The sequence below is a fragment of the Gemmata sp. genome, from assembly GCF_051859125.1.
Classification (GTDB): domain Bacteria; phylum Planctomycetota; class Planctomycetia; order Gemmatales; family Gemmataceae; genus Gemmata.
The window spans coordinates 1-55,141 of sequence record NZ_JBHYGG010000248.1 but is presented as its reverse complement, the minus strand read 5'-3'; the positions used below and the strand labels follow the sequence as shown (position 1 = coordinate 55,141).

The following is a 55,141-nucleotide window of genomic DNA, read 5'->3' as shown; positions in this document are numbered from 1 at the left end:
CCCCTACAAACCAAAGGCAAATCTCTGGTAGGGGCCGCCCTCCGTGGCGGCCCGCGTGAGGCGTCAGGATTCGACCGGGCCGGTCGCGGTCACTTCTTGGGCTCGGCCGTCATCTCGGCGGCGTGCGCCTTGAAGTACCGGAGCCACTTGGCGACGAGCGCGCCCTTGATGTCGCCGGCCTTCTCGTTCTCCTCGATCGTCTTGCCCCAGTAGAAGCTCACCCAGCCGTCGCAGAACGTGCGGGAGCCGTCGATGAACTCGCCGGCCTCCTCGATGCTGCACCCGAGCGGGAAGATCTCCTCGACCACGAGCGGCTTGCCGATCTCGTACACCTTGAGCGCCGCGAGCGACCCGGCCACGTCGCCCTTCTTCGGGTAAAAGTGGACGCTCACGAAGTCGAGCGGGTCGCCGACCCCCGGCGCGTAGAACAGCGGCTTCGCCCCCTTGAAGACGTGCGCCCACGGGATCACGCCCACCGTAATCATGTGCCGGTCGTCCACCGCACGGACCGCGGTCGTGAGCTTCTTCACCCACTGCTTCGCGACCTCCTCGCGGGTGCGGCCGGCCAGGTCGCGGGTGATGCGCTGCACGAAGTGCTTGTCGCCGAGCGGGGCGGCGAGCCACTCGTTGTCCTTCTTGTCGCCGGCCAGCACCGGCTCGTTCATCAGGTCGTAGCAGAAGATCGCCGGGCTGTCCTTGCACGCCTTGGCGACCGCCCGCCAGAACCGCTCCTGCACGTCCCACCGCCCGGCTTCTTCCAACGCGTCGTACCACGCCGGGACGTCCTTCTTGTGGTAGCACGCGAGGCCGGTGACATCGAGGTACAGGCCGGTGTCCTCGGCGAGCCGCACGAGCTTGGTGAGGCGGGCGAGGTTCGCCTCGCTCGGCCGGTCGGCGGCCTCCATGAACTTGCCGAGTTGCAGGTGGACGCGGACGACGTTGGCCCCCACCTCCTTGATCTCCTTGAAGTCCGCGGCGACGGTGTCCCACTCCTTGTCCCAGTAGTCTTCCAGCAGCCGGCCGTCGCCGTCGTGGTCGTAGTTCACGCCCCAGACCACGAACCGCTTGCCGCTCGTCGCGCCGACGAAGTGCGTGCCGTCCTTGCTCGGCCGGATGTGTTCCAGCGCCGGGGCGGCCGCGGTGGCGCGCACGAGCCGCAGGGCAGGGGAGTCGAGGTCGAGGCGGTAGAGCACCTGGTTGTAGTTGTACCGCGGGGTCTTGAGCGGGTTGCCGGAGAAGTCGTTGGTGTACGTCCCCTCGAAGTGGATCGTGCGGCCGCCGTCGCGGTCGAGGAAGGCGTGGTGGCACACGTTGTAGAACGTCTGCCGGTCGTGCGTCGCGACCTTCACGGCACGATCGAACGGCCCGGTCGGGTGGTCGGCCTCCGCGTACCACACTTCGCCCAGGTGCGACGTGCCGCCGATCTGCCCGGCGACCAGCACCCACCGCTTGCGGAACTCGTTCCATCGCACCGACCCGCTGTGCAGCACCACGCGGTCCGCGGGTCGGGCCGCGTCAGCGGGGCAGAACCGGGCGTGGTGCGGCTTGATCTTGCCGGCCTTCACCAGCTCGCGCTCCTCCTTCGAGTCGAGCGGCGGGAGCGCCTTCTGCCACCGCCAGACCGGCGCGCCGTCCGGGCCGGTTTCGACCTCGGCGGTCTTCGCGTCGCCGCCCGGCTTGAGGCAGGTGAACGCCTCGTACTGGGTCGGGTCGAGGACCGCAGCGAGCGTCGCCTGGACGCGGACGTTCGGGTTCGGGCTCCCGAACAGCACCCACTTTTTGCCGGCCTCCTCGAACGGGATCGGGTGCCCGCTCGGCCGCCGCCACGTCTCCTTGAGCGGCAACTCAATGGCCGGGACGAACACCGACTTCGCGTCGTCAAAGGTTGCGATGCCCTGCTCGAACTCGCCCTCCAGCCCCTTGCGGCGGGAGTAGTGCGCGGCGAGCGTTTCGCGGCCGTCGCCGTCGGGAACCACAACGGGCGCGAACACCCACACGACCCCCTCGGGCCGCTTGGCGAGCGGCATCATGGCGCGCGTAAAGCCGGACTTCGCGTCCACGAAGTAGTCGAACGCGATCCCGTTCGCGGGGTCGGTCTTCGCGTCCTTCGGGTCGAAGAGCGGCGTGGTCGCGCCCGCCATGCGGAAGAGGCCGAGCGGGTAGTCCATGCGCTGCGTGTCGCCCCAGAACCACAGCACCTTGCCCTTGTACTCCGCGGCCTGCACCGAGTCCTGCCCGCCGACCTTTCCGGGGTTGAGGGGGTCCGCGAGCGGGGGCTTGTGGCCGAGCAGGACGCTGTCGCGGTACAGCCCCTCGCCGGTCAGCCGGCACAGGCGCTCGGCGACGTTGCGGCGGGTGACCTTGATCTCCGCAACGGCTCCCGCTTTGGGGGTGACACGTGCACCGGCGAAGCCGAACCCGTCTTTCTTGGCCTCGTACCCGTGGCTCCGCACCGTGAAGAACACCTCGCGGTTCATCAAGCCGGGTTCGTGAAACGCGACCCGCCCGGCGTTGTCGGTCACGAACACCAGGCCGTTGACAGTTTCGAGTTCCACGAGCGGCACCCCCCGGCCCGTGCCCGCGTCCACCACGCGGATCTCGGCGTACCCGCCCGATTGGGGCTTCGCGTCCCCGCCTTCGCCGCGTGCGAGGGCAGAAGCGAGGAGCAGGACCAGAACCGTCCGCGATGGGGTCATGGGTGTTCACCGGGAGGGGCGAGGTGACGGGGTGGTGGAACGGAGCGTACCCCCGGGCGGCCACCGACACAAGGACGCGGCGAACATTCGCGCCCCCGGCGCGGGACGCCGCGGGCGTCGCGGCCCGGCACGGCGGTTGCTACGGCTGCGGTAACGTCCGGATTCATGCACCCCGCGCCCCTGACCAGTAACCGGTCGGGAGCGCCCCGCCCGGGAGGGCCGCCCATCGCGACCACGACCGAACCGTCCCCCGTGTTGCCGCCCGCGGGGGTGCTGCCCGCGGCCCCGATCCAGCGGTGGCTGGCCCCGGTCCGGCGGTTCCTGCACATCGAAGCGGCGAGCGGGGTGGTGCTCCTCCTGTGTACGGCGGCCGCGCTCGTACTCGCCAACTCACCGGCGGCCGCGTGGTTCGCCGCGATCTGGAAGACCCCGGTGTCGGTGGGCGTCGGCGCGTTCGCGATCGCCGGCGACGTCGGGCACCTGGTGGTCAACGACGGGCTCATGGCCCTGTTCTTCTTCGTCGTCGGCCTGGAGATCAAGCGGGAACTGGTGGTCGGCGAACTGAGGGGGTGGCGGAACGCGCTGCTCCCGGTCGCGGCCGCGGCCGGCGGCATGCTGGTGCCCGCGGCGCTCTACCTGGCCCTCCAGTGGGGGCAACCGGGGCGGAACGGGTGGGCCGTGCCGATGGCCACCGACATCGCGTTCGTGGTCGGCGTCCTGGCGCTGTTCGGGTCGCGCGTCCCGTTCGGGCTGAAGATCCTGCTCCTGTCGCTGGCCATCGTCGACGACCTCGGTGCGGTGCTCGTGATCGCGGTCGCGTTCACCGGGTCCATCGCGTGGGGGTGGCTCGCGGCCGCGGCCGGGGGGCTGGCGCTCGCGTACGCGCTCAACCGCGCCGGGCTGCGACAGGTCGGCGCGTACGTCGTGATCGGCGCGCTCGTGTGGTTCGCGGTGTACAAATCGGGCGTCCACCCGACGGTCGCCGGGGTGGCGCTCGGCCTGCTCACCCCGGCGTCCGCGTGGGTCGGGGCCGGGACGCTCGCGGGGGTGTTCGCGGGCGCGCGGCGGCTCTTCGAGCCGGGCGGCCCGCCCCCCGGCGACGACGAGCGGACGGCCGAACTCCAGCGGCTCCAGTTCGCGGTCCGGGAGAGCGTCTCGCCCCTCCACCGCCTGGAAACGGCCCTGCACCCGTGGGTGGCCTACGGCATCATGCCCGTCTTCGCGCTGGCGAACGCCGGGGTGGTGATCGGTCTCGGCGGGCTCGGCGACCCGGTCGCGGTCGCCGTCGCGCTCGGGCTGGCGCTCGGGAAGCCGGTGGGGATCCTCCTCTTCAGTTGGGTCGCGGTGCGGAGCGGGGTGACCCGGCTCCCGGCCGGGGTGACGTGGGGGATGATGGCCGGCGGGGCGTGCCTCGCCGGGATCGGGTTCACCATGGCGCTGTTCCTCACCGGCCTCTCGTTCCCGCCGGCCGCCGACGGGTCCGCCTCGGACCTCGCGGCCGCGGGCAAGATTGGGACGCTCCTGGGGTCGCTCGTCGCCGGGGTCGTGGGCGGGCTGTGGCTCATCGCCGCGACCCGCGGGGCCGCGCCGGAGCAGGGCACCGCACGCGGGTGACCGCGCGGCACCCCGGCCCGGGACGCGCCGGGGTGCCACGCGCCCGGCGCCCGTGCGTCCCCACCCGATTCCACCCACCCCCGGCGACCGCCGGGCGCACCCGCGGAGCCGCCATGCCCGATCCTGCTGAATTCGACCTCGTGGTGATCGGGGCCGGTCCGGGCGGCGAGACCGCCGCCGTCACGGCGGCCCGGCTCGGCAAGCGGGTCGCCGTGATCGAGAAGGCCGCGTTCGTCGGCGGGGCCGCGGTCAACACCGGCACGCTCCCCAGCAAGACCCTGCGGGAGACCGCGCTGGCCCTCTCCGGGCTCCGCAGCCGCGACCTGCACGGGGTCGACCTGTCGCTGGGCCGGGACGCGACCATCGACGACGTGCTGCGGCACGAGCGGACCATCAAGGCCGCGCACCGCGAGCAGATCCGCGGGCTCCTCGCCCGGTACGGCGTCGCGCTGGTCCACGGCACCGCCCGGTTCGCGGACCCGCACACGGTCCGGGTGTCCGGGGCCGAAGGCGAGCGCGACCTGATCGCGGACAAGATCGTCGTCGCCACCGGCTCGGTCCCGCTCCGCCCGCCCGGGCTCCCGTTCGAGCACACCCGGGTCCACGACTCGGACGAGTTGCTCGACCTGCACCAGATGCCGCGGTCGATCGCGGTGGTCGGGGCCGGGGTCATCGGCAGCGAGTACGCCTGCATGTTCGCGGCGCTCGGCGTCGAGACGCACCTGGTGGACGGCCGCGACGCGCTGCTCCCGTTCCTCGACGCGGACCTGTCCGCGGCGCTGGAGACCGGCATGCGGCGGCTCGGGGTGCGGTTCGTCTGGGGGGAAACGGTCGCGTCGTGCGACGCCCCGCCCGAGGGCGACGTGCGGCTCGGGCTGTCGTCGGGCCGCACCCTGGCGGCCGACCACGTGCTGATCTGCGCCGGCCGCGCGAGCCGGACGGCCGAACTGGACCCGGCCGCGGCCGGACTCGACGTCGCCCCCAAGGGGCGGCTCGCGGTGAACGCGCAGTTCCAGACGAACGTCCCGCACATCTACGCGGTCGGGGACGTGATCGGGTTCCCGGCCCTGGCCTCGACGAGCGCCGAACAGGGCCGGGCCGCGGCCGGGCACGCCTTCGGGGAGCCGTGCCGCGGGCCGGTCGCGCCGGTCCTGCCGACCGGCATTTACACCATCCCCGAGGTGAGTTCGGCCGGCGAGACCGAGGCCGCGATCCGCGCGCAGGGGGTCGACTACCTCGTCGGCCGGGCCGAGTACGCGGACGTCGCCCGGGGGAAGATCATCGGCGACGCCGCCGGGTTCCTGAAGCTCCTGTTCCGCCGGTCCGACCACAAGCTCCTCGGCGCGCACGTCATCGGCGAGCTGGCCTCCGAGGTGGTCCACATCGGGGTGCTCACCCTGATGACCGGGGCCGGCGCGGACCTCTTGCTCCAGACGTGCTTCAACCACCCGACCCTCGGCGAACTGTACAAGCTGGCCACCCACGACGCGCTGCTCCGCGAGCGGACCGGAGCCGCCCCGGGCCACTAAAATGACGGCACCCACCCCACGGGAGAGAGCATGCCTTACCAGCCCATCGAGAGCTACGGGGTCATCGGGAACCTGCGAACGGCCGCCTTGGTCGGGCAGGACGGCTCGATCGACTGGCTGTGCCTCCCGCGGTTCGACTCGCCGAGCGTGTTCGGGGCGATCCTCGACGACGCCAAGGGCGGCCGGTTCCGCATCGCCCCGGGGGTCGAGGGTGCGCGGCACAAGCAGTTCTACTGGCCCGACACGAACGTCCTCGTCACCCGGTTCCTGCACCCCGACGGGATCATGGAGCTGATCGACTTCATGCCGGTCCCGCGGCCCGGCGACGCGTGCGAGCACCAGCTCGTCCGCCGCGTGCGGGTCGTGACCGGGGAGCTGGCGGTGCGGGTCGAGTGCCGCCCGGCGTTCGACTACGCCCGCGCCGAGCACGCGGCGTACCCCGACGAGTGCGGGGTCCGGTTCGACGGCCCCGGCCTGAACCTCGCCCTCTCGTCGCCGCTCGAACTGCGCGTCGCGAACGGCGGGGCGACCGGTGAGGTGACGCTGCGGGCCGGCGAGGAGCGCACGTTCGTGCTCCAGGTGGTGACCCCCGGCCACAAGCAGGAGGGGTGCCCCACCGCGGCCGGGGCGGCGGAGCTGTTCCAGCGGACCGTCGATTACTGGCACAAGTGGCTGGCGAAGTGTACCTACAAGGGGCGGTGGCGGGACCAGGTGTACCGCTCGGCGCTCGCGCTCAAGTTGCTCACCTACGAGCCGACCGGGGCGATCGTCGCGGCGGTCACGACGAGCCTGCCCGAGGGGATCGGCGGGGTGCGGAACTGGGACTACCGGTTCACCTGGGTCCGCGACGCCGCGTTCACCGTGTACGCGTTCCTGCGGATCGGGTTCACCGAGGAGGCGGTCCGGTTCATGGACTGGCTCCGCCAGCGGTGGCGGAACCCGGACGCGCACTGCGACGGCCCGCTCCAGCTCATGTACGGGATCGGCGGCGAGTCCGAGCTCGACGAGTTCGAGTTGCCCCACCTCGACGGGTACAAGGGGTCCAAACCGGTCCGCATCGGCAACGGCGCGCACGGCCAGCTCCAGCTCGACATCTACGGCGAGTTGATGGACGCGGTGTACCTGTTCAACAAGTACGCCTCGCCCATCGCCTACGACGACTGGGTGCGGCTCCGCGGGATGATCGACTGGGTGGCCGGGAACTGGCAGCGGCAGGACGAGGGCATCTGGGAGGTCCGCGGCGGGCGGCGCGACTTCGTGTACTCGCGGGTGCTGTGCTGGGTGGCGCTGGACCGCGGGCTCCGGCTGGCCGACAAGCGGTCCCTCCCGGCCGACCGCGCGCGGTGGCTCGCGGCCCGCGACGCGATCCTCGACGAGGTCATGGCCCGTGGGTGGAACGGGGACCGGAAGGCGTTCGTCCAGAGCTACGGGTCGGACGCGCTGGACGCCTCGCTGCTGCTCCTTCCGCTCGTGTTCTTCACCGCCCCGAACGACCCGCGGATGCTGAGTACCCTCGACGCGATCCGGCAGCCGCTCGAGGCCGGGGGGCTGGCGGCCGACGGGCTCGTGTACCGGTACGACCCGGAGCTCGCGCCCGACGGCCTGCCGGGCAAGGAGGGCACGTTCAACATGTGCTCGTTCTGGCTCATCGAGGCGCTGACCCGGGCCGGCCGCACCGACCCGAAGCTGCTCGCCGAGGCCCGCCTGCGGTTCGAGCAGATGCTCGGGTACGCGAGCCAGTTGGGGCTGTACTCGGAGCAGACCGGGCCGAGCGGCGAGGCGCTGGGGAACTTCCCGCAGGCGTTCACGCACCTCGGGCTCATCTCGGCCGCGTTCAACCTCGACCGCGCGCTGTCGGGAAAGTGACCAGCTCGGTTCAGAATCTGAGCACCCCGGGCCGCCCGGCGTCGCCGGCTCGCGTCCGCGACACAGACCCTTGAGGCCGTCCGAGCGGCCGACGCAGAAAAGGCGCGAACTCGCGAGTGGGCTTGATGGGTCCGGTCGGCGCACGAAGATGACGTTCGAATCGGTGCCCTCTTCTTCCGAAGGGAGTCACGCGGGTGGCGAGTGGTCGGTGTGCGAAAGCGTTTGGAGAGGTGGCTGAGTGGTCGAAGGCACCACTTAGCTAAAACAAAAGGTGAGGCTTTCGAACTTACCTTTGGTCTGCGCGATGCCATGCTTCAGCCGGCCGATGTGCCACTTGTAGGAGAGGTTTTTTCGTGCCTGCGGTACACCTCGTCGCTGACCGCGGACGCCTCCCGCTCTTCGTGAGGCCCGCCCGCGGCAGTGTTCCATAGCGACTCACAAAGGGCATCTTGCAATGGTGCCCCTGCGAATTCGGCAAACTCACCTTGCCAGTAAAACCGCATCCTCTCGCCCGGGCCATTTGTTACCGAAGACCGGGGGACACGAGCCTCCATCGGGCTGCTTGAGTGGTCGGGCCCTGGCGGCCGCGGCCCGCTCACACTCAGTCTCGGCAGGAGGTAGCGATCCCCCCCCCGAGAGGCCGATGTGAGGGAGGACGGTTCACAACGTCTGGGTGTAGCTGCCGTGTCTCACGGAACCAGTTTCCGCGCGAGTCAAGAGCGGTGTGGGAGCGGTCGATGGGGCCAACGTTGACGGCGGGCGCCGGGCTCGGCCCGGGTCATGACCCGGGCCGAGCCCGGCCGTGCTCAACCCGCCAGGAACACGACCGGGAGCCGCCGAGGTTCGTTGCAGTTTTTCCGCGAAACAGGGCGCGCAGCGACAATAAGGGCGTGGTGCTCCGGGACGGGGAGCCGTACCGGGCGAAGGAGCTGGGCGGGGAGTACAGCCTGTCGTTCGTGGTCGTCCAGCCCGGCGGCAGGCCCGGGGCGGTGTACCTGGCGGAGGCCCCGGACCCGGCGATGGGGGCGTTCGAGGTGACCGGGCCGACCGGCCGCGGCGTCCAGCCGGGGAAGTACAAGATTCAAGCCAGGCACGTCATCGCGGGGGAAAGTCGCCCCTCCCGGACGAACTCGGGACGGACGCCACCCCACTCGAAGTGACGGTCACCGACTCGCCCGCCCCGCTGATGATCGACCTCGGTAAGAGCCCGTCGGTGGCGCCGCAGTGAGACGGTGCCACGCGGGCCAACAGGGCCGGGAACCGCCGGTCCGTCGGTCACGGGAACGAGAAAGGCGGTCGGGCCGGCCGGCCCGACCGCGGCGGGCCGCCCGGAGCCGGCTCCAGGTGCGGTCGGGTGCCGCCTATCGCGGGGCGCGCTCCTTGACTTGCTGTCCGAACACGCTCTCGGGCCTCACCTCAGGGACAGCCCGGGCTTGCCCCACCGGCGTGACTCCGCGTGGGCACTTCCGCCCACCCGGCCGCGGGAGGCGACGGCCAAGAGCCTCGCCCGCCGGCCTCAACGGGCGGTGGTGGGCCGTACGGGACCGACGTCCGGGAACGTCCGCACCGCGGGCGGTCCGAGGCCCCGGACCGCGAACAGGTCCACGACCAGCACCACCGCGAACAGGATCACGAAGGCCCACGCGAGCGAACTCGTCTTCCGCCGCGGACTGTCGTTGGGGTCGGGTCCGTCGCTCATTTCTTCCCGCCCTTCATTGGGGTTCTGGGTTGCGGTCGCCGGGGCCGGGCGACCGGCGGGACGGGCGGGACATCGGTCGGTTTCTGCAAGAGCACCCCTTGCACGAATCGAACCATTCGGGCCAAGTCATCGACCCCGCCGCCGGCCCGCCCACCCTGGCGGCGCGGCGTTCCGCGTCCTCATCATAGGCGGCCCCCTGCGCGTCGAGTGCGCCCGTAGCCGGGCGCCCTCGACCAGCTCCTCCTTGACGTCGAGGTCATCACCAGGGGGACTCCCCCAATGTGGCACACGAGTCGCGTTCGGGTCGCGGGGGGTTCTTCAATTCGTCGTTGTGCGACCCCCGCGTTCGAACACTCTCGGGGGTTGGACCGGGGCCCCGTTCACGCCCGACCCCCGCCACCACGTCCGCGGCCGACGCGGCCCGCCCGCTCCTCGCCGCGCGGCGGCACGAGTTCTCCCAGCTGCTGCCGACCGAGCCCCTGTGGGCCGAGGGGGACGCGGGCCGGCTCGCGCGGGTGGCCGTGAACCTGCCGACGAACGCGGCCAAGTACACCCTGACCGGCGGGCGGGTCCGGATGAGCGTGGGCTGGGAGGGCGGCGAGGCGGTGGTCCGGGTGCTCGACAACGGGCCCGGGATCCCCCGGACATCCTCCCCAAGGTGTTCGACCTGTTCACCCAGGTGGACGGGTCGCTGAGCCGGTCCAAGGGCGGCCTCGGGATCGGGCGGTCCCTGGCGCCGGGTCCGTGCAGAGTTGGATCACGGCGACCGCCGCCGGCCCGCGGTGCCTGCCCGAAGGGCAGGTGGACGTACCGTAGCCCGTGTCCTCGGCAGCCGCCGCCGCGCCGAGCGGGGCCGCGCCGAAGCCGGTGAGGGAGCGGGAACGGGTGGCGGCCGTGGCGTTTCTCCGCGGTAGTGGGGACCGCCCGCCGGGAGTCGGCCCCGGACCGGCGGCGCGGGGTCCCGGGCGTGCAACAACCGTGCGCGCGCCCGGGGCCGGCGGTGACGAGCCGCGGCGTGGCGGCGTCATCTCGCCCGCTCCGCGAGCAGTTTTTCGAGGTCCGGCAGGTTCACCGGCTTGGTCAGGTGCCCGTCGCACCCCGCCGCGCGGGACCTCTCCCGGTCGCTCTCCTGCCCCCAGCCGGTCAGCGCGATGACCGTGATGCCCCGGCCCCACGGCTGCTCGCGAATGCGCCGCGTCGCGTCCAGGCCGTTCAGGCGCGGCATGCCGACGTCCATCAGGATCACCTCGGGCCGGAACCGCTCCGCCCGCTCCACCGCTTCGACGCCGTCGTGGGCCACCGCCAGTTCGTTGCCGAACAGGGCGAGCATGTCGGCCATCGACTCGGCCGAGTCGCGGTTGTCGTCCACCACGAGGACCCGCCGCCCCGTCACCCGGGCCGGCCCCTCGGGGGCCGGGCCCGGGGCCGCCCCGCCCGCCGGCGCCAGGACCGGCAGCCGGACGGTGAACGTGCACCCCAGGCCCGGCCCGGGGCTCTCGGCGGCGACGGTCCCGCCGTGCATTTCCACCAGCCCCTTGACCAGGGCCAGGCCGATCCCCAGCCCGCCGGTGGACCGCTCCAGCGACCGGTCGATCTGCGAGAACATGTCGAAGATGCGCGACAGGGACTCCTCCGGAATGCCCGCCCCCGTGTCCCGCACGGACACCGCCACCGTGCGGCCGTGCCGTTCCGCGGAGAGGGCGATCCGGCCGCCCGGCGGCGTGTACTTGGCGCTGTTGGTCAGCAGGTTGCCGAACACCTGGGCCAGCCGCGTCAGGTCGGCGTCCAGCTCGACCGGCTCGGCCGGGAGCGCCACGGTGAGGTCGTGGCGCGCGGCGTCGATCGCCGGCCGGGCGGTCTCGACCGCGCTGCCCACCACGTCGGCCAGCGCCACCCGCTCCCGGCGGAGTTCCATCTTGTTTCGGGTGATCCGGGACACGTCGAGGAGGTCGTCGATGAGCCGCACCATGTGGCTGAGCTGCCGGTCCATCATCTCCTGCGACCGCTCCCGGACCGCCCGGTCCGGGGACCGCCGGAGCACCTGGAGGCCGTTCCGCACGGGGGCCAGCGGGTTCCGCAGCTCGTGCGCGAGCAGGGCCAGGAACTCGTCCTTCCGCCGGTCGGCGTCCCGGAGGGCGTCCTCGGTCGCCTTCCGGTCGGTGATGTCCATGGCCGCGCCCGCCATGAACAGCGGCCGCCCGCCGGGGTCGGGGAACGCCCGGCCCTGGTCCCGGAGCCAGTGGACGGTCCCGTCGGGCCACGTCACCCGGAACTCGACGTTGAACCCGCCGCCCTCGCGGAGGCACCGCTCGAACTCGCCCCGCACCCGGTCCCGGTCCTCCCCGTGGACCGCCCGGAGGAACCCCTCGAGCGTCTTCACCTCCTCGCCGGGGGCCAGGCCCATGAGGCGGCGCAGGCTGTCGTCGAGGATCTGCTCGTCGGCCGGGATGCGCCACAGCCAGGTGCCCATCTGGGCCGCGTCCAGGGCGACCCGCAGCCGCTCCTCGCTCTCCCGGAGCGACTCGGCGGCCAGCTTGGCCCCGGTGAAGTCGCGCATCACCTTGGCGAACGCCCGCGGGCCGCCGGCCCCGTCCCGGAGCAGCACCATGACCCCGCTCACCCAGATGCGGGTACCGTCCTTGCGCAGGTGCCAGCGGTCGTCGCTCGCCCGCCCGTCCCGCAGCGCGGCCCGCAGCTCCTCCCCGGGCACGCCCCGGGCCCGGTCCTCGGGGGTGAAGGTGACGAACGAGGACTCCCCGAGGATCTCGGCCCCGGCGTACCCGAGGACCCTCTCGGCCCCGGCGTTCCACGTGACGACCCGGCCGTCGAGGTCGGTGACGAAGACGGCATAATCTTTGGTCGTTTCCACCAGGACCCGGAAGAGTTCCGACTCCATCGCGGTCTGATCGTCCTTAGGTTCGGCCATGGTACTTGAGTTTGTAGAGCCGTTCGGTACGCCGGCGCGGTGCCGGGGTGGCGGGCGGGACGCGGGTCTGCGCCGCAGGGCGGGGCGCAGCAAACCTCGTCACTTATTCTACCCGAACGCGTTCCGGTTTTCTGCGGGCGCACCGGTTAACCGCGCCCGCAACGCGGCGTGCCGGCCGGTCCCGCCCCGCCTGCACCTTCCCTCCCTCGATCCACCGGCTGGGGGTGGTGACGCTCGGCTCGCCGCCGCCCGGCGCGCGTACCGGAGCGCGACCGCCGCCCCGTGGGAGGTGGTGACCTGGTCGTCGGCGACCGGCACGCCCGCAGTTGCACCGGGCCCCAGGCGACGGTCGGCGGTGCGAAGTGGGGCAACGCGCAAGCGTACACGGCCGACGCCGGGCGGGACGCCCGCGAGCGGTTGGCGCGGGGGCGGGCCGGGGGGGCGGGCCCGAAGGAGCCGCCGGAGTCCGCTAGGCCCGGCAGAGGGGCAGGCGGACGGTGAACTCGCTCCCCTTGCCCCGGCCCTCGCTGCGCACCTGCACGGTCCCGCCGTGCAGCGACACCAGCTCCTTGACCACCGACAGGCCCAGCCCGAGCCCGCCCTGGGACTGGTCCGCCGACTCCGCCTCCTGGGTGAACAGGTCGAAGATCCTCGGGAGCATCCCGGGCGCGATGCCACACCCGTTGTCCTCCACCCGGAACACCGCGTCGCCCCCTTCGACCGTCGCCTTCAGCCACACCCCGCCGCCCTCCGGCGTGTACTTGATCGCGTTGGCCAGGAGGTTCACCGCCACCTGGTGCAGCCGGTCCGGGTCGGCCTCCACGACCGTCGGGCCGGGCAGCAGGAGCACCTTGAAGTCCTGCCGCCGCTGCTCGGCCTGGGGGCGGCAGCAGTCGGCGGCCCCGGTGAGCACGTCCTCCAGGTGGACGGCCCTGAGGTGCAGCTTGAGCTTGCCCGCCCCGGCCCGGGTGGCCTCCATCATGCCGTCCACCAGCCGGCGGATGACCCCGACCTGCCGCTCGATCCGACCGAGCGGCCCGGCGACGTTGTCGGTCCCCGGCGTCTGCCGGATCAGTTCGACCGCGTTGGCGAGCGGGGCCAGCGGGTTCCGCAGCTCGTGGGCCAGGGTGCCGAGGCACAGCTTGTGCCGCTCGGCGGCGTTGGCCAGGGCGTCGACCTGCGCCTTCACATCGGTGCGGTCGCGGAGCACCTTGCCGAACCCGACGACCGCCCCGGCCGGGTCGCGCAGGGGGACGAGCACCCCGCCGGCCCAGATCCGGGTCCCGTCCCTGCGGACCTGCCACCGGTCGTCCTCGGCCCGCCCGTCGGCCCGCGCGACGCCCAGCTCGTGCTCGTGCGCGCCCCGCTCGCGGTCCTCGGGGGTGAAGATCGTCGAGAGGGGGCGGCCGACCATCTCGGCGGCGGCGTACCCGAACACGGCCTCGGCCCCGGGCAGCCAGCCGACGACGGTCCCGGCCGGGTCCAGGAGGATGATCGCGTGGTCCCGGTTCTGGTCGAGGAGCAGGCGGAGCAACTCGTCGGGGGTGGCCACGGCGGGCCTCCGTGCGCGCCCGGGCGGGCGCGCGTGGGGGGGGTGGTTCGGGGTGCATTGTGACGCTAGGGGGAGTGCGGGGCCGGCACAAGCGGGGGAAAGCGAAGTCCGCTGCGGGAACAGTACCGCCCCCGACGCCGCCGGCGCGAGTTGACACGCGAGGCCCGGCCGCGACGAACGACAACGTCACCGGTTTCCCGGAGGAACTGCGGCCCCGTTTCAAGCCCGACCCCACGCCCGAGCGAAGCCCTCGCGGACCCCGCCCTCGCCGCCCAGGGGCGGATCCGGAAGGCGTGCGTGCGGCTGCTGAAGAACGTGTCGTTGGAGAAGGTGCAGCGGAAGCAGAACCGGGGAAGCGGGTCGGGAAGTGCGACCATCACCAACGGAGGGGAGCGGCCCCGCGCTCGACCCTGTCGTCGCGGGCGGCGGCCCCGACCATCGTGCGGCCGAACGCTGTACTCCGGCTTCTGGACCAGCAGCGACGCGGTGGCGATCTGCCCGTCGAGGACGCGGGCACGCTCCAGGGACGCCGCCCCGAGGTCAATCGGGCGGAGGTCGGCGGACAGGACAAGGGGCGCGACGAGGAGCTCGTGACGGGCCAGGGGCCGGCGGGGCCGGGGTTGTTGGCAATGGGGATCCCCCATTGCTACTGGGCCGCCGGTGGCACCCGCAGTGGCCGGGTGTAGGGCACGGTCGCCACGCCCCGGCACCCCGGGCACTCGGGCAGGTAGTTGGCGCAAGCGGCGGGCCGCCCGTCCGAACCGTTGTAGAAGGACGCGGCGAACCGGACGGCGTCCGTGTCGAATGCGAAGGCGCGGTCGCACCGCAGGCAGTGAGCCGTGGAGGTCATGAGGGTCCAGTGGTCCGGGCGCGAGGGCACTGGGTCAAGTTATCCAGTCCCACACGGCACCCCAACGCCCGTCCCCAAGTCTTCCCACTCTCCTGACACGCGAGTGGGCCGCAGGAAACGGCTCCCATCCGGAAGGACCCACTCCCCACGCCATAGCCGGTCGTCGAAGATGAACGCGCGGAGCCGGCTCACGACGCTCCCCCCGGAACCGGGATCCGGACCGCGACCGTGGTCCCCGCGCCGGGACTCGACTCGACCTCGAACGTGCCGCCGACGAGCTCCACCCGCTCCCGCATGCCGAGGAGCCCGAGGCGGCCCTTCGGGGCGGCGTCCGGGTCGAACCCCGCGCCGTCGTCCTCGACCGCGACCGACACGGACCCGTCCGACCGCGTCACCGCGACGCCCACCGCCGAGGCCCCCGCGTGCTTCGCGACGTTGGTCAGGGCCTCCTGGACGACCCGGTAGATCGCCGTCTCGACCTCCGCCGGCACCCGCCCCGGCTCGACCCCGGAGGCGTGGAAGTCGGCCCTCACCCCCGACCGGGACGACCACTCGGACACGAGCTGGCCGAGGGCGGGCGCGAGGCCGACGTCGTCGAGCGACGTCGGCCGCAGGCGGACGGCGAGGCCGTGCAGCTCGCGCCCCAGGTCGTTCATGATCCGCTGGGCCTCGGCCAGTCCGCCCGCGGCCGGCGGCGGGTCGCCGGCCTCGAGCGACTTGAGGGTGAGCGACAGCCCGGCCAGGAGCTGGCCGACCGTGTCGTGCAGGTCCCGGGCCACCCGCCGCCGCTCGTCCTCCTGGGCCGACCCCAGCAGCCGGGCGAGTTCCCGCCGCCGGCCCATCTCGGCCTCGAGCGCGTCCCTCGCCCGCTCCAGGTCCGCGGTCCGCTCGGCCACCCGCGCCTCCAGCCGGTCCCGGGCGTCCCGCAGCTCGTCCTCCATCCGCTTCCGGTCGGTCAGGTCGCGGAGCACCTTGACGAACCCGGTGGCGTCCGGGAGCGTGGTCAGCACCCCCGAGGCGTAGAACCGGGTGCCGTCCTTGCGCACGTGCCACCGCTCGTCCGCCGCCCGCCCGGCCCGGCGGGCCTCCGCCGCCTCCCGCTCGGGCCCCCCGGCCGCCCGGTCCTCGGGGGTGAACAGGACGTCCCCGGACCCCCCGACGACCTCGTCCGCGGCGTACCCGAACGCGGCCACGGCCCCCGCGCTCCAGACCGTCACCGTGCGGTCCGGGGCCTGGGTGAGGATGGCGAAGTCGGTCGCGCTCTCCAGGATCAGCCGCAGCCGCTCCTCGCTCCGCCGCAGGGCCTCCTCGGCCTCCCGCCGCTCGGTCACGTCCGCGCACGCCCCGGCCATCCGCCGCGGCCCGGCGGAATCCCCGAACACGTCCCCCTGGTCCCGCAGCCACCGCACGGTTCCGTCCGGGCGGATGATCCGGAACTCGGTGTTCAGCGGCCGCCCCTCCCGGGTGGAGGCGTCGAACGCCTCCCGCACGGCCGCCCGGTCGTCGGGGTGCAGGCGGGCGAGGAACGCGTCGAACGACTGCGTCGTCTCGACCGGGTCCAGGCCGAGCAGCCGGTTCAGGTGGCCGTCCCGCAGGTGCGCGCCGGTCGAGAGGTCGAGCGTCCAGGTGCCCATGCGGGCCGCCCCCAGGGCCTGCCGCAGCCGCTCCTCGCTCGCCCGGACCGCGTCCTCGGCCCGCCTCCGGGCGGTGACGTCGACGAACGTGAGTACCACCCCTTCGATCCGGTTGTCGGTCGTCCGGTACGGGGTGACCCGCCGCAGGTAGTGCCGGCCGTTCTCCCCGCCCACCTCGCGCTCGGCCGGCACGAGCCGGTCCAGCACCGCCCGGCAGTCCTCGTCCAGGTGCGGGTCGTCGAACCGCCGGGCCAGGTCGGCCAGCGGCCGCCCGACGTCCCCCGGGATCGGGCCGAGGAGCTCCCGGACGGCCGGGGTGTACCGGCGGATGTGCAGGTCCGTGTCCAGGAACAGCACCGCCAGGTCGGTGCTGGCCAGGAGGCTGGCCAGGTCGCTGGCGGCCGCCCGGAGCTCCTCCACCTTGGTCCGCAGCTGGCCGTTGACCGCCCGCAGCTCCTCGTTGAGCGACTGCATCTCCTCCTTGCCCGTCTCCAGCTCCTCGTTGGCGCTCTGCAGCTCCTCGTTGACGCTCGTCGCCTCCTCGTGGGCCGCCTTGAGCTCCTCGTTGGACGTCTGCAGCTCCTCGATCACCCCCTGCAGCTCGCCCCGCAGCCGCCGCGCCTCCTCCCCCGCCCCCTCCCCGCCGGGCGCGGCCGCCGGGGCGGCCGGCCCGCTGGCCTGGAAGCTGACCACGAAGTACTCGGGGGCCGGCTCGCCGTCGGGCCCGGGGACCGGGGACGCGGTCACCAGCACCGCCCGGCGGCCGTCGGCCGCGTCCACCCACCCGTCGGGGGCGACCCCCCGGCCGCCGTGCGCGGCGTGGTGGAGGGCCACCCGCGCCGCCCCCCGCACGCCGTCCCGGACCAGCAGCATCAGGTCCCGGGTCGCCTCGCCCGACAGTTGGAAGTACGGCCGCACGTCCCCGTGGTAGTACAGCACCTGGTGGTCCCGGTCGACCATCACGGCCGCCGGGGTGTGGGACGCCAGGAGCGCCCGGCGGGCCAGCTCCCCGAGCGGCGGGCGGGCGCCGGGCCGGGGGGCGGGCGGCGCCTCCCCGGCGCGGGCGGGGCCGTCGGCCGGGAGGGCCCGGCGGGGCCCGAAGTCGACCTCCCCGTGCCGGGTCGGGCCGACCCGGCGGAAGATGCGGTGCTTCTTGTCGACCAGTTCGAACAGCCCGTCGGCCCCGCCGGGCGTCTCGCTGGTGCCCAGCACCAGGGCCCCGCCCTCCCGGAGCCCGAAGTGCAGCACGGCCAGCACCCGCCGCTGGGTCTCCGGCTCCAGGTAGATGAGCAGGTTCCGGCACGTGGCCATGTCCAGCCGGCCGAACGGCGGGTCCTGGAGGATGTTCTGCGGGGCGAACACCACCCGGTCCCGCACCTCCTGGCGGACCCGGTACACCTCGTCCGCGCGGTCGAAGAACCGGCGCAGCCGCTCGGGGGACACGTCGCTCTCGATCCCGCCCGGGTACACGCCGGCCCGGGCGTGGGCCAGGGCCCGCTCGGCCAGGTCGGTGGCGAACACCTTGATGTCCAGCCGCTTGCCGGCCCGGTCCGACTCCTCGAGCAGGAGCATGGCCAGCGTGTACGCCTCCTCCCCACTGGAGCACGCGGCCACCCACGCCCGCACCGGCGCCCCCGGCTCGCGGGCCGCGACCAGCGGGGCCACCACCTGCTCCCGCAGCGCCTCCCACACGTCCGGGTCGCGGAAGAACCCGGTCACGTGGATCAACAGGTCGTCGGCCAGGGCGGCGACCTCGCCCGGGGTCTGCCGCAGGAGCCGGGCGTACTCGCCCAGGTGCTCGACCCGGGCCAGCCCCATGCGCCGCTGCACCCGGCGGAGCACGGTCGGCTTCTTGTACCCGCTGAAGTCCAGCCGGCCCCGGGTGCGGAGGACGGCCAGGACCTCCCGCATGTGCTGCCCCTCGCGCGCGAGGACGGCCCGGGCGTCGGCCCCGCGCCCGCCGCGTACGGGCTGCCGGCGTAGGCGAGGAGCACCTCGGGCAGCTCGGCCGGGCGGAGCACGTAGTCGGCGTACCCGGCGTCGATCAGGTGCCGGGGCATGCTCGGGTACTGGGCCGACTCGGGGTCCTGCGCGACGCACAGCCCGCCGACCGCCTTGACCGCCTGGGCCCCGGCGGTGCCGTTGGACCCCATGCCGCTGAGCACCACGCACACCGCCCGCTCCCGCTGCTCCTCGGCGAGACTGCGGAACAGGTCGTCGACCGGGCGGTTGGCGGCCCTCGGCCCGCCGAGCCGGGGGCCGAGGTGGAGGCGGCCGCCGCGGACGGTGAGCACGTGCCCGGGGCGGATCACGTACACGTGGTCGGGCTCGACCGGCACGCCGTCCGCGGCCTGGCGGACGGGCATCGTGGTGCGGCGGGCGAGGACCTCGGCCAGCACGCTGTCGCTGTCGGGGGGGAGGTGCAGGACGAAGACGAACGCCATGCCGGCGTCCGGCCGCATGGCGTCGAGGAACGCGCCGAACGCCTCCAGCCCGCCGGCCGACGCCCCGACCCCGACGACCGGGAACGGGAGCCGGGGCGGCTGCTCGGCGTCCACCGGCTGCGCGAGGCGGTTCGGCTCCGCGTCGGGCGGGGTCGCGCCGGGACCGGGTTCGGGGGGAACGTCGTCGGCCACGCCTACACCTGCTCTCGGAACCGGGCGCCGGCGGCCCCGTCGGTGCGACGTCGCCGCCGGTGTCAGTCTATCCGCGGCGGCCGTTTTCGCGTCACGGGGACCCCCCGCAGTGATGTCGGGAGTTCCCCGTCCGCTCCCGATTCAACTCGACCCGGACGCCCACGGTTCACCCGGCGCTTACTGTGTCACCGTTCGGCGTCGTCCGATAGCCGTCAGGAACGCGAGCGGGCCGGGGGACCACCTCCCCGGTCCGCGTCGTTGAACGGCGCTCACGCCCCGTCGCCGAACACCCACTTGCGGACGTGGTCCGCGACGGCCCGCGGAGCCGCTCGTCGCTGATCCGCTCCCGGTACACGCTCGCCATGTCGTCGCGGGCGTGGCCTATGATGTGGTCGACGACGACCTGGTCGCGGGACTCGCCCCGATCGTCTCGAACGTGTGCCTCAGGGCGTTGAGGGTCCGCATTGCCCGGGACCCCGAGGCGGTTCAGGAGCTTCCGCAACTCGGCCGAGATCGGGTTGCGGTCGTCGGGCCTGTGCCAGCTCTCGCCCTTGGAGGTGATGAACACCAGCCCGTCGTTCGCCGCGTCCCTCGGGGCCTTCGGCCTTCGCCAGCCCCTTGACCGTGACACCCGCTGACACCTCCCGCGGCTTCCCTCCCGCGTGGAGCGCGTCCCTCTGCTCGAGGTACTTCTTGAAGGCCCCCGTCGGGGTCGTCCCACGGGCCGAAGTAGTGCGTCGCCCCGCGGATCTTCTTGGCCCACCGATTCGTCGCGTGGGGAAACAGTGGGAACCCGGGATAGGGCTTGATGGGCTTGGTCTGCGCACTAAGATGTCGTTCGGACACGTGAACCCTCCCTCGGAGCGGGGGTCACTACAGCGGGCAGGGTGGAACAAGCACCCCGGACGCTGGTCCGACGATACCGGGTGTCACAACGGGTGTCAAACCCCGGAGCGACGAGCGGCGGCCACCGCGAGCACGACCCGGGATTCGCAGAGGTTTGGAGAGGTGGCTGAGTGGTCGAAAGCACCGCTTTGCTAAAGCGGCGTGGGGGTAAAACCCCACCGCGGGTTCGAATCCCGCCCTCTCCGCTTTCATGTCTGTGTGCTGACGGGCTCGTGACGTAACAGCAAGAAATTGCAGCATCTTGCGACACGGCTTCTCCGACGAACTACCCCGCCTGGTGCACGTTTGGTGCACAACCCGTGCACCGGGGGGAGTTCCGTGCCGCCGAAAAAGTCCCAACCCTTTCCGCGTTTCCGCGTCGGTAAGGTCAGCGTGTACGAGTACCACGGGGCGTGGTGGGTGTACTACCGCGACGACACCGGGCCACACCGCAAGAAGGTCGCCGAGGCCCGCGACCAAGCCGAACAGGTCGCTGCGAGGGTCAACTCGCAACTCGCCAGCAACAAACCCACCCTGCTCACGTTCACGCCGATCGGTGTGGCCGACCCGATGCCGACCGGCGGCAAGCGGCTGGTCTACGTCGATCCCGCCTCGAACGCCGTGGTCGTGATCGACGGCATCGTCGTCTGGGCCTACCGCTACCGGGCGGAGTGAGAATCGCTGCCGGTCGCGGCCCGTTCTTACGTCTTTATCTCTTCGCGACGGGCGGTGGCCGACGAGTTCATCATCAGCATCTCGGACTCGACCACCATTCGCGATCCCCGATCACCGTTCGCCAAGTTCGAGTTCCAGTCGGTAGCCCGCAGTGAATCGCTCCCACCAGTAGACGCACCACGGGCCGATCGGAACCACGCGACGGTCCCGGACAACGTCACCCTTCGCGACATGCTCTGGCACGATGCCCTCGAAGCCATCCTCGGACGTGCAGTAGTAGTGGGCCTCCCAGTAGTACCCGCGAGAGACGTAAAGATCGTCCTCCCAGTCGGTGCCGAGCCACTCGGTCATGATCGTCCGGTAGAGCGTTGCCCCGTCAGGCGAGAAGTCGATCTCGCCCCACCGCCTCGCGTCCGGCATCGGCACGGGCACAAGGCGGTGGGGCCGCAACGGGTTGACGGCGTAACTGCACACACGCGGGCGGCCCTCGGCCGTTCGGGGTATGGCGAGGAGGGCAGAGTCGTTGCGAAGCAGTGATCGGACCTCGTCGAGCGCGCGTTGATCGACCCTCCGCAACCACCCGTATCGGAGGCACGCGTCGAGGCCATCACGACATTGTTCTTCCGAGACCGTCACGCCGGAGAGTCGCTCCGCGGACTCGGCGGTTGCGCGGCGGAAGCTGGCGGGCGAGTCACGGAACCAGCTGCGCTCCATGCACCAGAGTGTTAGCCACTCCGCGAGAGTGACATTGTGGCGATCGAGGGTGTCACGCAACCGCCCCGGGTCGGTGCTTCGAGCCGAGAAGTCGAGGTAGCAATCCTCCTTACCACCCGAAGCCCGCCCCTGCCACCGCCGCTGCTCTACGACGTCAACGCGGTAGCCAGCAGGGAACCGCCGCCACCATTGCGCCCGCCACGGCCCGATCGGGACCGGGCCGGTGACCGAGACGACTTCGTCCTCAGCACTCGCCTGTTCCGCGGCCTCGACCGCAGCGGCCTTGGTTCTGAAGTACCGGGCGGTCCTCTCGTGAACCACGTCGGTGAACGCGAAGGGCGGTCTGCGGTCGTCGCGGAAGCAGCGAGCGCAGAGGCGTTGCCACAGGTCCGCTCCGGCGTGGGTGAAATCGACGCCGCCGACCGGCGGGAGACCGTAGATGGGGCCGAGGAACCGACCCTCGCGGAGTTCGTCCGCGATCCGCGAAAGCGCGTCGTCGTCGATGATCTGTAGCCGCCCCGCGCGTATGCACCGGGCCAGTGCCGCACGGCACGCGTCCTCGGTGAACGAACCGCCGAGCCGGTAGGACTCGCCCGCGGAGCGTTCGGGCAGGTGATGTGGTGGGAGCGTGATGCCGTAGTGGATGACGTTGAAGAGGGAGGCTTCGGGCGGCGTCAGGCCGAGGTCGGACAGGGCTCGGGCGAGGGCGCGTTCACGCTCGGCTTGGGCCTCCGCCCGGCTGCGATTCTGATCGGTCAAGGCAATGGGGTGTGAGTTCCGTAGCGTCGAGAGTTGGTCGAGTTGGGTAAGGACGACCGCCTTACACCGTGTCGCGCTCACGCGGCTCACAAGACGAGAGTACACTGCGGCGGTCGAAACCTCAAGACGCGGTTCTGGGCTCGTGCTTCGGCACGGGCGGCGACCGGTTTGGGAACCACGCTCACCCGACGGCGGTCCGGCCGGGGTTGGGCGTGCCGTGGTGCCCGAGGGGGGGTCGCGTGTTCGGAACGCTCCTGACGACTACGCCGCCCCTTCCCGGCGTGCCTTCGTGAGGGCACGGGGCGGTGCCGGCGGCTTGGCCGCCCGGTCACACCACGCGATCACGGCGTCCAAATCTTGCCCGGCCTCCGCCCCGTCCCCCGCGGTCGTACGCCCCACGGGGTGCTCGCCCGCCCTCGCCGAGACGCCGTCCGCCAGGCGGTGCACCCTGTCCATTACGCGTGCCGGCCAGGCCCCCGCCAGCCGGAACACGACGCGGAGGACGCGGCACCAGGCGGCGAGTTGGGCGGGCGAGTTCCGGCCCGGCTCGGGGAGGGAGACGCCGGGGTACTTCGCGGCGTACCCCCGCCACGCCGACCGGAAGGTGTCGAACGCCCGCTGCCGGGCTCGGAGGTCGGCGTGCGGTGTCGCACCCCCGGTCGGGCCGGGGCGGCGGTCGTCCCAGGCGGCGTGGGCGTCGAGGACGCGGACCAGTTCGGCCGCCTGCCCGGGCGTGAGTTGCCCGGCGGCGGCCTCGGTCAGTTGGGGCATGGTGGCCTTCACGATGGAGAACGCGTCGGGACGGAGGTGTAGATCCGACCGCCGTGGTCGGTGGGGGCTCATAGCCGGCACCGGGAAGCGGGGGAAGGCGGGTTGGCACGGCGACGTGCCGATTCGGGCACGCGGGCGGTAACGGTTACAACCGCCCCGCGGCCGGCGGGGAGCAGTTCGAGGCGGGTTCGCCCGGGATTTCCTGGAAGGAGACGCCGGGCGACCGCGGGGGCGGCTTTGGCACGCCTCGTGCATTACATTCGGCGACGAACAACAGTCGGGCCGAGGTCCCCCGGCCCACCCCCACACCCGATCGCACGTCCCCACGCCCGTCAACGCGAGCCGGTGGCACCAGCCACCGGCTTCCTTTTTTCGTGCCGGTCGTTGTCGCGGCCAGCGGGAACGAGGCCCGACCGCGTGGCCGAGCCCCGACCAATGCCGGGAGGGGCAGACGCGTCGCCCCGAGGTCACGGCTGTTCCGTCGGCCCGCTGCTGCCACCGTCCCACTCGGTCGTGCACTTCGGCAACGCCTTCTGAAGAATCGCCACCCCCGCTCTCGTAACCTTCGTGCCTTTCAGGTCGAGGGTGGTGAGATTTTTCAGTGCCGCGAGTTCCCTCAGCCCGGCGTCCGTCACACTCGTGCCCATCAGGTCGATGAGGGTGAGGCTCGTGAGCGGTGCGAGTTCCTTCAGCCCCGCATCGGTGACTTTCGTGCCGCCCAGCTTGAGTGTGGTGAGGTGCTCGAACGCCGCGAGTGCCCCCAGCCCCGCGTCCGTTACCTGCGTGTCTCGCACGTTGAGTGTCGTGAGGTTCTTGAACGCCGCGAGTTCCTTCAGCCCGGCGTCCGTCACCCGCGTGCGCCCGAGACTCAGTGCGGTGAGCCCTTTGAACCGTGCCAGTTCCTTCAGCCCCGCGTCCGTCACCCGCGTGTAACTCAAAATGAGTGTCGTGAGGTTCTTGAACGATGCGAGTTCCTTCAGCCCCGCGTCCGTCACCACCGTGCCAAACAGGTTGAGCGTCGTAACGTCGTCGGGCTCGGAGGGTCGTCCCCCGCCCTGAGCGGTTGCCCCGGCGAAGACGTGGAGCAAGTTAAGTTCCCGCAACACGGCCAGCGTCCGATCCGTCACGTGCGCTTCAAGCAGTCCGAGTGAGGTCAGGTTCCGGAGCGGTGCCAGTTCCTTCAACCCGGCGTCAGTGACTCGGGTGCCGTGTAGGCTGAGTGAGGTGAGACGCGTGAGCCTGCCCAGTGCATTCACCCCCGCGTCCGTGACGTTAACATCGGTGCTCAAGGAGAGCGTAGTGAGGTCTGGAAGACCTTCGAGGTATTTCAACCCCGCGTCCGTGACTTTCGTGCCGCCCAGGGCGAGGGTGCTGAGAGTCGTGAGTGGTGCGAGTTCCTTCAGCCCCGCGTCCGTCACCGCCGTATCGAACAGGTAGAGCACGGTGAGGTTCCTGAACGCGACGAGTTCCTTCAGCCCCGCGTCCGTGACTTTCGTGCCGCCGAGGTAGAGTGTGGTGAGGTTCTTGAGTGGTGCGAGTTCCTTCAAGCCCGCGTCCGTTACATGCGTGTAACTCATACTGAGTGTGGTGAGGTTTTTGAACGCTGCAAGTTCCTTTAACCCGGGGTCCGTTACGGCCGTGCCGAACAAGTTGACCGTCGTGACAGGTTTTCCGGGTGTCTTCTCGTCGCAGGTGACCTTCCCACCGAGTTTCTCCACGAAGGCGACGGCCCTGTCCTCGGCGTCGTCGGCCCGTACCGGGGTCGCCCAACTCGCGGCCAGCAGGGATGCGACGCCGCACAACATCAACCGCGACATAACTGCCCCTCGACCTGCGTGAGCGACTTCCCGCGTGACCGGATCCTACCACGACCCGGGCGTGGGGCGGTGCCCCAATCCCGCGGGGCGTCGCGGCAGTCGAAGGCCCCGGAACGATCGGCTCTCGCTTCGACCGGGGCGCGTCCCACCGCACGTCGTCGGTCGGGACGACCGGCACGTTCGGGCGTTCCGCCGCAGGGGAAGGGGCTCGCCGCGGCGAGGAGGGATACGACCGCAGCGGCGGCGAACGAGCGTCGGGGCACGAGTGGCCCTCCGGTGTACCGGGGGGGGATGTCACCGCCAACGCTTGACGCAGTGGAACGCGGCGATGTGGAAGCTGGTCCCGTGCCGCCGGTTGACCCCCTCGACGAGCCGCCGGCCGGCGTCGTGCATCGGGTCCGACTCCGTCCGGCGGTCGGGCCAGAGCAGTCCGTTCTTCGCGTCGATGCCGACCAGGATGGAGTCGGGCGTGTCGCGGTCGTAGACGAGGAGGACGCCCTCCTCGGGGAAGCGGTACTCGGAGAACGCCACCCCGTCGTACAGGGACCCCATCCAGAACGGATCGCCGGTACGCCGCCCGCCGGTGGAGATGTCACCCACCAGCGAAGTGTGCTCGAAGAAGTCCTCCGGCGGGCGGCGTACGAGCCGGATCGAGTAGCCGTCGATGGCGGTCGCGTACAGCACCCGCTCACCGGAGAAGTCGAACGAAACGAACGCCAAGCCCAGGCAGCAAGTCAGTGCCGCGGCGAGCCCGCACACCACCCACGAACCCGGCCAGCGTCGCATCTTCTCGCCCCCCTGCCACGGCCGGTCAGTTCGTCGACACCGCTCACGCGGTCAGAGCGGGCGACCCGGTTCTGGCACCGGCGTGACGACCTCATGCCACATCCGCGGCGACCCGTCGAGCGTGTTGACGTCGCGGGTCACTCCGACGCGTCGCTCGCCAACGTCGGGACCGCCCGGCCGACGCGGTCCCGGAGGAGCCGCACGAGTTCGGGGTCCATGTAGTCGTACGCGTCGGGGACGTTGAGGCACACGACCCGCTTGCCGCAGAGTGCGGCCGGGAACAGTCGGGTGAGCTTCGCCCGGTGCGTCGCCTCCATGACCAGGATCACGTCGGCCCAGGCGATCAGTTCGGGCGTGACCGGGTTGTCGGCGTCGGGGGCGACGCCCGCGGACTCGGCCTCCACGCCGGCCACGGCCGCGAACACCCGCTCGGCGGTCGGGCTCCGCAGGCGGTTCCGGGCGCACACGAACAGCAGTCGCACGCAGGGTGCCTCCGATTCGAGTGACGCGACTCCGAGCCGTCGTCAGTCGAGCACGTCCGCGTCGGGCGTATGCGTCGGCTGAGCGGTCTCAGCCCAAAAAGTGGATTTGAGATTGCCGTGCAGTCTACCCGGTAGTCGTGCGGACCTTTTGATCGAGCCGGTCGAAGTAACCAGTAGTGTGGTGCTGCGCTGTCGGCGAGGAGGAGTACATCCCGTTGCGGGTTCAGGTCGTGCACGACCACTTCTTACTACACCACTGCACCCAGGCGGCGACGTAAGGAGTCGCCTGGTGTGCGAATTCCGTAGGAATGAGTAGGCATATTTTATTTGCCTATGGGGCGACTCACCCCACTTCTCCGCGGCACGATCTCCAGCCCGACGACCAGCTAAGAAGCGGTGCGACATCAAACTCCACATCCGCCGCAGGTGGCGGGCGGCAGCCATTTCCGAGCGACGTGATCGCCGGGCACGCCTATTGGGCATGAGCAGTTCCGGGGATGTTGTGCCCCGCCGCAGCGGGGTACAATCGCCGGTCCCGCCCGCTCCTCCCCGGCGAGAACCCATGAGCGACACATCCCGACACGCCGACCGCCGCACGGTCCTGAAACTCGCCCCGCTGGCCCTCGCGGGCGGGCTCGACTTGATTCCCGCGGGCGGCGTCACCGCTGATGACCCGTCCTCGAAGTTGGAGCCGAAGCTCGACCCGAAGCCCGCCGTGCTGGAGAAGCTCGCGGCCTTGAAGCCGAACCAGGCGGTGCTGCTGGGCAAGGCGGACGTGGTCGGCGAGTTCAACGACACAGCCAAGAAGTACGACCTTCACAAGACGGGGCCGAAGGGCCGCGACTTCACGATCAAGATGTGCTGGGCACCGGAGCGGAAGCGGGCACTCTTCTGCGGGGCCAACCACGGCGTCCCGCACCGGCTCAACGACGTGTGGGAGTTCGACCTGCCGTCGCTCACCTGGGCCATGCTCTACGCCCCGGACCTGCCCCGCGGGTACGGCGACCTCGGCAAGGACACCTCGGACTGCGAGTTCAGGGACGGCATCCTGGTCACCAAACGCGGCGGCCCGGCGGTGATCGCCCACACGTGGTGGGGGCTGACCTACGACCCGCGGAAGAAGGCCCTGCTGTTCATGAACACGTGGGTCACGGACCGCAAGAAGGCGGTCGAGGACCTCGGCGGCGACCCGGCCGACCTGTACGACGGCCCGCCGCTGTGGGCGTTCTTCCCCGGCGAGAAGAAGTGGAAGGCGTTCAAGGCCCCGAAGCCGTACCCGGTGGCGATCTTCGGCGGGATGCTGAAGTTCATCCCGGAGTTGGGCGGCAGCGTGTGGCACGCGAACAACTGGCAGATGCACGGTACCTGGCTGCACGACTTCGACACGGACGCGTGGAAGGACCTGAAGGCCAACGGCGGCGGGAAGCCGTTCGAGAAGGAAGCGGCCGAGCCGGAACAGATCGGCTACTACGACCCGAAGCGGAAGATCGTAGTCGTGCAGCGGCACCACGACACGCACCACTACGACCCGAAGAAGAACGAGTGGAAGAAGGTGCTCACCGGCGACAAGGACGACGGCAAGTCGCCGTACGGCCACGACGCCCGTTCGGTGGTGTACCACGACCCCGTGAGCGGGCACGGGCTCCTGGTGCAGTTTCAGACGAACACGGTTTGGGCCTACGACCCGGACAAGCTCACGTGGACGAAGTTGGCACCAGAGGGTGACCCGATGCCGGCCGGGGGCAAGCGGCTCGCCTACATCGACCCCGCACTCAACGCGGTGGTCGTGATCGACGGCACCACCGTCTGGGCGTACGGCTACCGGGCGGTGTAAAGAGTGTCACCGGACGCCCCCACGCCTGCGCCACCGCCATGTCGACGTGTTTCCCGCCCGACGGACTTGATCGGCGTGTCCTGCCGGCGTATCCTTTATCGTAGATCGACGATGAGGGCCGAGCCAGTGCCGAAGCGGACCGAGTGCCCGACCGATTCCGACCAGCGGGACCGCCCGGTCGCCGACACCGCGGCGGTCGACGCGGAGCTGGCGGCACTGGCGTGGGCCGTCGCCCACCCGGCCCGCGTGCGCATCCTCCGCATCCTGATCGCCCGTAAGGCGTGCGTGTGCGGCGAGCTGGTCGACCAGATGCCGCTGGCCCAGTCCACCGTGTCCCAGCACCTGAAGATCCTCAAGGAGGCGGGACTGGTGCAGGGCGAGATCGACGGCCCGAAGGTGTGCTACTGCGTGAATGCGGACGGCCTGGCCCGGCTCAAGCGACTCGTCGGCGGGCTGTGAGCCGACTTTTTTTGGACCGGTATATCGCCAATCGACGATAAACAATGAGAGGGGCTGTGGTGTCCGATTCCGCGGGCGAGCCTGGAGGGGCGACGTAGCCGGCGGCCCCCGATTTGCACGAGGGCCTGGCACAACTGCCGACCCGCTTCGACGTGAACGAGTACGCCGCGAGCGTCCGCGTGTTCGCGGTAAGTCCTGGTTTCCGTTTCCGCACACCCCCGTGACAGGAGGATACACCCGTGGCCACCCTGCAAGTGTTCGACAAGCCGATGTGCTGCTCGACCGGGATCTGCGGCCCGAAGGTCGACCCGGTGCTGCTGACTTTCGCCGCCGACCTGGCCTGGCTGAAGGACCAGGGCGTGAGCGTCGAGCGGTACAACCTGGCCCAGCAGCCGCAGGCGTTCGTCGCCCACGACGACGTCAAGAACGCGCTCGGTGACGAGCACGCGCTCCCGCTGGTGCGGGTGAACGGGCACATCTGCAAGGGCGCGTACCCGCCCCGCCAGATGCTCGCCGCGTGGTGCGGCGTGTCGCTGCTCACGCCCCTGGCCGTGGCCGAGCCGACCGGCGGGTCGTGCTGCGGTTCGACCGGCTGCTGCTGACCCGACACGACCACACCCGAAGGCCACGACATGGAGTTCCTGAAAGCCCCGACCCGCGTCCTGTTCTTCACCGGCAAGGGCGGGGTCGGCAAGACCTTGGTCGCGTGCGCCGCGGCGGTGAAACTGGCCGACCCCGGGAAGCGGGTGCTGCTCATCAGCACCGACCCGGCCTCGAACCTCGACGAGGTGCTCGGCGTGACGCTCGGCAACACGCCGACGGCGGTGCCCGGCGTCCCCAACCTGAAGGCGATGAACATCGACCCGGAGGCGTCCGCGAAGGCGTACCGCGAGAGCATGGTGGCCCCGTACCGCGGGGTGATCCCCGACGCGGCCGTGGCGAGCATGGAGGAGCAGTTCTCCGGGTCGTGTACCCTGGAGATCGCCGCGTTCGACGAGTTCGCCCGGCTCCTCGGCGGCACCGCGTCGACGGGCGACTTCGATCACGTGTTGTTCGACACGGCCCCGACAGGGCACACCCTGCGGCTGCTCTCGCTCCCGTCCGCGTGGGACGGGTTCCTGAGTGCCAACACGACCGGGACCTCGTGCCTGGGTCCGCTCGCGGGGCTCCAGGCCCAGCAGAAGCTCTACGCCGACACGGTCAAGGCCCTCGGTGATCCGGCGGCGACCACCCTCGTCCTTGTCGCCCGCCCGGATGAGGCGGCGTTGCGGGAGGCGGAACGGACCAGTGGAGAACTGGCGGCCCTCGGCGTGCGCAACCAACACCTCGTCGTCAACGGCGTGTTCCGTGCGGTCGAGAAGGCTGACCCCGTCGCCGTCGCGATGGAGCGGCGGGCGGATAAAGCCGTGTCGCGCATGCCGGTCGGCCTGACGCGCCTGCCGCGGACGGTGATCCCGCTCGCCCCGAACGGCCTTGTCGGGATCGACGCCGTGCGGGCGATGGGCTCGACCTCGGTACAATCCGCCACCGCCCCCGCGATACCGGCCCCGGACGTGCCGCCGCTGGGGTCTCTGATCGACGACCTGGCCCGCCAGGGTCACGGCGTCATCATGACGATGGGCAAGGGCGGCGTCGGCAAGACCACGGTCGCGGCGGCGGTCGCGGTGGCCCTGGCCGACCGCGGGTTCAACGTCCGGCTGAGTACCACCGACCCCGCCGCCCACGTCGCCGCGGCCCTGAACGGCGAGGTGACCAACCTGACCGTGTCGCGGATCGACCCGAAGGCCGAGACGGCGGCGTACGCGGCCGAGGTCATGGCGACCGCCGGCAAGGACCTCGATGCGAAGGGCCGGGCGATGCTGGAGGAAGACCTGCGGTCCCCGTGCACCGAGGAGACCGCGGTGTTCCGGGCGTTCGCGGCGGCGGTCGCGGAAGGGGCCGGCGGGTTCGTGGTTCTCGACACGGCCCCGACCGGGCACACGATCCTCTTGCTCGACTCGGCCCTGGCGTACCACCGCGAGGTCACGCGGCAGGCGAGCGGGATGCCGGAGGCCGTCGGGCACCTGCTCCCCCGGCTCCGCGACCCGGAGTTCACGCGGGTGCTGATCGTGACGCTGCCCGAAGCCACCCCGGTCCACGAGGCGGCGAAGCTCCAGGCCGACCTGACGCGGGCCGGCATCGCCCCGTTCGCGTGGGTCATCAACCAGTGCCTGACGCCGCTCATCGTGACCGACCCGGTCCTAATGTCGCGACGGGCGCACGAGGCCCGGTACGTCCGGGAGGTCGTCACCGAGCACACCCGTCGGGCGGCGATGATCGCATGGCAGGTCGAGCCGCCGATCGGTCGGGGGCCGCTGCTGGCCCTGACGACAACGACCCCGTCGAAGGACCTCGTCCCCGCATGAGCGCACACACACACGATCACGGCCGTTCGCACGGCCACGGGCACACCGCGGACGCGACGGGCCGGATCTTCTTCGTCGCGGTCGCGCTCAACCTCGCGTTCGTGGCGATCGAGGTCGGGGCGGGGCTGTACGCCAACTCGCTGGCCCTGCTGGCCGACGCCGGGCACAACTTCGGCGACGTGATCGGCCTGGTCCTGTCGTGGGTCGCCCTCGTGCTGTCGCGGCGGAAGCCCTCGGAGCGGCTCACCTACGGCCTCCGCGGGTCGACCATCCTGGCGGCCCTCGCCAACGCCATGCTGCTGCTCGTCGCGGTGGGCGGCATCCTGTGGGAGGCGGCGCGCCGCCTCGCCGAGCCGGCCGCGGTCGGCGGGCCGACGATGATCGGGGTCGCGGCCGCGGGGGTGGTGATTAACGGGGCGACGGCCCTGATGCTGATGACGGGCGGCAAGCGCGACCTGAACGTGCGGGGCGCGTTCCTGCACATGGTCGCGGACGCCGCGGTCTCGGTCGGGGTGGTGCTGGCCGGGGTCGGGATGTGGTGCACCGGGTGGGCGTGGCTCGACCCGGCGATCGGGCTGGTCATCGGGCTGGTGATCCTCGCCGGGACCTGGGGGCTCTTGAAGGAGTCGGTGCTGCTGTCGCTGCACGCCGTCCCGGACGGCGTCGCACCGGGCGAGGTGCTCGCCTACTTGCTTGGTTTGCCGGAGGTGCGCGAGGCCCACGACCTGCACATCTGGGGCATGAGCACGACCGAGGTGGCGTTGACCGTCCACCTGGTCACCCCGCACGGGCACCCCGGCGACGCGTTCCTGGCCCGGCTCGCCGAGGAACTGGCGCACCGCTTCGGGATCGTCCACGCGACGGTTCAGATCGAACTCGGAGATTGTGAGGCGGGGTGCCGGCTGGCCCCCGCGGACGTCGTGTAAGTGTCGGGCGGAATCGAATCCGGCCCGACGTTGCTGCCCGTTACCGTGATGGAGCCATCATGACCGTTCCGACCGTCACCCCCCGCCGGCTGGAGGAACTCCGCTCGGCGGGCACGCCCGTCGACCTGCTGGACGTCCGCACGCCCGTCGAGTTCCGCGAGGTCCGCGTCCCGTTCGCCCGGAACGTGCCCCTCGACCGGATCGACCCGGCGGCCGTCGCGGGCGAACGCACCGCCCCGGCCGGGGAGCCGCTCTACGTCATCTGCAAGTCGGGCGGCCGCGGCCAGAAGGCGTGCGAGAAGCTCCTCGCGGCCGGCGTGAGCGTCGTCAACGTCGAGGGCGGCACACTCGCCTGGGTCGACGCCGGGTTGCCCGTCGTGCGGGGGAAGAAGTCGATCTCCCTGGAGCGGCAGGTCCGCATCGCCGCCGGCTCGCTGGTGCTGCTCGGGGCGGCCCTCGCGTGGCTGGTCCATCCGGGGTTCGTCGGCCTGTCCGCGTTCATCGGTGCCGGGCTGGTGTTCGCGGGCGTGACCGACACCTGCGGGATGGGCATGCTCCTCGCCCGGATGCCGTGGAACCGCGTCGGGGCGGACGCGGGGGTTTGTGCAACAACGGAGGCACGCAAGTGAGACTCATCATCGTCGGCGGGGTGGCGGGCGGGGCGTCGGCCGCGGCCCGCGCACGCCGGCTGGCCGAGGACGCCGAGATCGTCCTGTTCGAGCGGGGGCCGGACGTGTCGTACGCCAACTGCGGCCTCCCGTACCACGTCGGCGGGGTCATCCCCGACCGCACCAAGCTCCTCGTCGTCACCCCGAAGCTCCTCCGCGAGCGGTTCCGGCTCGACGTGCGGACCCGCTCGTCCGTCGAGAAGATCGACCGGGCGGCGAAGACCGTCACCGTCCGCGACCTCGCGACCGGGCGGGAGTACGCCGAGCGGTACGACAAGCTCATCCTGGCCCCCGGTGCCGCCCCGCTGCGGCCCGACATCCCCGGCCTCGACCTGCCGAACGTGTTCACCCTCCGCACCCTCGGCGACACCGACCGCATCAAGGCGGCCGTGGACGCGGGCGCGCGGCGTGCGGTGATCGTCGGGGGCGGGTTCATCGGGTTGGAACTGGCCGAGAACCTCGTCCACCGCGGCATCGACACGACCGTGGTGGAGCGGAACCCGCAGATCCTCACCCCGTTCGACCCGGAGATGACGACGCCGCTCGCCGCCCGGCTGCGGGAGAAGGGCGTGCGCCTCGTCCTGGGCGACACCACCGAGGGCATCACCCCGACCGCCGACGGCCTGTCGGTGAAACTGAAGTCGGGCGAATCGCTTCCGGCCGAACTGGTCGTGTTGGGGGTCGGAGTGCGGCCCGAAAACCGGCTGGCGGTGGAGGCGGGACTGGAGACCGGACCCCGCGGCGGAATCCGGGTGGACGACCGGCTCCGCACCTCCGACCCGGACATCTTCGCCGTCGGCGACGCGATCGAGACGACCGACGTGGTCACCGGGCAGCGGACGCAGGTTCCGCTCGCCGGCCCCGCTAACCGTCAGGGGCGGATCGCGGCGGACAACGCGTGCGGCCGGGACTCGCGGTATCGCGGGACGCAGGGCACGGCGATCGTGGGCTTCTTCGGCGTGACCGGGGCGATGACCGGGGCGTCGGAGAAGACGCTCCGGCGGCTCGGCACGGCGTACCGCAAGGTGTACGTCCACCCGGCCCACCACGCCGGGTACTACCCCGGTGCCGAGGGAATGACGCTGAAGGTGCTGCTCGACCCCACGAGCGGGAAGGTGCTGGGTGCCCAGGGCGTCGGCGGGGCCGGGGTGGACAAGCGGATCGACGTGCTGGCCGTGGCGATCCAGGCGGGCATGACGGTGTTCGACCTGGAGCGGATCGAGCTGTGCTACGCCCCGCAGTTCGGGTCCGCGAAGGACCCTGTAAACATGGCCGGGTTCGTGGCCGCGGGGCTGGTCCGCGGCGACCACCCGCAGGCCGACTGGGAGGCGGTCGCGGCGGCGGCCGACAAGCCGCTGCTGCTCGACGTGCGGACCCCGACCGAGTACGCCGCCGGCCACGTCCCCGACGCGGTCAACGTCCCGGTCGACGAGTTGCGGTCCCGACTTTCGGAGGTGCCGCGGGACCGGCCGGTGGTGGCATACTGTCAGGTCGGCCAGCGGGGCTACCTCGCCACCCGTATCCTGCGGCACGCGGGGCTCGACGCGTCGAACCTCGGCGGCGGCTACAAGACGTACCTCTTGCACCGGCCGCCGAGTCCGAGCGACTGAAAGACCACCGGAGCGGCCGGGTGCGGCGGCACCCAGCCGGGGGACACCCCGCGGGGCGTCGTGTCGCGGATTCCTCCCGCGGTACGGCCGGCAGACTGCCCCCGGATCACTTCTTCTCGCCGCCCTTGCCCACGTGCGTCAGCATGTCCCGGCACGCCTTCTCGCACTTGCGGCACTCGTCGGCGCACTTCTTCATCATCGGGTCGTCCTTGAACTGGTCGCACGCGTCCCCGCACCGCTTGCACGCGTCCGCGCAGGCGGTGCAGATGAGGTCGGAGAACGGCCCCTTGCCGGCCACGATCCCGGCCGCGGCCGCGCACGTGGTCGCGCAGTCCCGGCACGTGGCCAGGGTCTTCAGGTGCTCCTTCTTCCCTTGCCCCACCAGCTCCGCGCAGTGGGTCGCACAGGCGGCGCAGACCTGCTCGCAGTCGTTGCACGCCTTCGCGCACTGCTCGTACGCCTGGTCGTGGCCCCCCTTGTGGCCGGGTTGGGCGGGCTGGCCCGTGGGACGGTCCTGGGCGATCGCCAGGCCGGTCAGGCCGAAGGCGGCCGCGAGGGCCAGGACGCGGGCGGTGCGGGTCGCGGTGCTGCTCATTCGACGACTCCTGTCAGGTTTCGGGCGACGGAACGGACCGCCCACGTGGGCGGTCGTGCGCACATCCGCGGCCGAGTGCCGGGGCACGGCCGGGCCGCGAAATCTCGACTCGGCTCGGACGCCCGCGGCGCGTGGGGCGGGCGGCAGACCGGGCGTGAAGTCGTTCACCGGGTCGATCCCGGCGGCGAGGGGCGACGACGACTTCGTGGCCCCCGGCACGGTCGCGGCGTCCCCTCCTCCGGTGTGGCGGGGTCGTCCTCGCGTTCGCCCTCCCGGGTGGTGCCCAACTGGCACCCGCCGCGAGCCCCTCAGCCGAGTCCCGTGCGGGGCAGGACGAACAGCCACACGATCGGGAACCCGGCCGCCACCAGCAACAGAACCCGGTCGTCGCCCGGCATGGCACCCGTCCCGAACGGGAACCGAACACCGCGTCAGCCGCGGGCCGCGGCCAGGGCGTCGGCGGCCCGCTCCCGCGGGCTGCTCCCGCCCACGTCCCGGAAGTCGCCGCGGAGGGCCTTGAGGGCCGCCCGCTCCGCGTCGATCTCGGTCTGCGTGCGGACGCCCATGCGGCGGAACACCGGCAGCGGCGGGCACCACCCCTGGACCGCGTGCTGGAGGAGGAAGCTGCCGACCACTAGCGGGACCAGGGCGAACCGGCGGTCCACGAGCAGTGCGAGGCCCGACCCGACTGCGGTGATGGTCGCGGCGTTGGCCTCCAGCGTCCGCTCGACGTCCCACTCCGCATCCAGTTCTCGGACCCGCCGGTCGATGGCCGCCGGCCCCTGCGCCGCGACCCGCTCGACGTTCCGTCGGGTCTGCTCGCGGATCTGCTGGTTGACGTGGTCGGCGGTGTGCTCAGGCACCCGCTGTGCAGTAGTTGGGATCATCGCCTGGTCCTCCGTGGGTGCCCGACGCGGACGGGCCGCGGGTTAATTAACCACTTGAGCAATTGGTGTGCCCCGGCCCGTTGAGGCTCGCCTCCTCCTGACGACGAAACGGGAAGGTCGCGAAACCGCCGGGGTCGTGCGGGCCGGGCCACCGGCTCCACCCGCGTGCCTCAGGTACAATCGCGGTGCGGCCCGGCTAGCGGGACGGGCGGTGAGGAGCGGGAGTCCCGATGGGCGACGAGGTGCCACAACGGTTCCTGGAGATGATGGCGGCCCGGTTCGACGCCCTGGGCGACCCGACCCGGCTGGCGATCGTCCACGCCCTCATGAAGAAGGGCGAGCAGAACGTGACGGCCCTGGCGGGGGCCACGAAGACGACCGCCGCGAACGTGTCCAAGCACCTGCGGCTGTTGCGGGAGGCGGGGCTGGTGGCCCGGCGGAAGGACGGGATGCAGGTCTTCTACAAGCTGGACGACCCGGTCGTGCAGAAGCTGTGCGAGCTGGTGTGCGCGTCCCTGCTCGACGAGTTCGAGGCGAAGGGGAGCGAGGACGAGCCGTGCTGACGGGCGACGCGGCTCCTGCCGTGCCGGTTGCGACGGCCGCGGTGAGGTTCGCGCGCCCGCGACTCGCGGTCGTCCAGCCGGGCACGCCCCCGGACGTTCAACGGGCTCGCCCGACCCGCGGCACGATCATCCCCACCTGTCGGCGGTACTCCTCGTAGGTGTCGCCGTGGGCGTGCTTCAAGTCCCGCTCCTCCAGGAACACCCCGACGAAGATGTAGGCGGTCGTCACCCCAACGAACAGCAGGTGGCCCCACGTCATGGTTGGGGCGGCCCAGAAGGCGGTCAGGAACCCCAGCATGACCGGGTGCCGCACGACCTTGTACAGGGCCGGGGTGCGGAACGGCGGCGGGGCGTACGGTCGCCCCCTAGCGTACAGAACAACCTGCCGCAGCCCGGACAGGTCGAAGTGGTCGAGCAGGAAGGTGGAAACCAGCACCAGCACCCAGCCGACGCCGAACAGCACCCACAACACGGCGGCGAACGGTTGTCCCACTTCCCACACGACGCCCGACACCGGACGCCACAGCCGGAACATCAGGATCAGGGCTACGCTGCTCGCCAGAACGTAGGTGCTCCGCTCGACCTGCGGCGGCACGAACCGGGTCCACCACCGCTTGAAGGTGGGCCGGGCCATGACGCTGTGCTGGACGGCGAACAGGCCGAGCAGCAGCACGTTCACCGCCACCGCCTCGCCCAGCGGCACGACCTCCCCGGAGTCGAGGGACTTCGGCACGACGAGGTTGCCCACGAACCCTACGGCGTAGAGGAACGTGCCGAAGAAGATCAAGTAGCAGAGCAGGCCGTAAGACAACGACAACGCCTTTGTCGTTCGGCAGGCGTGGCCCGCGACCGTGCAGGCCGGGCCGTCGCCGCTGGCCGCAGGTTCGCCGCCCGGCTTGCGGGCCATGACCAGCCCCCCCTGTGTGGTGGACGACGTGACGTAGCCCGTCCAGCCGTGGAACGTGGCGTCGGTGAACCCGGCGTCGGTGAGCATTCGAAGGAGCGACCGCCCCTTGATCGCACCGCCGATTCAGTCGGACCACGCTCCTTTCTTCTCTACCTGTTCGTCCGTCACCGCCTCGCCCAACAGGATGTCTGCCATCTGCACCCGGCCCCCGGGGCGGAGAACACGGAAGACGTCGGCCAGCACCTTCGGCTTGTCGAGGCACAGGTTAAACACCCCGTTCGAGAGCACCACGTCCACCGCACCGTCACTCGCGGGCAGGCGGTCGGCCTCGCCCTGGTGGAACTCGGCGTTCGCCACACCTGCGGCCACGGCGTTGTCGGTGGCCTTCTTCACCATCTCAGGCGTCAGGTCCACGCCGACCACCCGACCGGATGGCCCGACCTTGCGGGCGGCGAGGATGCTGTCCACCCCGGCCCCGCAGCCGATGTCCACCACCGTCTCGCCGGGGCGAAGGGCGTGCAGGCCGAGGGGATTCCCAACCCCGGCGAAGGACTACGTCACGCTTGCGGGCAAACTGTCGATCTCGGCGGGGTCGTAGCCGAGTTTCTTCGCAGTGGCCGGGCCGTGCGGGTGCCTCTGCGGGGCGGTCGGGTCGGTGGCGACCTTCACGAACCGCTGCCGGATCATGTCCTTGATTTCGTTCACGCGCTCCACGGCGGCGTCCTCACTTCTTGGGGGCGGGTTCGAGCCACACGTTGTTCGCCGGGTTGATCGGCGGCGTGTCCACCGTCACGAAGTACGCCTTCCCGTCCCCGACCTTCTCGAACTTGTGCCGGACGCCCTTCGGGATGAGCATGTAGTCCCCCGGCCCCATCTCCATCGTCTCCTTCCCCACGGTGCATTTCAGCTTGCCTTCGAGGACGTACATGCGGTGAACGCCGTCCGGGTGGAAGTGCAACGGGATCGTGCCGTTGACCTCGACCAGCAGGGACCACACGTCCTTGCCCTTCTCGACCGCCCAGTACCGGGCCACGCCGAGATCGGCCACGGGGTCTTTCTTCATGACCTCCGACCGGCTGACCATCAGGCCCGGCTCCTCGACCTCCTTCGCATGTTTCGGCGGCTGGTCGGCCACCTTCTCGTGCTTCGGCGGGTCGGCCGGCACCGACACCAGCGGCAATAGGGCCGCGAACCCTGCGGCGAACAACAACGACTTCATGGTGGTTTCCTCCGACAACGGCGGCCCGTCACACCGGCAAGGTAGCGGTGAGGATCGGAGGGCGTTACGGGCGTTGGGTGATACCCCGGAACAGGGCCATAAGCTGTGCTTATGGGTTGAGATGGGGAGCGGGATTGGCTTCGAGGAAGTTCAGGAACAGCCGGGTTGGGAGGGACGGCACTCGTCTACGATCCCGCACCACGAACATCTCCCGGTCGCAGCGGATGTCTTCGACTTCGAGGACGTGCAGGGTGCCGGCCTTGATTTCCTTCTGGAGGGCGAGGTTCGACAGGACGGCCACGCCGACGCCCCGGAGGACGGCCCCCTTGATCGCCTCGTTGCTGCCGAGTTCGAGGGCGACCCGGAGTTCGGTCATCGACCGCCCCGCACGCTCCAGTGACTTCTCGAAGCAGTGCCGCGACCCGGACCCGGCCTCCCGCACGATCAGCGGGTGGGCGGCGAGTTGATCGACCGTGACCTTCTTCTTCCGGCCCAGTGCGTGACCGGGCGGGGTCACGAGCACCATGTGGTCCGCGGCGAGGAAGCGGAACACCAGGTTCGGGTCGTTAGACTTCCTTCCGACCAGTCCGACACCCACTTCGCCCCGCTCCACTTGTGCCATCACCGCCACGCTGTCGCCGACGCCGGCCCGGACCCGGACGTGCGGGTGCTGGTGACCGAACGCGGCGAGCAACGCGGGGAGCAGGTGCTCGCCGGGGACCGAACTGGCGGCGATCACCAGTTCCCCGGCGACCGGGGCATCGCGGCCGGTGACCTCCCGCCGGGCCTCGTGGTGCAGGTCGGCGATCCGCTGGGCGTAGGCGTAGAGCGTCCTGCCGGCGTCGGTGAGCAGCACCCGCCCGCCCCGCCGGTCGAACAGGCTCGTGTCGAGGGACTTTTCGAGGGTCTGGATGCGCTGGCTGACCGCCGCCTGGGTCAGGCCGAGGGCCTTCGCCGCCGCCGTGAAGCCGCTCAACTCGGCGGCCTTCGAGAAGGTCCCAAGGTGCGGGAGTTGTTCGTCCGGGAGGTCCACGGCGGCACCGCCACCAGCGACTGTCGACTCGTTCTCCACAGCGGTCATTGTAGACGGCGTGCGGGGCTACGTCGGGGAGTGAGGCACCGCCGCGTCGGGGCTGCGAAGGCGGGTAGCGGCCGGTCCGCCGCGGGGCGCAGAAGGCCCCGGATCCAAAAGTGGTTTTGGGATAATGCCGGAGTGTGCGGTCGCGTTGACGACGGGGAGCCGAACGTCGGTCGCGAGGCCGGCCCGGCCCGGCCCGGGCCGGGCCGGGCCGGCCCCTTTATTTCACACCACCGCACCCAGGCGGCGACGTGAGGATTCGCCCGGTGTGTCGAGATCTCTAGAAAACTAGGGAACCAAAGTATTCCTATAGGGTGACCGATGCTGGTGATGAAGGCCGGGGCGGCCAAGGTGCGGCTCGACGAGTTGACGTTCTCGCCCGACGGCACCGGGCTGTTCGCCCCGGCGTTGTCCGCCGGCCTGTGCCACTGGCCCGCGTACAAGGCCGGGGCCAATTCCGACGTGCTCGTGCTGCCGGCGAAGGTCGTCAAGCGGCTCGCCTTCACCCCGGACGGCCGCACGCTGTACGCCGGGAGCGATCAGCTGTGCGCGTTCGACCTGGGGAGCCGCACGGGCACCGTCGCCGCGATCCCGAAGTGGGCGGCGTTGTGGTTCGGGGTGTCGCCCGACGGCCGGCGGCTGGTGGTCGCCGAGACGCCGCAGGGGGCCGAGGGCACCCGGCTGACGCTCTGGGCGACGGACGCCCTCGACGCCCCGGTGCGGGAGGTCACGTCCACATCGCTGGTCTACTCGGCACTCCAATTCCCGGCGTCTGATCGGTTCCTCCTGCTGGAAGGAACGCTGCTGCCGGACCGGCGGTGGGAGTACCGCCGCGTCACGCGGTCGGCGGAGACCGGCGAGGTCCTCGAACGGTCCGACCCGCTCCCCGACGACCCCGACCAGATGGTGCTGTCGCCCGACGGCCTCACCGTGGCCTGCCGCACCCGGAACGTCCTCCGCATCTACCCGTCGTCGGGCGGGTGGGGGACGGTGCCGAAGGTCGCGAACGACGGCAAGCAGCACTTCACCGGCGTCGCCTACCACCCGTCGGGGCGGGTGCTCGCGGCGACGAGCAACGACAAGACGGTGAAGTTCTACGACCCCGCGTCGGGCCAGCTCTCGCGGTCATTCACCTGGGACATCGGGCGGATGCGGTCGGTGTGCTTCAGCCCGGACGGGCTCCTGGCCGCCGCCGGGAGCGACACGGGCAAGGTCGTCGTGTGGGACGCGGACGTGTGAGTCGAGAAGCGGGCCTTCATGCCCACGGCTTCATGCCGGGCGTCGTGGTCATGTCGGATTCCGCATCTGTCGCAGGTGGCGGGCAACGGCCCGTCGGAGCAGGAGCGGGGTCAGCCACACGACCGGCCGCGTCGCCCGGCCCTTGGGGTGCAGCTCGAACGAGCGGGTGACCCGCGTCTCGTCCCCGTTCCGCTCGAACTCCCACGTCTCCACGAACTCGGTCGCCAGCCGCGACAGCGGGGCCGAGAAGTGGCTCATGCGGAGCCGCACCCTCCGGTCGGGGTTCCACTCGATGACCTCCTCGACGTGGCTCGACCCGTCCCGGTTCGTCACCCGGATGCGGGTGCCAACGACCTCCGGGAGGTGCGCCTCGAACTCGGCCGACCGGATGCCGGGCAGCGGCCCGTAGCCCCCGAACTCCGGCCACCGTGTGAGGTCGAGGATCTGCCCGGCGATGACCTCCGGTGCCAGGGGCAACGTGGCCTCGCAGCGGAAGGTGATCGGCCTCACGGGACGTCCTCCCGCCGATCCGCGGGCGGCTCGTCCGCCCGCAGGCAGTTCGGGCAGTACCACGGGGCCGGGGTCGTGACCGCCGTCGGGCTGCGCTTCCGGCACCGGGCGCACAGGGAACGCTTGCCCCGCACGGCCGTCTTCGGACGAACCTGCTTGCCGCTCCGGTCCCACTTCTCGCCCATCACAGACCCCTCCGACGGGAGACCCGCCCATTCTACCCCCGGCGGTCTCTGGTTTCGCCCTGCGGCATGTGCTCTGCTGCCGATAGGTTACCACGGGGGCATGACCCCGACTTGCCCGGCACGACGGGCGGCAACATCGGCGTCCGCGTGGTTTGCGTCGTGCGGTCGGAAAGTGCGAGGGCCGTGTCGGTGTTCGCCTGGGTTGGGTCGGGCAACGGGAAGCGGCCATGACCGACGGGGATCCGATCGCGACCTTGAAGAACCTCGGCCCGACGAGTGCGGACTGGCTCCGCGGGAGCGGCGTCGCAACGGTCGGCGACCTGCGACGACTCGGCCCCGTGGTCGCCTACCTGCTCGTCAAGGGGCGGCGGCCCGGTGCGAGCCTGAACCTGTTGTGGGCGTTGGCCGCGGGGCTGCACGGCCGGGACTGGCGGGACCTGTCGGAGGCCGCCAAATGGAAGTTGCGCCGCGAGGTCGATGCGGCGTGAGGACGGCGGGGCCGACTTACGGGGGAGGCGGACGATGACGCGGATGGAGTGGTACAACGCCCTGGCGAAGCCGAGCTGGACGCCCGACGGGAGCACCATCGGGCTCATCTGGGCGGTCCTGTACCCGGTGATTGTCGTCAGCTTCGGGTACGTGTTCGTGCAGGCGGTGCGGGGCAAGGTCCCGCGGTCGGTCGCGGTGCCGTTCGCCATCAACTTGGTCGCCAACCTGAGCTTCACCCCGATCCAGTTCGGGCTGCGGAACCTCCCCCTTGCGGCGGCGGACATCCTTGTGGTGCTCGGCACCATCGTGTGGTCGATGGCCGCCGTGTGGCCGCACTACCGCTGGGCCGCGGCGGCCCAGGTCCCGTACCTCGTGTGGGTGGGGATCGCGACCGTGCTGCAACTCTCGATCACGGCCGCGAACTGGTGAGGGGGCGTGATGATCCTCCGGCCGCCGCAGAAGCTGAACGCCCGAATCCAGGGCGGCACGCTCAGTGTCCTGCCCCGGCACGAGGACCCGGCACCGTAAGTGCTTCACCATCGCCGCACCGATACCCAGCAGAGGACTCGCAATGGCAGACGAGCGCAACGTGGCCCACGACAAGAAGGTGGCCGCCGACAAGGCCAAGGCGGCCGGCGGCGGGGTGGGCGGGGACGCGGCCGCCAACGTGGACGGGGACGGCAAGTACACCACCGAGACGCACGAGAAGCACCCGCCGCGGCCGGGCAAGAAGTCGCCCCAGGGGGACGACGACGCGGCTCAGGAAGAGTGAGCACGACCGGGCGTGGACATGGTTACGCGACGACGGTGTCGCCGGCCCGGTGCTGTCGTCGCGGCACCACTTGCCCACTCGTTCTCTCGCCTCGACCCCGTTGAGCCATCCGGCCGGGGAACGCTCCGGCCGGGTTCCGGCCGCCGCCACGGTGCCCGACTGGTCGTCCGAACCCATCCACTTCGTACCGCTTCATCGCTCCGGGCGGCGCACTCGCAATCACGGCCCGGGCCGATGGCGGGGTGGCACCCCGCGGAGGGTCTCCTGAAGTGGTTGTGGCTGACCTTTGCCGTCGTGCGGGTCTTTTCGTTCTCGGTCCTGGGTGGGTCGGCACCCGCACCTACCAGGGGGTCCCGCCTCTTCCCCCCGGGTCGCCGCCACCGACGGCACGGTGGTCACCCCCGGCGGCGACAGCGGCAAGGGTCAGAACGTGTGGCAGGCGATGGGCGGCACGGAGGTCGGCCCGATCTGGGGCCGCGGCAGCCACGTCGCCCCCGACAGGTCGGCCGACGGGCTGCACCGGGAGTGCGTCTTCAACTGGGACGCCCGAAGGACGCCCGGAGGGCACCAGCGGGGGATGATGTGAACAACGAAGACAAGGACGATGGGGCCGTGCGCGGCTGGACCGGGTGGGCGGTGGTTGCCGCAGCCGTCGGGGTGGCGGTCGCGAGCGTCTTCGTCGGCTCCCTGATCCTGCCGCTCGCCGCGGTCCCGGTGGCCGCGACGGGTTCGGTCGTCGGGCTCTTCGCCCGCGGGTCCGGGGCGGGACGAGTCGCGACCGCTGGCGGGTTGGTGGCCGTGCTCCTGGCCGCAGGGCCCGCCCTCTTCGTGTACGCCAGTGCGGTGGCGGGCATGGGCCTCGCCCGCTGAGTGCCGTGGCGGCCACCACTTCTGCATTTGGCGGGAGCTACTTCGACGTTCGCCACGCCGCGGCCGTCCGCGCGGACAACGCGCGACCGAAGAGGTTCTCTGCCGGGGTGCTCGGTCCGGAGGTCGCGGCCAGGGTGCACGCACCGCACGCCTGGTACGATTGACGTGTCGGAGTTGCACCGGTATCTTTCACCCTACACTTCCCGTCGGGGGACAACTCGGTTGGCAACGCTGGCGCAAGTCCTGATGCTGGTGGCCTGCGTGCCACTCCTCCAACCGACCGGGTTTTGCATCTGCAAGGCCGCATCGCGGACCCACGCCCGGACCGACCGCCCCACCCGGACTCAGGGCGAAGCCCCGCATCCGACTTCGTCCGACTGTAGCTGCCGCCACTGCAACGGCGGACGCCCGGCTGCGGTGCCGACGCAGCCGGGCGAGCCGACTCCTCCCGCCCCGGTCCCGGACGATTCGCACGCGCCGGGCTGTCCGGCCTCTTCGGGGGTCGATTGTTTCAAGTGGATCGACCCCGTCCAGTCACTCGACCACGACGCGCCGCCGGCCGAGGTTGTTGCCCTTCTGCCCGTTGGAGTCGCCCGTTCTGAGGCCCCCCCGGCCGTCGCGTCGCCGACCCGGCCGTCCTCGCCGCCCTTCTACCTGTCCCACTGTTCGCTCGTCATTTAGCCCCGCGACACTTCCCCGTCGGTCCCCGGCGGCTTTGCCGGCGGACCAGGCAACGTCATTGCGTGTCCGGTGCCGCAACCACCCGCATGGTCGCCGTGCCTTGCCCAGGCAGCCTTGTGCAACGTGATTCACGAACTCGGAAAGGGGGTCGGGCATGAGCGAGCCTGTCACCGGCGTCGTGCTGGACCCGCCAGCCACAACCGCTGAACCACGTCCGCGGTCTCGCCAACGGGGACTCATCGGGTCCGCTATCGGACTCGTCGCGGGGGGCATCCCGACCCTCCTCGTCGTGGCGGTGGCCGGGGCCGTAGGTTGGTGGGGGCACCACACGGGTTGGAAACTGCCCAAGTTCTCGGAGTTGGGCGGCCGCGTCAACGCAAAGGACGACTGGTGCGGGGAGCACAACGTTCCCCTCTCCATCTGCGTGGAGTGCGACCCGGACTTGTTGCCGAGGCCCGCTGTTCGCGAGTGGTGCAAGCTGCACGGCGTGCCCGAGTGCACGCTGTGCAACCCCGCACTGGCCCAACTCCCGGGGACACCCGTCGTCACCGCCCATGACCTCGACCGGGCCAAGCGGGCACTGGACTTCGCCGACCGGCCCGGCAACAACCCGGTCTGCCGCTCGCACCACCGCCGCATCCAGTTCGCCACGGCCCGCGACGCCGACAAGGCCGGTGTAACCGTCGAGCCGGTGTGGACGGCTCCGGCCGCCGAGTTCGTCCCGGCCCCGGGCGAGATCGGGTACGACCAGTCGCGCGTCGCTCACCTGTCGGCGCGTTCACCCGGCACGGTGCGGACGGTGTTCAAGCACCTCGGCCAGGACGTGAAGGCCGGGGAACTGTTGGCCCTGGTCGATGCCGCCGAGGTCGGCAGGGCGAAGGCCGAGGTGCTCCAGGCGTTCGCGGGGCACCAGTTGAAGGCCGAGACACTCGCCAGCGTCAAGCAGTCCGGCGGTGCCGTCTCGGGTGCCCGCCTCCGTGAGGTCGAAGCGGCTCTGATCGAGGCCGAGATTCGGCTTTCTGCGGGCTGCCAGTCGCTCACGAATCTTGGTTTGCCCTTTGATGAAGCGGAACTGCGAACCCTGACCGCCGACCAACTCCGGGCGAAGCTCCACTTCCTCGGCATCCCCGCCGTTGTTGCGAAGTCGCTCGACGCGAAATCGGCGACCACGAACCTGCTGCCGCTCGTCACGCCGATGGACGGCGTGATCGTGTCGCGGGAAATGGCCGCCGGGGAAGTCGTGGACGTCGCACGCATCCTCTTCGAGGTCGTGGACACGCGGTCGCTGTGGCTCACGCTCGACTTGAAGGGCGAGGACGCTCGCCGCGTCAACGCCGGCCACCCGGTGCGGTTCAAGCCGGACAACGGGCGTGAAGAACTGCTCGGCAAGATCACGTGGCGCAGCAGCCACGCCGACCCCAAGACCCGCACCGTGAAGGTTCGGGCCGACCTCGCCGACCCGGACCGGAAGCTGGTGGCGAACACGTTCGGTTCGGGACGGGTGGTCTTGAGGGAGGAGGCCGAGGTCGTGTCGGTGCCGAACGACGCGGTCCACTGGGAGGGGTGCTGCCACGTCGTCTTCGTCCGCGACAGGGACTACCTGAAGGCCGGGTCGCCCAAGGTGTTCCACGTCCGCAAGGTGCGGCTCGGGGCGAGGGACGCCAGGAACACGGAAGTCATCGCGGGCGTGCGGCCGGGCGAACTCGTCGCGACCGGGGGGAGCGGCCTGCTCCTCACCGAACTGCTCCGTGCCGATTTGGGCGAAGGCTGCGCCTGCTGCCACCCCAAGTGATGAGAGGACACGGGCATGCTGAACGCGATCATCGACTACTCGCTGCGATACCGCTGGCTGGTCATCATGATGGCCGTCGCCCTGGCGGCGGCCGGTGCCGTGTCGCTACGGTTCCTCGACATCGACGCCTTCCCGGACACGACCCCGGTTCAGGTGCAGATCAACACCGTCGCCCCGGCCCTCGGCCCGGAAGAGGTCGAGCAGCAGATCACTTATCCGGTCGAACAGGCCCTCAGCGGGTTACCGAAGATCGCACAGATGCGGTCGATCTCGAAGTTCGGCTTCTCCCAGGTGGTGGTGATCTTCGAGGACGGCACCGACATCTACTTCGCCCGCCAACTGGTTACCGAGCGACTGTCATCGGTGCAACTCCCGCACGGGCTGGACCGCCCGAAGATGGGGCCGGTTTCGACCGGGCTGGGCGAGGTGTTCCACTACGTCGTCACCGGCAGGGGCGACGACGTGACGCAACTCCGCACCGTCCACGACTGGGTCGTCCGGCCCCAGATGCGGCGGGTGCGGGGCGTGGCCGAGGTCAACTCGTGGGGCGGGTTCGAGCGGCAGTACCAGGTGTGCATCGACCCCGCGAGGGTGGCCAAGTACGGGCTGACGTTCGACGCCGTCACCGCCGCGATCCGCGAGAACAACCAGAACGTCGGCGGCGGGGTGATCGACCGGGGGAGCGGCACCCTACTCGTCCACGGCGTGGGCCGCACGACGACGCTGGAGCAACTCAGGGGCATCCAGGTTGCGGTGAAGGACGGGGTGCCGGTGCTGCTCGGCGACGTGTCCGAGCTGCGGATCGGGCACGAGGTGCGACGCGGTGCCGTGACTGCGGACGGAAAGGGTGAGGTGGTTCTCGGCCTGGGGTTCATGACGACGGGCGAGAACTCCCACGAGGTGACGTGGGGGCTGAAGAACCGCCTGGACGAGGTGAGGGCGACGCTGCCGGCGGGCGTGAAGGTGCAGCCGGTGTACGACCGCACGGAACTCGTGGACTACGTCATCGACACGGTGCGGGCGAACCTGTTCGAGGGCGGCCTGTTCGTCGTGTGCGTGCTGTTCCTGTTCCTCGGCAACCTCCGGGCGGCGTTCATCGTCGCCCTGGCCATCCCCCTGTCGATGCTGTTCGCGTTCAGCGGGATGCTCCGTTTCGGAATCGCGGCCAGCCTGCTCAGTCTCGGGGCCATCGACTTCGGCATGGTCGTGGACTCGTCGGTCGTGATGGTCGAGAACTGCGTCCGGCACCTCGCCAATAACCCGGACGGGAAGGGCCGCCGCGAGGTGATTCGCGACGCCGCCGTCGAGGTCCGCAAGCCGACCCTGTTCGGCGAACTCATCATCCTCGTCGTCTACCTGCCGATCCTGACGCTCGAAGGGATCGAGGGGAAGCTGTTCCGCCCGATGGCCCTGACCGTGATCTTCGCCCTGGCCGGGTCGATGGTCCTGTCGATGACGCTGGTGCCGGCACTCGCCAGCCTCGTGCTGCCCCGGAGGATTTCGGACCGCGAGCCGCTCCTGCTGCGCGTCATCAAGGCGGCGTACGTGCCGGTCCTGAAGCGGACGATGCGGTACAAGTCGGCGGTGCTGATCTTCGGGGCGACCGTGCTGTTCGTGGCGTTCGGCGTGGTCGCCCCGCAACTCGGCTCGGAGTTCGTGCCCCGGCTGTCCGAGGGGGCGATCACGCTCGGAACCGTGCGGCTGGCCGGGACGAGTCTGGAAGAGTCCGTGCGAACCAACACGCAAGTGGAGAAGGCCCTGCTCGCGGCGTTCCCCGACGAGATCGCCCACGTCTGGAGTCGGGCCGGAACGGCCGAGGTTGCCACCGACCCGATGGGCGTGGAACTGACCGACGTCTTCATCAGCCTGAAGCCCCGGAAGGGGTGGACGAAGGCCTCAACCCAGGCCGAACTCACCACCCGCGTCGAGCGGGAACTGCGGACGATTCAGGGGCTAAAATTCGCGTTCTCGCAGCCCATCGAGATGCGGATCAACGAGATGCTCGCGGGTACGCGATCCGACCTCGCGGTGAAACTCTTCGGCGACGACCTGACCGTGCTGAAGGCCAAGGCCGAGGAGATCAGGAAGGTCATGAAGGACGTCCCCGGCGTCGCCGACCTCGCCGTCGAGCAGGTGATCGGCCAGCCGGTGCTCGAAGTGAAGGTGAAGCAGGACCAACTCGCCCGGTACGGCATTCCGGCCCGTGCCGTGATGGAACTGGTCGAGAGCATCGGGTCGAAGCCGATGGGCGAGGTCGTGGACGGCCAGTTCCGGTTCCCGCTGGTGGTCCGCCTGCCGGACGAGTGGCGGTCCAGCCCGGAGGCGGTGGGGGCGATCCAACTTCCGACGGCGACCGGCGAGCGGGTGCCGCTGTCGCGGGTGGCCGACATCCGAATCATCGAAGGGCCGTCCACGATCACCCGCGAGTGGGGCCAGCGGCGGATCGTCATCACCTGCAACGTCCGCGGCCGCGACCTGGGCACGTTCGTCGCCGAAGTACAGCACGCGGTGAAGGCCGAAGTCACGATGCCGCCGGGCCGGTACCACGTCGCTTACGGCGGGCAGTTCGAGCAACTCGAACGCGCACAGACGCGACTGATGATCGTCGTCCCGGTCGCCCTGCTGCTGATCTTCCTGCTCCTGTACGCGACCTACGGCACGGTGCTCGACACGCTCCGGGTGTTTTCGGGCGTGCCGTTCGCGTGGGTCGGCGGCGTCCTCGCCCTGTGGCTGCGGGACATGCCGTTCTCGATCTCGGCGGGCATCGGGTTCATCGCCCTGTCCGGCGTGGCGGTCCTCGACGACATGATCCTCGTCAGCTACGTCCGGCAACTCCAGAAGCGGGGCCGCACACTCGAGCAGGCCGTCGAGGAAGCCGCGATCACCCGGTTGCGACCCGTGCTGATGACGACGCTCGTGGCGTGCCTGGGGTTCGTCCCGATGGCGTTCTCGACGGGCGTGGGTGCCGAAGTCCAGCGGCCCCTGGCCACGGTCGTGATCGGCGGCGTGGTCTCGGCGATGGTCATGTCGCTCCTGGTGCTGCGGGTGCTGTTCGTCGTGTTTCGGTTCCCGACGCTGCGGACACCGCAAACGGTGAGTAAGGGCCAGCCGCACGAAGTGGCCCCGGAGACGGTTCCTGCCCCGTGAGGGCGTTCTTTTCCAGGAGATCCGAGATGAAGACGTTGTGCATGAGCGTAGCCCTGCTCGCAGGGTTGTTCGTCGCGGCCGGTTGCGGCCAGAAGCCCGCCGAGAGCACGGGTGGCGACGTGAAGGGCAAGGAGGTCGCGAAGGCCGACCCGAAGGGAACGCCAGCGGTGAAGCCGAAGGACGAGTCCGACGAAGACGGCGGGTGGTGGTGCCGGCCGCACGGCGTGCCCGAAGACGATTGCAGCATGTGCAGCGCAAAGGCGGCCAAGGAGTTCAGGGCCAAGGGGGACTGGTGCGACAGGCACGAGCGGGCCAAGAGCCAGTGCTTCATCTGCGACCCGTCGCTGATGGAGAAGGCGAGGGCACAGTACAAGGCGAAGACGGGCGAGGAGATGCCGCTGCCGAAGAAGAACACGCCCGAGAAGAAGTGACCGGTCCTGACGAAGTGCGCGGAGGGCAGTTTTCGCCGTTCATCTCGAACATGTGGCAGCGGGGCGTGAGTCGATCTCGCAACGCCGCCGTCATCCGGTCGCACTGGAACGGCACACGCGCTTCGGGGTGAGGAGGTGCGGGTCGCTTGACCACGAACGCCCTCATCGAATCGACGACGTCGTCGTAGTTCCGGTCGCCGGGGGCGGGTGCCGGCCGGTACGGATCGGGGCCGCACTCAGGTCATCCTGGGCCACCGGGCACTCGGCGTCGATGGACGAGTACACCGTCAGGCGGTTTACCGTACACGGCGACCCGGTCGGACTACCCCTCGCCCGGACGAGCGTTGTTCGGCTCCGGGGAAGGGACCACACACGGAGCAGGCCCGCAATCTAAAAAGCGGTTTTAAAGGGTGACTCCTGGACCGCTGGGGAGCCAAGGGTCTGGGCCGCAGGCGTATCACCAAGTGGCGATTTGAGGCCCCCGGCAGGTTGCAGGACGGCCGGTCGGCACTGCCCCCTCCGGGTGCGTCATCGCGAGAAACGGCACCCGTCGGCGAGCAACAGAGCATCCCGTAGCGGCTTCGTGTCGGGTACGACCGCTTCTTACTACACCACTGCACCCAGGCGGCGACGTGAGGAGTCGCCTGGTGTGTCTTGATCTTTAGGTTAGTAGGGAAAGTAAAATGCCTATGCGGCCGACTCGTAGAAGCGGAGCGGGCAGCGTGATCGCCAACAGGGCCGACACCGGCGTGGCCTTGGGCGGGTTGAAGCGGGTGCCGTGTCCCGGTCCGGCGTGCCACGCACGACGGGCTCGTCGGGTCAGTCCTACCCGTCTCCGGCTGAATGAGGTAAGCTATTCCCTTCTCGGGGCTTCTGCCCCATCGCCCCCAGCACAGTGTTGGTCGGTCGCGTGGGCGGGGCGTCCCCCGCCGGGGCGGGCTTTCGTCAATTCAGGTGCGTGCATGGGTGAACAGACGGGGGCGGACCGGACGGCGTGGGAGGGCGAGATGTTCCGCCGCCTGGCCGAGAACGTCCTCGACTACGCCATCTTCGTCGTGGACCCGCACCGCCACGTCCTCACCTGGACCAAGGGGGCCGAGCGGCTCCTGGGTTTCACCGAAGAGGAGATCGTCGGTCAGAAGTGCGACCGCTTCTTCACGCCGGACGACGTGCGGGACGGCGTGCCGCAGAGGGAACTGGAGAAGGCCCTCGCCACGGGCCGGGGCGAGGACGACCGCTGGCACACGCGGAAGGACGGCAGCCGGTTCTGGTCGAGCGGCGTGGCGACCCCCCTGCGGGACGGGGGCGGCACGCTCCGCGGGTTCGCCGTGATCCTGCGGGACGGTACCGCCCTCAAGAGGAGCCAGGACGCCCTGCAAGACGCCCTGGCCTACGCCGAGGGCATCGTGGACACCGTGCGGGAGCCGCTCCTCGTCCTGGACGCCGACCTCCGGGTGATGCGGGCGAACCGCTCCTTCTACCGCACCTTCCGCGTCCGGCCCCAGGACGCCGAGGGGCGTCTCCTCTACGACCTCGGCAACGGCCAGTGGGACATCCCGGCCCTGCGGCACCGCCTCGCGGACGTCCTCCCGCGGGGCACGGCGTTCGAGGACTTCGAGGTCGAGCACGACTTCCCGGGCCTGGGCCGGAAGGTGATGGTGCTCAACGCCCGCAAGCTGCGGCAGGCGGGCGACCACGCCGAACTCATCCTCCTGGCCGTCGAGGACGTGACCGCCTTCCGCCGGGCCGAGGAGGAGCGGCGGGAACTGGAAACCCGGTTCACGTCCCTGGTGCAAAACATCAAGGACCACTCCATCTTCACGACGGACCCCGCCGGCCGCGTCACCAGTTGGAACGTCGAGGCCGAACGCATCCTCGGCTTCTCCGAGGCGGAAATCCTCGGCCAGAACTTCTCGGTCATCTTCACGCCCGAAGACATCGACGGGGGCGTCCCGGAGCGGGAGCGGCGGCTGGCGAGTCGGGACGGGCGGGCGGAGGACGAGCGGTGGCACGTCCGCAAGGGCGGCGAGCGGTTCTGGGCCTTGGGGATCGTGACGCCCACCCACGACGCCGCCGGCAAGCACACCGGCTACTCGAAAATTCTGCGGGACATGACGGACCGCAAGAAGTCTGAAGACGCCGTGCGGGCGTCCGAGGCCCACAAGGCGGCGGTCCTGCGGGCCTCCCTCGACGCCATCGTCACCACCGACGGCGGCGGCGTGGTCGTGGAGTTCAACCCCGCCGCCGAGTCGCTGTTCGGGTACACGCTGGCCGAGGCGGCGGGGGCCGACCTGGGCGAACTCCTCGTACCCGTTCGCATGAGGGAGGGCCACCGGGAGGGGATGGCCCGGTTCCACGCCACCGGCGAGGCCCCCGTGCTGAACGTGCGGCTGGAGATGCCCGCCCGGCGGAAGGACGGGTCCGAGATCACCGTCGAGTTGGTCATCACCCGGCTCGGCATCGACCCGCCACTGTTCACCGGGTTCGTCCGGGACATCACGACCCGGAAGGAGGCCGAGGCGGCACTGGCCGAGCGGGGGCGGCTGCTGGCCCTGGGTGCGGCGGTCGGCACCGCACTGGTCGAGGCCGACACGCTCAAGGACTGCCTGCAACGCTGTGCCCGGGCGTTGGTCGAGCACCTGGGCGGGGCGTTCGCCCGCGTCTGGACCCTCGACCCCGGCGGGGCGGTGCTGCAACTGCAAGCGAGTGCCGGGCTGTACACCCACCTGGACGGGCCGCACAGCCGGGTGCCGGTCGGCCAGTACAAGATCGGGCTGATCGCCCAGGAGCGGCAGCCGCACCTGACCAACGCCGTCGTCGGGGACGACCGGGTGGGCGACCAGGGGTGGGCCGTCCGGGAGGGGATGGTCGCCTTCGCCGGCTACCCGCTTCTGGTCGGGGGGCGGGTGGTCGGGGTGATGGCCATGTTCGCCCGCCACGCCCTGTCCGACGCCACCCTGGGGGCGATGGCGTCCGTCGCCAACGCCGTCGCCCTGGGGGTCGAGAAGAAGCAGGCCGAGGGGCGGCTGGAGGAGCAGCGGGAGTGGCTGCGGACCACCCTCTCCAGCATCGGGGACGCGGTGATCGCCACCGACACCGCCGGGCGGGTCACCTTCCTGAACCCGGTGGCCGAAGTCCTGACGGGCTGGCCGCAGGCGGAGGCGAGGGGCCGCGACCTGGGGGCCGTCTTCCGCATCGTCCACGAGCGGACCCGCCTCCCGGCGGAGAACCCGGTCGCCAGGGTGCTCCGGGAGGGGAGCGTCGTCGGGCTGGCGAACCACACCGTCCTCATCGCCAGGGGCGGCGGCGAGAAGCCCATTGACGACAGTGCGGCCCCGATCCGGGACGAGCGGGGGCGGCTGCGGGGCGTCGTCCTCGTGTTCCGGGACGTCAGCGACAAGCGGCGGGCCGAGGAGCAGGCCCGGACGATCCTGGAGAGCATCACCGACGCGTTCTTCGCCGTGGGCCGGGACTGGCGGTTCACCTACCTCAACCGGCAGGCCGAGGCGTTGCTCGCCCGCACCAGCGACGACCTGCTGGGCAAGCACCTGTGGGAGGAGTTCGCCCCGGCGGTCGGGTCCGACTTCTACCACGGCTACCACCGGGCGGTGGCCGAGGGCGTGGCGGTCACGTTCGAGGCGTTCTACCCCCCGCTGGACCGCTGGTTCGAGGTCCACGCCTACCCGTCCCCGGACGGCCTGTCGGTCTACTTCCGGGACGCCACCGGGCGGCGGCGGGCGGAGGACGACCTGCGGACCGCCCATCGGGAGTTGGAGGTCCGGGTGGCCGACCGGACGGCGGAACTGACGCGGACGAACGAGTTCCTGAAGGCGTTGCTGGAGAACGTGCAGGACGGGATCGTGGCGTGCGACGGCGGGGGCGTCCTGACCCTCTTCAACCGGGCCACCCGCGAACTGCACGGCCTGCCCGAAGAGGCGATCCCCGCCGAGCGGTGGGCCGACCACTACCGCCTGTACCGGCCGGACGCCCGGACGCCGATGGCCACGGGCGACGTGCCGCTGTACCGGGCACTCCAGGGGGAGCGGGTCCGGGACGCGGAGATGGTGATCGCCCCGGACCGGCTCCCGCCCCGCACGGTGCTGGCGAGCGGGCAGGCGTTCTACGACGGGGAGGGGGTGATGCTGGGGGCGGTGGTGTCGATGCACGACGTCACGCTGCGGAAGCGCGCCGAGGAGGGGCTGCGCCGGGCGAACGAGGAGCTGGAGCGGCGGGTGGGGGAACGCACGGCGGAGTTGGCGGCGGCGAACGCCGCCCTGACGGACGCCGACCGGCGGAAGGACGAGTTCCTGGCGACGCTGGCCCACGAACTCCGCAACCCGCTCGCACCGATCCGCAACGGCCTCCAGGTCATCCGCTTGGCGGGGGCGGGCGGCACGGTCGAGCAAGCCCGGTCGATGATGGAGCGGCAACTGACGCAGTTGGTCCGGCTGGTGGACGACCTGCTCGACGTGAGCCGGGTGACGACCGGCAAGTTGGACCTCCGCCGGGAGCGGGTGGACGTGCGGGCGGTGGTCGCCGCCGCCGTGGAGACGAGCCGCCCGGCCATCGAGCAGGCCGGGCACGCGTTCGTCGTCGCCCTGCCGGACGAGCCGATGTTCGTGGACGGGGACGCAACGCGTCTCGCCCAGGTCGTGTCCAACCTGCTGAATAACAGTGCGAAGTACACGCACCGGGGCGGGCACATCCGGCTCGCGGTCGGACGCGAGGGCGGCGTGGCCGTGGTGTCCGTCGCGGACGACGGCATCGGCATCCCGCCCGCCATGCTGGGCCGGGTGTTCGAGATGTTCACACAAGTTGACCGGACGCTGGAGAAGACGACCGGCGGGCTGGGGATCGGGCTGTCGTTGGTCAAGGGGTTGGTCGAGATGCACGGGGGCACCATCGAGGCCCGGAGCGGGGGCGAGGGCCAGGGGAGTGAGTTCACGGTGCGGCTGCCGGTCGCGACGCCCGGTGCGTCCCGGGCCGACCACTCGCACAACAAGGATGAGGAGGTCGAGCCGGCCCGCCGCCGCATCCTCGTCGTGGACGACAACGCGGACTCCGCGAACTCGCTCGGCCAGCTCCTCGAACTGCTCGGCAACGAGGTCCGCACGGCCTACGACGGGGAGGCCGGGGTCGGGGCGGCCGCGGCGTTCCGGCCCGACCTGATCCTGATGGACATCGGGATGCCGAAGGTGAACGGGTACGACGCGGCCCGCCGCATCCGGGCCGAGCCGTGGGGCAAGGACGTGGTGCTGGTGGCGTTGACCGGGTGGGGGCAGGACGAGGACCGGCAGAAGAGTACCGACGCCGGGTTCGACCGCCATCTGGTCAAGCCGGTCGAGTACGCCGCGTTGACGAAGGTGCTGGGCGGGCTGGAGCCGGCGACGGGGTGACGGTCGGCCCCGACCGAGCCGCCACCCGGCGTGAGCACGACGGCGCAGGCGGCCCCGCCGGCCCGAAAATTCGACACACGGCGGGGTGGGGCCGGAGCCGGGGCGGGTGCGGGCGAGGGCGGGCCGATCGAGCCGTAGCGACCGGGCACGGAGTTCGAGGCCGCGAGCACCAACGCCCTCGGCGGCCCGACCACGGCCCCGCCCGCGATCACCGGCGAGGCGATGATCTACCGCACCGACTCGCCCCTGTCCCGCGTCGGCACCCCTCGGAAGCGGTGAGGCGGGTGGATCTCGGATCCGGCCACCAGGCGACTCGCGAGGGGCCGCGTCCCGGCTCTGCCGCCGGGGGGCGGGCCGGGTAGAATCACCCCGGTGGGTCGGGCAAGCACGCACCCGAACCCCACACGGGCCGGACCGCCCGGGACCGCCGTGATCGCGAACTCGCTCGCCCCCGGCCGTGCGGAGCCGGCACTCGGCCGCCCGACCGGCGGGCAGACGGGAGAACGGTCGTTTGGGAACGCAGAATGACTCACCCCCGCCCGTAGGGCTCACGCACTATGAAGTAGTGGGCGTGTAAGGGTTTGTGT

Annotated in this window: 45 protein-coding genes, 1 tRNA gene and 1 pseudogene; 25 read left to right on the top strand and 22 right to left on the bottom strand. The window is 71.0% G+C overall.

Annotated features, from left to right (window positions below; translation table 11 throughout):
* Positions 1-89: 89 nt before the first annotated feature.
* Positions 90-2,696: a cellulase family glycosylhydrolase gene (locus ACTIGN_RS21790; protein ID WP_439627748.1), complete on the bottom strand. Its 2,607-nt coding sequence runs from the start codon at positions 2,694-2,696 to the stop codon at positions 90-92.
* Positions 2,697-2,948: 252 nt separating this feature from the next.
* Between ACTIGN_RS21790 and nhaA the strand changes: the two genes are divergently transcribed.
* The 4 genes from nhaA (at position 2,949) to ACTIGN_RS21770 (ending at position 8,865) form a co-directional block, all read left to right on the top strand.
* Positions 2,949-4,310 carry a Na+/H+ antiporter NhaA gene (gene nhaA / locus ACTIGN_RS21785; RefSeq protein ID WP_439627746.1) on the top strand — a complete coding sequence of 454 codons (1,362 nt, stop codon included), beginning with the start codon at positions 2,949-2,951 and terminating at the stop codon, positions 4,308-4,310.
* Between the two features lie 113 nt (positions 4,311-4,423).
* Positions 4,424-5,839, top strand: coding sequence for a Si-specific NAD(P)(+) transhydrogenase (sthA, locus tag ACTIGN_RS21780; protein WP_439627744.1), 1,416 nt, complete (start codon positions 4,424-4,426; stop codon positions 5,837-5,839).
* Positions 5,840-5,869: 30 nt separating this feature from the next.
* Positions 5,870-7,705: a glycoside hydrolase family 15 protein gene (locus tag ACTIGN_RS21775; protein ID WP_439627742.1), complete on the top strand. Its 1,836-nt coding sequence runs from the start codon at positions 5,870-5,872 to the stop codon at positions 7,703-7,705.
* Positions 7,706-8,595: 890 nt separating this feature from the next.
* The gene (locus ACTIGN_RS21770) at positions 8,596-8,865 is read left to right on the top strand and encodes a hypothetical protein (RefSeq protein WP_439627741.1); all 270 of its coding nucleotides are present in this window, start codon (positions 8,596-8,598) and stop codon (positions 8,863-8,865) included.
* 356 nt (positions 8,866-9,221) lie between these two features.
* On the opposite strand, the gene ACTIGN_RS21765 is transcribed toward ACTIGN_RS21770, so the two are convergent.
* Entirely contained in the window at positions 9,222-9,404 is a 183-nt protein-coding gene (locus ACTIGN_RS21765; RefSeq protein ID WP_439627739.1) for a hypothetical protein, read from the bottom strand.
* 281 nt (positions 9,405-9,685) lie between these two features.
* On the opposite strand from ACTIGN_RS21765, the gene ACTIGN_RS21760 reads away from it, so the two are divergent.
* A complete protein-coding gene (locus ACTIGN_RS21760; protein ID WP_439627737.1) occupies positions 9,686-10,099 on the top strand; it encodes an ATP-binding protein in 414 nt (137 codons plus the stop codon).
* A 329-nt stretch (positions 10,100-10,428) separates the two neighbouring features.
* Here ACTIGN_RS21760 and ACTIGN_RS21755 read toward each other — a convergent pair whose 3' ends face one another.
* The 6 genes and pseudogenes from ACTIGN_RS21755 to ACTIGN_RS21730 all read right to left on the bottom strand — a co-directional run bounded on the left by ACTIGN_RS21755 (position 10,429) and on the right by ACTIGN_RS21730 (position 19,633).
* On the bottom strand, positions 10,429-12,330 hold the full coding sequence (locus ACTIGN_RS21755) for a hybrid sensor histidine kinase/response regulator (RefSeq protein ID WP_439627734.1): 1,902 nt from the start codon (positions 12,328-12,330) through the stop codon (positions 10,429-10,431).
* Positions 12,331-12,799: 469 nt separating this feature from the next.
* Positions 12,800-13,882, bottom strand: a complete 1,083-nt coding sequence (locus tag ACTIGN_RS21750) for a sensor histidine kinase (protein ID WP_439627732.1) — start codon at positions 13,880-13,882, stop codon at positions 12,800-12,802.
* A 646-nt stretch (positions 13,883-14,528) separates the two neighbouring features.
* Positions 14,529-14,732, bottom strand: a complete 204-nt coding sequence (locus tag ACTIGN_RS21745) for a hypothetical protein (protein ID WP_439627730.1) — start codon at positions 14,730-14,732, stop codon at positions 14,529-14,531.
* Positions 14,733-14,920: 188 nt separating this feature from the next.
* Positions 14,921-18,277, bottom strand: a complete 3,357-nt coding sequence (locus ACTIGN_RS21740; protein WP_439627728.1) for a CheR family methyltransferase — start codon at positions 18,275-18,277, stop codon at positions 14,921-14,923.
* 92 nt (positions 18,278-18,369) lie between these two features.
* Positions 18,370-18,924, bottom strand: a pseudogene (locus ACTIGN_RS21735) (chemotaxis protein CheB); the annotation flags it as partial.
* A gap of 244 nt (positions 18,925-19,168) precedes the next feature.
* A complete protein-coding gene (locus ACTIGN_RS21730) occupies positions 19,169-19,633 on the bottom strand; it encodes a hypothetical protein (RefSeq protein ID WP_439627726.1) in 465 nt (154 codons plus the stop codon).
* 371 nt (positions 19,634-20,004) lie between these two features.
* On the opposite strand from ACTIGN_RS21730, the gene ACTIGN_RS21725 reads away from it, so the two are divergent.
* Positions 20,005-20,093 (top strand) — tRNA-Ser (locus ACTIGN_RS21725).
* A 187-nt stretch (positions 20,094-20,280) separates the two neighbouring features.
* Positions 20,281-20,562, top strand: a complete 282-nt coding sequence (locus ACTIGN_RS21720) for a hypothetical protein (RefSeq protein ID WP_439627724.1) — start codon at positions 20,281-20,283, stop codon at positions 20,560-20,562.
* Positions 20,563-20,673: 111 nt separating this feature from the next.
* Here ACTIGN_RS21720 and ACTIGN_RS21715 read toward each other — a convergent pair whose 3' ends face one another.
* The 5 genes from ACTIGN_RS21715 to ACTIGN_RS21695 form a co-directional block, all read right to left on the bottom strand.
* Positions 20,674-22,116 (bottom strand): hypothetical protein, encoded by a 1,443-nt coding sequence (locus ACTIGN_RS21715; protein ID WP_439627722.1) that lies wholly within the window; start codon positions 22,114-22,116, stop codon positions 20,674-20,676.
* A gap of 180 nt (positions 22,117-22,296) precedes the next feature.
* On the bottom strand, positions 22,297-22,806 hold the full coding sequence (locus ACTIGN_RS21710; protein ID WP_439627720.1) for a hypothetical protein: 510 nt from the start codon (positions 22,804-22,806) through the stop codon (positions 22,297-22,299).
* A gap of 467 nt (positions 22,807-23,273) precedes the next feature.
* Positions 23,274-24,623, bottom strand: coding sequence for a leucine-rich repeat domain-containing protein (locus ACTIGN_RS21705; protein ID WP_439627718.1), 1,350 nt, complete (start codon positions 24,621-24,623; stop codon positions 23,274-23,276).
* A 294-nt stretch (positions 24,624-24,917) separates the two neighbouring features.
* A complete protein-coding gene (locus ACTIGN_RS21700; RefSeq protein ID WP_439627716.1) occupies positions 24,918-25,409 on the bottom strand; it encodes a hypothetical protein in 492 nt (163 codons plus the stop codon).
* 137 nt (positions 25,410-25,546) lie between these two features.
* Positions 25,547-25,891: a low molecular weight protein tyrosine phosphatase family protein gene (locus tag ACTIGN_RS21695; RefSeq protein WP_439627714.1), complete on the bottom strand. Its 345-nt coding sequence runs from the start codon at positions 25,889-25,891 to the stop codon at positions 25,547-25,549.
* Positions 25,892-26,453: 562 nt separating this feature from the next.
* Between ACTIGN_RS21695 and ACTIGN_RS21690 the strand changes: the two genes are divergently transcribed.
* From ACTIGN_RS21690 to ACTIGN_RS21660, 7 genes are all read left to right on the top strand, one after another.
* The gene (locus ACTIGN_RS21690; RefSeq protein WP_439627712.1) at positions 26,454-27,725 is read left to right on the top strand and encodes a hypothetical protein; all 1,272 of its coding nucleotides are present in this window, start codon (positions 26,454-26,456) and stop codon (positions 27,723-27,725) included.
* A 111-nt stretch (positions 27,726-27,836) separates the two neighbouring features.
* Positions 27,837-28,184 (top strand): ArsR/SmtB family transcription factor, encoded by a 348-nt coding sequence (locus ACTIGN_RS21685; RefSeq protein ID WP_439627710.1) that lies wholly within the window; start codon positions 27,837-27,839, stop codon positions 28,182-28,184.
* A gap of 239 nt (positions 28,185-28,423) precedes the next feature.
* Positions 28,424-28,786 (top strand): arsenite efflux transporter metallochaperone ArsD, encoded by a 363-nt coding sequence (gene arsD, locus ACTIGN_RS21680; RefSeq protein WP_439627708.1) that lies wholly within the window; start codon positions 28,424-28,426, stop codon positions 28,784-28,786.
* A gap of 30 nt (positions 28,787-28,816) precedes the next feature.
* On the top strand, positions 28,817-30,589 hold the full coding sequence (gene arsA / locus ACTIGN_RS21675; RefSeq protein WP_439627706.1) for an arsenical pump-driving ATPase: 1,773 nt from the start codon (positions 28,817-28,819) through the stop codon (positions 30,587-30,589).
* A complete protein-coding gene (locus tag ACTIGN_RS21670; protein WP_439627704.1) occupies positions 30,586-31,515 on the top strand; it encodes a cation diffusion facilitator family transporter in 930 nt (309 codons plus the stop codon). Before arsA ends, ACTIGN_RS21670 begins: the two co-directional genes overlap by 4 nt.
* A gap of 59 nt (positions 31,516-31,574) precedes the next feature.
* Positions 31,575-32,144 carry a rhodanese-like domain-containing protein gene (locus ACTIGN_RS21665; RefSeq protein WP_439627702.1) on the top strand — a complete coding sequence of 190 codons (570 nt, stop codon included), beginning with the start codon at positions 31,575-31,577 and terminating at the stop codon, positions 32,142-32,144.
* Positions 32,141-33,793 carry an FAD-dependent oxidoreductase gene (locus ACTIGN_RS21660; RefSeq protein ID WP_439627700.1) on the top strand — a complete coding sequence of 551 codons (1,653 nt, stop codon included), beginning with the start codon at positions 32,141-32,143 and terminating at the stop codon, positions 33,791-33,793. The genes ACTIGN_RS21665 and ACTIGN_RS21660 overlap by 4 nt, the downstream gene beginning before the upstream one ends.
* Before the next feature lie 106 nt (positions 33,794-33,899).
* On the opposite strand, the gene ACTIGN_RS21655 is transcribed toward ACTIGN_RS21660, so the two are convergent.
* The gene (locus tag ACTIGN_RS21655; protein WP_439627698.1) at positions 33,900-34,388 is read right to left on the bottom strand and encodes a four-helix bundle copper-binding protein; all 489 of its coding nucleotides are present in this window, start codon (positions 34,386-34,388) and stop codon (positions 33,900-33,902) included.
* A gap of 431 nt (positions 34,389-34,819) precedes the next feature.
* Positions 34,820-35,275: a hypothetical protein gene (locus ACTIGN_RS21650; protein ID WP_439627696.1), complete on the bottom strand. Its 456-nt coding sequence runs from the start codon at positions 35,273-35,275 to the stop codon at positions 34,820-34,822.
* A 230-nt stretch (positions 35,276-35,505) separates the two neighbouring features.
* Between ACTIGN_RS21650 and ACTIGN_RS21645 the strand changes: the two genes are divergently transcribed.
* Entirely contained in the window at positions 35,506-35,838 is a 333-nt protein-coding gene (locus ACTIGN_RS21645) for an ArsR/SmtB family transcription factor (protein WP_439627694.1), read from the top strand.
* A 97-nt stretch (positions 35,839-35,935) separates the two neighbouring features.
* Here ACTIGN_RS21645 and mddA read toward each other — a convergent pair whose 3' ends face one another.
* From mddA to ACTIGN_RS21620, 5 genes are all read right to left on the bottom strand, one after another.
* Complete coding sequence (mddA, locus tag ACTIGN_RS21640) at positions 35,936-36,832, bottom strand: methanethiol S-methyltransferase (protein ID WP_439627692.1); 897 nt, start codon at positions 36,830-36,832, stop codon at positions 35,936-35,938.
* A 36-nt stretch (positions 36,833-36,868) separates the two neighbouring features.
* Positions 36,869-37,267, bottom strand: coding sequence for a methyltransferase domain-containing protein (locus tag ACTIGN_RS21635; protein ID WP_439627750.1), 399 nt, complete (start codon positions 37,265-37,267; stop codon positions 36,869-36,871).
* Positions 37,268-37,297: 30 nt separating this feature from the next.
* On the bottom strand, positions 37,298-37,459 hold the full coding sequence (locus ACTIGN_RS21630) for a hypothetical protein (RefSeq protein WP_439627690.1): 162 nt from the start codon (positions 37,457-37,459) through the stop codon (positions 37,298-37,300).
* Between the two features lie 10 nt (positions 37,460-37,469).
* Positions 37,470-37,964 (bottom strand): cupin domain-containing protein, encoded by a 495-nt coding sequence (locus ACTIGN_RS21625; RefSeq protein ID WP_439627688.1) that lies wholly within the window; start codon positions 37,962-37,964, stop codon positions 37,470-37,472.
* 109 nt (positions 37,965-38,073) lie between these two features.
* A complete protein-coding gene (locus tag ACTIGN_RS21620) occupies positions 38,074-38,997 on the bottom strand; it encodes a selenium metabolism-associated LysR family transcriptional regulator (RefSeq protein WP_439627686.1) in 924 nt (307 codons plus the stop codon).
* 366 nt (positions 38,998-39,363) lie between these two features.
* Between ACTIGN_RS21620 and ACTIGN_RS21615 the strand changes: the two genes are divergently transcribed.
* Positions 39,364-40,281: a WD40 repeat domain-containing protein gene (locus ACTIGN_RS21615; protein WP_439627684.1), complete on the top strand. Its 918-nt coding sequence runs from the start codon at positions 39,364-39,366 to the stop codon at positions 40,279-40,281.
* Between the two features lie 48 nt (positions 40,282-40,329).
* Here the strand turns inward: ACTIGN_RS21615 and ACTIGN_RS21610 are convergent, their stop codons facing one another.
* Both ACTIGN_RS21610 and ACTIGN_RS21605 read right to left on the bottom strand, forming a co-directional pair.
* The gene (locus tag ACTIGN_RS21610) at positions 40,330-40,791 is read right to left on the bottom strand and encodes an SRPBCC family protein (protein ID WP_439627682.1); all 462 of its coding nucleotides are present in this window, start codon (positions 40,789-40,791) and stop codon (positions 40,330-40,332) included.
* Complete coding sequence (locus tag ACTIGN_RS21605) at positions 40,788-40,976, bottom strand: hypothetical protein (RefSeq protein WP_439627680.1); 189 nt, start codon at positions 40,974-40,976, stop codon at positions 40,788-40,790. The genes ACTIGN_RS21610 and ACTIGN_RS21605 overlap by 4 nt, the downstream gene beginning before the upstream one ends.
* A gap of 227 nt (positions 40,977-41,203) precedes the next feature.
* Between ACTIGN_RS21605 and ACTIGN_RS21600 the strand changes: the two genes are divergently transcribed.
* From ACTIGN_RS21600 to ACTIGN_RS21560, 9 genes are all read left to right on the top strand, one after another.
* Complete coding sequence (locus ACTIGN_RS21600; RefSeq protein WP_439627678.1) at positions 41,204-41,464, top strand: TfoX/Sxy family DNA transformation protein; 261 nt, start codon at positions 41,204-41,206, stop codon at positions 41,462-41,464.
* A gap of 34 nt (positions 41,465-41,498) precedes the next feature.
* Complete coding sequence (locus ACTIGN_RS21595; protein WP_439627676.1) at positions 41,499-41,894, top strand: TspO/MBR family protein; 396 nt, start codon at positions 41,499-41,501, stop codon at positions 41,892-41,894.
* Between the two features lie 142 nt (positions 41,895-42,036).
* A complete protein-coding gene (locus ACTIGN_RS21590; protein WP_439627675.1) occupies positions 42,037-42,237 on the top strand; it encodes a hypothetical protein in 201 nt (66 codons plus the stop codon).
* A gap of 391 nt (positions 42,238-42,628) precedes the next feature.
* Positions 42,629-42,823, top strand: coding sequence for a hypothetical protein (locus tag ACTIGN_RS21585; RefSeq protein WP_439627673.1), 195 nt, complete (start codon positions 42,629-42,631; stop codon positions 42,821-42,823).
* On the top strand, positions 42,820-43,107 hold the full coding sequence (locus ACTIGN_RS21580; RefSeq protein WP_439627671.1) for a hypothetical protein: 288 nt from the start codon (positions 42,820-42,822) through the stop codon (positions 43,105-43,107). The genes ACTIGN_RS21585 and ACTIGN_RS21580 overlap by 4 nt, the downstream gene beginning before the upstream one ends.
* Positions 43,108-44,275: 1,168 nt before the next feature.
* Positions 44,276-45,580 carry an efflux RND transporter periplasmic adaptor subunit gene (locus tag ACTIGN_RS21575; protein ID WP_439627669.1) on the top strand — a complete coding sequence of 435 codons (1,305 nt, stop codon included), beginning with the start codon at positions 44,276-44,278 and terminating at the stop codon, positions 45,578-45,580.
* Positions 45,581-45,595: 15 nt separating this feature from the next.
* A complete protein-coding gene (locus tag ACTIGN_RS21570; RefSeq protein ID WP_439627667.1) occupies positions 45,596-48,727 on the top strand; it encodes an efflux RND transporter permease subunit in 3,132 nt (1,043 codons plus the stop codon).
* 26 nt (positions 48,728-48,753) lie between these two features.
* On the top strand, positions 48,754-49,158 hold the full coding sequence (locus ACTIGN_RS21565; RefSeq protein WP_439627665.1) for an RND transporter: 405 nt from the start codon (positions 48,754-48,756) through the stop codon (positions 49,156-49,158).
* A gap of 1,007 nt (positions 49,159-50,165) precedes the next feature.
* A complete protein-coding gene (locus tag ACTIGN_RS21560) occupies positions 50,166-54,554 on the top strand; it encodes a PAS domain S-box protein (RefSeq protein WP_439627663.1) in 4,389 nt (1,462 codons plus the stop codon).
* Positions 54,555-55,141 lie beyond the last annotated feature (587 nt).

What these genes read in the sequence shown, in the direction of transcription:
- ACTIGN_RS21775 (WP_439627742.1), top strand. Translation starts at nt 5,870, where the DNA reads ATGCCTTACCAGCCCATCGAGAGCTACGGGGTCATCGGGAACCTGCGA.
- ACTIGN_RS21565 (WP_439627665.1), top strand. Translation starts at nt 48,754, where the DNA reads ATGAAGACGTTGTGCATGAGCGTAGCCCTGCTCGCAGGGTTGTTCGTC.
- mddA (WP_439627692.1), bottom strand. Translation starts at nt 36,832, where the DNA reads ATGCTCACCGACGCCGGGTTCACCGACGCCACGTTCCACGGCTGGACG.
- ACTIGN_RS21650 (WP_439627696.1), bottom strand. Translation starts at nt 35,275, where the DNA reads ATGATCCCAACTACTGCACAGCGGGTGCCTGAGCACACCGCCGACCAC.
- ACTIGN_RS21605 (WP_439627680.1), bottom strand. Translation starts at nt 40,976, where the DNA reads ATGGGCGAGAAGTGGGACCGGAGCGGCAAGCAGGTTCGTCCGAAGACG.
- ACTIGN_RS21655 (WP_439627698.1), bottom strand. Translation starts at nt 34,388, where the DNA reads ATGAGCAGCACCGCGACCCGCACCGCCCGCGTCCTGGCCCTCGCGGCC.
- ACTIGN_RS21705 (WP_439627718.1), bottom strand. Translation starts at nt 24,623, where the DNA reads ATGTCGCGGTTGATGTTGTGCGGCGTCGCATCCCTGCTGGCCGCGAGT.
- ACTIGN_RS21740 (WP_439627728.1), bottom strand. Translation starts at nt 18,277, where the DNA reads ATGCGGGAGGTCCTGGCCGTCCTCCGCACCCGGGGCCGGCTGGACTTC.
- ACTIGN_RS21590 (WP_439627675.1), top strand. Translation starts at nt 42,037, where the DNA reads ATGGCAGACGAGCGCAACGTGGCCCACGACAAGAAGGTGGCCGCCGAC.
- ACTIGN_RS21710 (WP_439627720.1), bottom strand. Translation starts at nt 22,806, where the DNA reads ATGCCCCAACTGACCGAGGCCGCCGCCGGGCAACTCACGCCCGGGCAG.
- ACTIGN_RS21685 (WP_439627710.1), top strand. Translation starts at nt 27,837, where the DNA reads ATGAGGGCCGAGCCAGTGCCGAAGCGGACCGAGTGCCCGACCGATTCC.
- ACTIGN_RS21790 (WP_439627748.1), bottom strand. Translation starts at nt 2,696, where the DNA reads ATGACCCCATCGCGGACGGTTCTGGTCCTGCTCCTCGCTTCTGCCCTC.
- ACTIGN_RS21625 (WP_439627688.1), bottom strand. Translation starts at nt 37,964, where the DNA reads ATGAAGTCGTTGTTGTTCGCCGCAGGGTTCGCGGCCCTATTGCCGCTG.
- ACTIGN_RS21755 (WP_439627734.1), bottom strand. Translation starts at nt 12,330, where the DNA reads ATGGCCGAACCTAAGGACGATCAGACCGCGATGGAGTCGGAACTCTTC.
- ACTIGN_RS21615 (WP_439627684.1), top strand. Translation starts at nt 39,364, where the DNA reads ATGCTGGTGATGAAGGCCGGGGCGGCCAAGGTGCGGCTCGACGAGTTG.
- ACTIGN_RS21670 (WP_439627704.1), top strand. Translation starts at nt 30,586, where the DNA reads ATGAGCGCACACACACACGATCACGGCCGTTCGCACGGCCACGGGCAC.
- ACTIGN_RS21595 (WP_439627676.1), top strand. Translation starts at nt 41,499, where the DNA reads ATGACGCGGATGGAGTGGTACAACGCCCTGGCGAAGCCGAGCTGGACG.
- ACTIGN_RS21745 (WP_439627730.1), bottom strand. Translation starts at nt 14,732, where the DNA reads ATGACCTCCACGGCTCACTGCCTGCGGTGCGACCGCGCCTTCGCATTC.
- ACTIGN_RS21600 (WP_439627678.1), top strand. Translation starts at nt 41,204, where the DNA reads ATGACCGACGGGGATCCGATCGCGACCTTGAAGAACCTCGGCCCGACG.
- ACTIGN_RS21570 (WP_439627667.1), top strand. Translation starts at nt 45,596, where the DNA reads ATGCTGAACGCGATCATCGACTACTCGCTGCGATACCGCTGGCTGGTC.
- ACTIGN_RS21645 (WP_439627694.1), top strand. Translation starts at nt 35,506, where the DNA reads ATGGGCGACGAGGTGCCACAACGGTTCCTGGAGATGATGGCGGCCCGG.
- arsA (WP_439627706.1), top strand. Translation starts at nt 28,817, where the DNA reads ATGGAGTTCCTGAAAGCCCCGACCCGCGTCCTGTTCTTCACCGGCAAG.
- sthA (WP_439627744.1), top strand. Translation starts at nt 4,424, where the DNA reads ATGCCCGATCCTGCTGAATTCGACCTCGTGGTGATCGGGGCCGGTCCG.
- ACTIGN_RS21765 (WP_439627739.1), bottom strand. Translation starts at nt 9,404, where the DNA reads ATGAGCGACGGACCCGACCCCAACGACAGTCCGCGGCGGAAGACGAGT.
- ACTIGN_RS21690 (WP_439627712.1), top strand. Translation starts at nt 26,454, where the DNA reads ATGAGCGACACATCCCGACACGCCGACCGCCGCACGGTCCTGAAACTC.
- ACTIGN_RS21700 (WP_439627716.1), bottom strand. Translation starts at nt 25,409, where the DNA reads ATGCGACGCTGGCCGGGTTCGTGGGTGGTGTGCGGGCTCGCCGCGGCA.
- ACTIGN_RS21560 (WP_439627663.1), top strand. Translation starts at nt 50,166, where the DNA reads ATGTTCCGCCGCCTGGCCGAGAACGTCCTCGACTACGCCATCTTCGTC.
- ACTIGN_RS21665 (WP_439627702.1), top strand. Translation starts at nt 31,575, where the DNA reads ATGACCGTTCCGACCGTCACCCCCCGCCGGCTGGAGGAACTCCGCTCG.